Annotated in this window: 56 protein-coding genes, 2 tRNA genes and 1 pseudogene (1 of these 59 running past the window's edge); 37 read left to right on the plus strand and 22 right to left on the minus strand. The window is 58.7% G+C overall.

From position 1 onward, the window contains the following. From SBC1_RS06795 to SBC1_RS06820, 6 genes are all read left to right on the plus strand, one after another. Positions 1 to 692 carry the 3' portion of an aspartate/glutamate racemase family protein gene (locus SBC1_RS06795; RefSeq protein WP_165089228.1) on the plus strand. Its footprint begins 49 nt before the window's first position, so 692 of the gene's 741 nt are visible here — the last part of the coding sequence; its start codon lies off the left edge, out of view; its stop codon occupies positions 690 to 692. A 147-nt stretch (positions 693 to 839) separates the two neighbouring features. After that, positions 840 to 1790: an allantoinase PuuE gene (gene puuE, locus SBC1_RS06800; protein WP_165089247.1), complete on the plus strand. Its 951-nt coding sequence runs from the start codon at positions 840 to 842 to the stop codon at positions 1788 to 1790. Then, positions 1787 to 2308 (plus strand): 2-oxo-4-hydroxy-4-carboxy-5-ureidoimidazoline decarboxylase, encoded by a 522-nt coding sequence (gene uraD, locus SBC1_RS06805; RefSeq protein ID WP_165089251.1) that lies wholly within the window; start codon positions 1787 to 1789, stop codon positions 2306 to 2308. The genes puuE and uraD overlap by 4 nt, the downstream gene beginning before the upstream one ends. A 47-nt stretch (positions 2309 to 2355) precedes the next feature. Next, positions 2356 to 3366 (plus strand): allantoicase, encoded by a 1011-nt coding sequence (alc, locus tag SBC1_RS06810; protein ID WP_165089255.1) that lies wholly within the window; start codon positions 2356 to 2358, stop codon positions 3364 to 3366. A 28-nt stretch (positions 3367 to 3394) separates the two neighbouring features. Further along, a complete protein-coding gene (locus tag SBC1_RS06815) occupies positions 3395 to 3883 on the plus strand; it encodes an ureidoglycolate lyase (protein WP_165089261.1) in 489 nt (162 codons plus the stop codon). Between the two features lie 1184 nt (positions 3884 to 5067). Beyond that, complete coding sequence (locus SBC1_RS06820) at positions 5068 to 5703, plus strand: hypothetical protein (protein WP_165089264.1); 636 nt, start codon at positions 5068 to 5070, stop codon at positions 5701 to 5703. A gap of 323 nt (positions 5704 to 6026) precedes the next feature. On the opposite strand, the gene SBC1_RS06825 is transcribed toward SBC1_RS06820, so the two are convergent. Further along, positions 6027 to 7220 (minus strand): urate hydroxylase PuuD, encoded by a 1194-nt coding sequence (locus tag SBC1_RS06825; protein WP_165089267.1) that lies wholly within the window; start codon positions 7218 to 7220, stop codon positions 6027 to 6029. Between the two features lie 91 nt (positions 7221 to 7311). After that, complete coding sequence (uraH, locus tag SBC1_RS06830; protein WP_165089271.1) at positions 7312 to 7665, minus strand: hydroxyisourate hydrolase; 354 nt, start codon at positions 7663 to 7665, stop codon at positions 7312 to 7314. A gap of 519 nt (positions 7666 to 8184) precedes the next feature. Here uraH and SBC1_RS06835 point away from each other — a divergent pair. Further along, positions 8185 to 9555, plus strand: a complete 1371-nt coding sequence (locus SBC1_RS06835; RefSeq protein WP_165089274.1) for an 8-oxoguanine deaminase — start codon at positions 8185 to 8187, stop codon at positions 9553 to 9555. 14 nt (positions 9556 to 9569) lie between these two features. On the opposite strand, the gene SBC1_RS06840 is transcribed toward SBC1_RS06835, so the two are convergent. Continuing rightward, entirely contained in the window at positions 9570 to 10502 is a 933-nt protein-coding gene (locus tag SBC1_RS06840) for a LysR substrate-binding domain-containing protein (protein ID WP_165089277.1), read from the minus strand. A gap of 269 nt (positions 10503 to 10771) precedes the next feature. On the opposite strand from SBC1_RS06840, the gene SBC1_RS06845 reads away from it, so the two are divergent. From SBC1_RS06845 to SBC1_RS06860, 4 genes are all read left to right on the plus strand, one after another. Then, a complete protein-coding gene (locus tag SBC1_RS06845; protein ID WP_165089280.1) occupies positions 10772 to 12361 on the plus strand; it encodes an ABC transporter ATP-binding protein in 1590 nt (529 codons plus the stop codon). Continuing rightward, the gene (locus SBC1_RS06850; RefSeq protein ID WP_165089284.1) at positions 12361 to 13467 is read left to right on the plus strand and encodes an ABC transporter permease; all 1107 of its coding nucleotides are present in this window, start codon (positions 12361 to 12363) and stop codon (positions 13465 to 13467) included. The genes SBC1_RS06845 and SBC1_RS06850 overlap by 1 nt, the downstream gene beginning before the upstream one ends. A 9-nt stretch (positions 13468 to 13476) precedes the next feature. Next, positions 13477 to 14406 carry an ABC transporter permease gene (locus SBC1_RS06855; protein ID WP_165089289.1) on the plus strand — a complete coding sequence of 310 codons (930 nt, stop codon included), beginning with the start codon at positions 13477 to 13479 and terminating at the stop codon, positions 14404 to 14406. A gap of 262 nt (positions 14407 to 14668) precedes the next feature. Then, positions 14669 to 15772, plus strand: coding sequence for a BMP family ABC transporter substrate-binding protein (locus SBC1_RS06860; protein ID WP_165089294.1), 1104 nt, complete (start codon positions 14669 to 14671; stop codon positions 15770 to 15772). Positions 15773 to 15913: 141 nt separating this feature from the next. Here SBC1_RS06860 and SBC1_RS06865 read toward each other — a convergent pair whose 3' ends face one another. The 5 genes from SBC1_RS06865 to SBC1_RS06885 form a co-directional block, all read right to left on the minus strand. Then, positions 15914 to 16123, minus strand: coding sequence for a dodecin (locus SBC1_RS06865; RefSeq protein WP_097262386.1), 210 nt, complete (start codon positions 16121 to 16123; stop codon positions 15914 to 15916). Between the two features lie 1144 nt (positions 16124 to 17267). Next, complete coding sequence (locus SBC1_RS06870) at positions 17268 to 17759, minus strand: hypothetical protein (protein WP_165089298.1); 492 nt, start codon at positions 17757 to 17759, stop codon at positions 17268 to 17270. 357 nt (positions 17760 to 18116) lie between these two features. Further along, positions 18117 to 18563, minus strand: a complete 447-nt coding sequence (gene mscL, locus SBC1_RS06875; RefSeq protein ID WP_165089302.1) for a large conductance mechanosensitive channel protein MscL — start codon at positions 18561 to 18563, stop codon at positions 18117 to 18119. Further along, the gene (locus SBC1_RS06880; protein WP_165089305.1) at positions 18560 to 18811 is read right to left on the minus strand and encodes a hypothetical protein; all 252 of its coding nucleotides are present in this window, start codon (positions 18809 to 18811) and stop codon (positions 18560 to 18562) included. The genes mscL and SBC1_RS06880 overlap by 4 nt, the downstream gene beginning before the upstream one ends. Before the next feature lie 9 nt (positions 18812 to 18820). After that, positions 18821 to 20236, minus strand: a complete 1416-nt coding sequence (locus SBC1_RS06885; RefSeq protein ID WP_241202041.1) for a DUF2252 domain-containing protein — start codon at positions 20234 to 20236, stop codon at positions 18821 to 18823. Between the two features lie 456 nt (positions 20237 to 20692). Here SBC1_RS06885 and glgX point away from each other — a divergent pair, with 456 nt between their 5' ends. Beyond that, positions 20693 to 22891, plus strand: coding sequence for a glycogen debranching protein GlgX (glgX, locus tag SBC1_RS06890; RefSeq protein WP_165089309.1), 2199 nt, complete (start codon positions 20693 to 20695; stop codon positions 22889 to 22891). A 377-nt stretch (positions 22892 to 23268) separates the two neighbouring features. Here glgX and SBC1_RS06895 read toward each other — a convergent pair whose 3' ends face one another. Then, complete coding sequence (locus SBC1_RS06895) at positions 23269 to 24459, minus strand: tetratricopeptide repeat protein (protein WP_165089313.1); 1191 nt, start codon at positions 24457 to 24459, stop codon at positions 23269 to 23271. Between the two features lie 271 nt (positions 24460 to 24730). Further along, positions 24731 to 25411, minus strand: a complete 681-nt coding sequence (locus SBC1_RS06900) for a PspA/IM30 family protein (RefSeq protein WP_165089318.1) — start codon at positions 25409 to 25411, stop codon at positions 24731 to 24733. Between the two features lie 386 nt (positions 25412 to 25797). Here SBC1_RS06900 and SBC1_RS06905 point away from each other — a divergent pair, with 386 nt between their 5' ends. Next, positions 25798 to 26211 carry a DUF2177 family protein gene (locus tag SBC1_RS06905; protein WP_206366026.1) on the plus strand — a complete coding sequence of 138 codons (414 nt, stop codon included), beginning with the start codon at positions 25798 to 25800 and terminating at the stop codon, positions 26209 to 26211. A gap of 198 nt (positions 26212 to 26409) precedes the next feature. On the opposite strand, the pseudogene SBC1_RS06910 reads toward SBC1_RS06905, so the two are convergent. Next, positions 26410 to 26674: pseudogene (locus SBC1_RS06910) on the minus strand (hypothetical protein); the annotation flags it as partial. Between the two features lie 648 nt (positions 26675 to 27322). Between SBC1_RS06910 and SBC1_RS06915 the strand changes: the two are divergent. After that, on the plus strand, positions 27323 to 29812 hold the full coding sequence (locus SBC1_RS06915; RefSeq protein ID WP_165089324.1) for a penicillin-binding protein 1A: 2490 nt from the start codon (positions 27323 to 27325) through the stop codon (positions 29810 to 29812). 122 nt (positions 29813 to 29934) lie between these two features. Next, positions 29935 to 31062 carry a molecular chaperone DnaJ gene (locus tag SBC1_RS06920; protein WP_165089329.1) on the plus strand — a complete coding sequence of 376 codons (1128 nt, stop codon included), beginning with the start codon at positions 29935 to 29937 and terminating at the stop codon, positions 31060 to 31062. Positions 31063 to 31196: 134 nt separating this feature from the next. On the opposite strand, the gene SBC1_RS06925 is transcribed toward SBC1_RS06920, so the two are convergent. From SBC1_RS06925 to SBC1_RS06945, 5 genes are all read right to left on the minus strand, one after another. Continuing rightward, on the minus strand, positions 31197 to 31643 hold the full coding sequence (locus SBC1_RS06925) for a copper chaperone PCu(A)C (protein ID WP_165089333.1): 447 nt from the start codon (positions 31641 to 31643) through the stop codon (positions 31197 to 31199). A 7-nt stretch (positions 31644 to 31650) separates the two neighbouring features. Then, entirely contained in the window at positions 31651 to 32022 is a 372-nt protein-coding gene (copC, locus tag SBC1_RS06930) for a copper homeostasis periplasmic binding protein CopC (protein ID WP_165089351.1), read from the minus strand. Positions 32023 to 32105: 83 nt separating this feature from the next. Further along, positions 32106 to 32645 carry a DUF2946 domain-containing protein gene (locus SBC1_RS06935; RefSeq protein WP_165089356.1) on the minus strand — a complete coding sequence of 180 codons (540 nt, stop codon included), beginning with the start codon at positions 32643 to 32645 and terminating at the stop codon, positions 32106 to 32108. 53 nt (positions 32646 to 32698) lie between these two features. Next, positions 32699 to 32775: transfer RNA gene (locus SBC1_RS06940), tRNA-Met, on the minus strand. A gap of 295 nt (positions 32776 to 33070) precedes the next feature. Continuing rightward, a complete protein-coding gene (locus tag SBC1_RS06945) occupies positions 33071 to 36466 on the minus strand; it encodes an ESPR-type extended signal peptide-containing protein (RefSeq protein WP_165089361.1) in 3396 nt (1131 codons plus the stop codon). 448 nt (positions 36467 to 36914) lie between these two features. Between SBC1_RS06945 and SBC1_RS06950 the strand changes: the two genes are divergently transcribed. Next, entirely contained in the window at positions 36915 to 37418 is a 504-nt protein-coding gene (locus SBC1_RS06950) for a heme-degrading domain-containing protein (protein WP_165089365.1), read from the plus strand. A gap of 3 nt (positions 37419 to 37421) precedes the next feature. After that, positions 37422 to 37760 carry an SMR family transporter gene (locus SBC1_RS06955; RefSeq protein ID WP_165089369.1) on the plus strand — a complete coding sequence of 113 codons (339 nt, stop codon included), beginning with the start codon at positions 37422 to 37424 and terminating at the stop codon, positions 37758 to 37760. Between the two features lie 24 nt (positions 37761 to 37784). Here SBC1_RS06955 and SBC1_RS06960 read toward each other — a convergent pair whose 3' ends face one another. Beyond that, positions 37785 to 38102 carry a hypothetical protein gene (locus SBC1_RS06960; RefSeq protein WP_241202085.1) on the minus strand — a complete coding sequence of 106 codons (318 nt, stop codon included), beginning with the start codon at positions 38100 to 38102 and terminating at the stop codon, positions 37785 to 37787. 461 nt (positions 38103 to 38563) lie between these two features. Between SBC1_RS06960 and SBC1_RS06965 the strand changes: the two genes are divergently transcribed. From SBC1_RS06965 to SBC1_RS06985, 5 genes are all read left to right on the plus strand, one after another. Beyond that, complete coding sequence (locus SBC1_RS06965) at positions 38564 to 38836, plus strand: hypothetical protein (RefSeq protein ID WP_165089376.1); 273 nt, start codon at positions 38564 to 38566, stop codon at positions 38834 to 38836. Then, on the plus strand, positions 38836 to 39207 hold the full coding sequence (locus SBC1_RS06970; protein WP_241202042.1) for a hypothetical protein: 372 nt from the start codon (positions 38836 to 38838) through the stop codon (positions 39205 to 39207). Before SBC1_RS06965 ends, SBC1_RS06970 begins: the two co-directional genes overlap by 1 nt. A gap of 77 nt (positions 39208 to 39284) precedes the next feature. Then, positions 39285 to 39566 (plus strand): DUF1488 domain-containing protein, encoded by a 282-nt coding sequence (locus tag SBC1_RS06975; protein ID WP_165089384.1) that lies wholly within the window; start codon positions 39285 to 39287, stop codon positions 39564 to 39566. A gap of 84 nt (positions 39567 to 39650) precedes the next feature. Then, on the plus strand, positions 39651 to 40268 hold the full coding sequence (locus SBC1_RS06980; RefSeq protein WP_165089387.1) for a TetR/AcrR family transcriptional regulator: 618 nt from the start codon (positions 39651 to 39653) through the stop codon (positions 40266 to 40268). Positions 40269 to 40343: 75 nt separating this feature from the next. Then, entirely contained in the window at positions 40344 to 41450 is a 1107-nt protein-coding gene (locus tag SBC1_RS06985; protein ID WP_165089391.1) for an enoyl-CoA hydratase/isomerase family protein, read from the plus strand. Here SBC1_RS06985 and SBC1_RS06990 read toward each other — a convergent pair. The 4 genes from SBC1_RS06990 to dusA all read right to left on the minus strand — a co-directional run bounded on the left by SBC1_RS06990 (position 41447) and on the right by dusA (position 44036). Then, a complete protein-coding gene (locus SBC1_RS06990) occupies positions 41447 to 41878 on the minus strand; it encodes a hypothetical protein (protein WP_165089396.1) in 432 nt (143 codons plus the stop codon). The two genes, SBC1_RS06985 and SBC1_RS06990, sit on opposite strands and share 4 nt — an antisense overlap. Positions 41879 to 42274: 396 nt before the next feature. Then, entirely contained in the window at positions 42275 to 42556 is a 282-nt protein-coding gene (locus tag SBC1_RS06995) for a hypothetical protein (protein ID WP_165089400.1), read from the minus strand. 279 nt (positions 42557 to 42835) lie between these two features. Continuing rightward, positions 42836 to 42911, minus strand: a tRNA-His gene (locus tag SBC1_RS07000). A 99-nt stretch (positions 42912 to 43010) separates the two neighbouring features. Next, a complete protein-coding gene (gene dusA / locus SBC1_RS07005; protein ID WP_165089404.1) occupies positions 43011 to 44036 on the minus strand; it encodes a tRNA dihydrouridine(20/20a) synthase DusA in 1026 nt (341 codons plus the stop codon). Between the two features lie 105 nt (positions 44037 to 44141). On the opposite strand from dusA, the gene SBC1_RS07010 reads away from it, so the two are divergent. Beyond that, positions 44142 to 45230 (plus strand): site-specific integrase, encoded by a 1089-nt coding sequence (locus SBC1_RS07010; RefSeq protein ID WP_165089408.1) that lies wholly within the window; start codon positions 44142 to 44144, stop codon positions 45228 to 45230. Between the two features lie 61 nt (positions 45231 to 45291). Continuing rightward, positions 45292 to 46158, plus strand: a complete 867-nt coding sequence (locus SBC1_RS07015) for a hypothetical protein (protein WP_165089413.1) — start codon at positions 45292 to 45294, stop codon at positions 46156 to 46158. On the opposite strand, the gene SBC1_RS40500 is transcribed toward SBC1_RS07015, so the two are convergent. Continuing rightward, complete coding sequence (locus SBC1_RS40500; RefSeq protein ID WP_370469589.1) at positions 46130 to 46684, minus strand: pyocin activator PrtN family protein; 555 nt, start codon at positions 46682 to 46684, stop codon at positions 46130 to 46132. The genes SBC1_RS07015 and SBC1_RS40500 overlap by 29 nt on opposite strands. Positions 46685 to 47241: 557 nt before the next feature. Between SBC1_RS40500 and SBC1_RS07025 the strand changes: the two genes are divergently transcribed. From SBC1_RS07025 to SBC1_RS07085, 13 genes are all read left to right on the plus strand, one after another. Continuing rightward, on the plus strand, positions 47242 to 47547 hold the full coding sequence (locus SBC1_RS07025; RefSeq protein ID WP_165089418.1) for a hypothetical protein: 306 nt from the start codon (positions 47242 to 47244) through the stop codon (positions 47545 to 47547). After that, positions 47548 to 48573, plus strand: a complete 1026-nt coding sequence (locus SBC1_RS39610; protein WP_206366029.1) for a hypothetical protein — start codon at positions 47548 to 47550, stop codon at positions 48571 to 48573. 3 nt (positions 48574 to 48576) lie between these two features. Next, complete coding sequence (locus tag SBC1_RS07035) at positions 48577 to 49446, plus strand: hypothetical protein (RefSeq protein ID WP_165089421.1); 870 nt, start codon at positions 48577 to 48579, stop codon at positions 49444 to 49446. Between the two features lie 319 nt (positions 49447 to 49765). After that, a complete protein-coding gene (locus SBC1_RS07040; RefSeq protein WP_165089432.1) occupies positions 49766 to 50140 on the plus strand; it encodes a hypothetical protein in 375 nt (124 codons plus the stop codon). After that, a complete protein-coding gene (locus SBC1_RS07045; RefSeq protein ID WP_165089437.1) occupies positions 50140 to 50430 on the plus strand; it encodes a hypothetical protein in 291 nt (96 codons plus the stop codon). Before SBC1_RS07040 ends, SBC1_RS07045 begins: the two co-directional genes overlap by 1 nt. Positions 50431 to 50495: 65 nt before the next feature. Then, positions 50496 to 51602 carry a hypothetical protein gene (locus SBC1_RS07050; protein WP_165089444.1) on the plus strand — a complete coding sequence of 369 codons (1107 nt, stop codon included), beginning with the start codon at positions 50496 to 50498 and terminating at the stop codon, positions 51600 to 51602. A gap of 564 nt (positions 51603 to 52166) precedes the next feature. Next, positions 52167 to 52571: a hypothetical protein gene (locus tag SBC1_RS07055; RefSeq protein WP_165089448.1), complete on the plus strand. Its 405-nt coding sequence runs from the start codon at positions 52167 to 52169 to the stop codon at positions 52569 to 52571. A 213-nt stretch (positions 52572 to 52784) separates the two neighbouring features. Further along, positions 52785 to 53054, plus strand: coding sequence for a hypothetical protein (locus SBC1_RS07060; RefSeq protein ID WP_165986817.1), 270 nt, complete (start codon positions 52785 to 52787; stop codon positions 53052 to 53054). A gap of 106 nt (positions 53055 to 53160) precedes the next feature. Further along, positions 53161 to 53508: a hypothetical protein gene (locus SBC1_RS07065; protein WP_207958428.1), complete on the plus strand. Its 348-nt coding sequence runs from the start codon at positions 53161 to 53163 to the stop codon at positions 53506 to 53508. A gap of 14 nt (positions 53509 to 53522) precedes the next feature. Continuing rightward, positions 53523 to 53711 carry a hypothetical protein gene (locus SBC1_RS07070; RefSeq protein ID WP_165089452.1) on the plus strand — a complete coding sequence of 63 codons (189 nt, stop codon included), beginning with the start codon at positions 53523 to 53525 and terminating at the stop codon, positions 53709 to 53711. A gap of 306 nt (positions 53712 to 54017) precedes the next feature. Beyond that, positions 54018 to 54788, plus strand: coding sequence for a glyoxalase superfamily protein (locus SBC1_RS07075; RefSeq protein WP_165089457.1), 771 nt, complete (start codon positions 54018 to 54020; stop codon positions 54786 to 54788). Between the two features lie 406 nt (positions 54789 to 55194). Beyond that, positions 55195 to 55998, plus strand: a complete 804-nt coding sequence (locus SBC1_RS07080) for a helix-turn-helix domain-containing protein (protein WP_165089461.1) — start codon at positions 55195 to 55197, stop codon at positions 55996 to 55998. Next, positions 55988 to 56242: a hypothetical protein gene (locus SBC1_RS07085; protein WP_165089465.1), complete on the plus strand. Its 255-nt coding sequence runs from the start codon at positions 55988 to 55990 to the stop codon at positions 56240 to 56242. The genes SBC1_RS07080 and SBC1_RS07085 overlap by 11 nt, the downstream gene beginning before the upstream one ends. Positions 56243 to 56293: the final 51 nt, after the last annotated feature.

Genomic DNA, 56293 nt, shown 5'->3' on the forward strand with positions numbered 1-56293 from the left:
CGATGGATCGTTGTGCGCGGGAAGTAGCGTCAAAAGGAACAGAGATAATCTCCGTAAGCGCTTCGATGGGACCGCCTTCCATTGAGGGTTATTACGACGAAGCGCTCGCGTCGCTTGCCTTATTGCAGGAGATTGAAAAGGGCGAGAAAGAGGGGATGGACGGTTATGTCATAGCCTGCTTCGGCGACCCCGCGTTATATGCAGCCAGAGAATTGTCCAGAGGCCCGGTCATCGGCATAGCGGAGGCGGCGATGCATGCAGCAAGCGTTATAGCGCCGAGTTTCAGCGTAGTGACAACCTTGAAGCGCACCTGCACGATGTCCTGGCACCTTGCAGAGCGCTACGGCATGAAGCGTTTTTGCAAGAACGTCCGTGCAACCGACGTAGCGGTACTGGACCTGGATATTCCCGGGTCCAGAGCGCGCTCGATCATCATAGAAGAGTGCCGAAAAGCCTTGGTGGAAGACGGCGCGGAGGCGATCGTCCTGGGCTGCGCGGGCATGGCCGAGTTTTGCCACGAGATTGAAGATGCAATTGGCGCTCCGGTCATAGAGGGCGTGACGACCGCGTTGAAGTGGGCGGAAGCGTTGATCGCGCTAAAGCTGCGAACGTCGAAACGCGGCGACTATGCACGTCCGCTAGCGAAGCAATATGACGGCGCGCTAGCGCCTTATAGCCCAGGCAAACCCTAATAAAACGCCTGGACCATACCTCTCGCCTGACCTGCAATATCTGCGTATGAATATGGGCGCGACGATGTGTTTTCGCTAAACTGATCCATCGTCGCGCCGGTCTCCATCGGTGTGCGGCTCCACCGACTTCCACGCACTCATCCAGCCATGTCGAATGAATCGAAGTACCCACGCGACCTGATCGGCTACGGCCGGTACCCCGTGCAGCCGAATTGGCCCGGAGACGCACGCATTGCCGTGCAATTCGTGCTGAATTACGAGGAAGGCGGAGAAAACTGCGTACTTCATGGCGACTCTGCGTCGGAACAGTTCTTGTCGGAGATCGTGGGCGCGGCGGCGTATCCATCTCGCCACATGAGCATGGAATCCATCTACGAATACGGCTCGCGCGCCGGCGTCTGGCGCGTCCTTCGCGAGTTCGAAAAAAGGGATTTGCCGCTCACCGTGTTCGGCGTGGGCATGGCGATCGAGCGTCATCCGGATCTCGGTCGCGCGTTCGTCGAATTGGGGCACGAGATTGCGTGTCATGGTTATCGATGGATCCACTATCAGGACATGTCGCCGGAGAAGGAAGCAGAGCATATGCGGCTCGGCATGGAGGCCGTTGAGCGCGTGACGGGTGTGCGTCCGCTTGGCTGGTACACAGGGCGCGACAGTCCCAACACGCACCGGCTGGTAGCGGAGCATGGCGGTTTTCTGTACGACTCGGATTATTACGGCGACGACCTGCCATTCTGGATGGACGTGGAGGTCAGTGGTGGCGCCAAGGTGCCGCAACTGATAGTGCCCTATACGCTGGACACTAACGACATGCGGTTTGCCACGCCGCAAGGTTTCAACACGGCGGAGCAGTTTTTCACGTATTTGCGCGACGCGTTCGATGTGCTCTACGAAGAGGGCAGCGAAGCGCCGAAAATGCTGTCCATTGGGATGCATTGCCGGTTGCTGGGCCGACCGGGGCGCTTCCGTGCGCTGCAGCGTTTTCTGGATCACATCGAGCAATATGATCGTGTGTGGGTGACGCGGCGGGTCGATATTGCGCGGCATTGGCGCGAACATCATCCGTATGAAGGCACGGCGGGAGTGACGAAGCCATGAGTATCGTAAGGATCACTTTGGACCAACTCAATGCGCTGCCTGCCGGCGCGTTTGTCAGCGCGCTTTCCGGTATTTTCGAACACTCTCCGTGGGTGCCGGAAGCGGCACTGGCGAAGCGGCCGTTCACTAGTATCGACCAGCTTCACGACGTCATGACGACGATTGTCGACCAGGCGGGCAACATACGGCAACTGGCTTTGATCAACGCCCACCCGGAGCTTGCCGGCAAGGCTGCGGTGCGTGGCGAACTCACGGATGAATCCACGCGAGAGCAAAGCGGCGCGGGTCTTAATCTCTGCACGCAGGAAGAGTTCGACAGATTGCAGGCGCTTAACGCTGCATACCGCGAGAAGTTTGGATTTCCCTTTATTTTGGCTGTGCGCGGGTTTGATCGTCACGGCATTATCGCGAATTTCGAGGCGCGCCTGCATCACGGCCGCGACATCGAGTTACGCGAAAGTCTCCAGCAAATTTACCGGATAGCGCGTTTCAGGCTCGACGATTTGCTTGGCGTCTGAACCCTTGAACGCAGCGCGTCACCTTCAAAACCTTTCAAGGAAACATCATGGCTGCACCCATACTCGATGCCAACGCGCCCGAATTCACGCGCCGTTATGTGAACCTCGCGGACCCGCGGTTGGGCGCTCAGGCGCTTGCAGCCAGCGATGAATTTTTTGCACCGAAAGAGCGGATGCTCAATCCGGAGCCGGCCGTGTTTATCGTGGGTAAATACGACGATAACGGTAAGTGGATGGACGGCTGGGAAACGCGTCGCAAGCGGGTGAGCGGATACGACTGGTGCGTGGTGAAGCTGGCGCGTCCGGGTGTGATCAAGGGTATTGATATTGATACGAGCCACTTCACGGGCAACTTTCCGCCAGCCGCATCTATAGAAGGCGCGCACGTGGTTGACGGCACGCCAACGCAGGCGACGCAATGGACGGAAGTGGTGCCGTCCATGACATTGCAAGGGAACACGCATCATTACGTGGAGATTGCCAGCGAGCTGCCTTTCACGCATCTGCGCGTGAACATTTACCCGGATGGCGGGATTGCCCGGTTGCGTGTGTATGGGCAGCCGCAGCTTGACTGGAGCAACGCTAGCCGCACCGAGCTATTCGATCTCGCCGCAATGGAAAACGGCGCGTACGTTGTTGGTGCGAACAACCAGCATTTCGGGCCGGCTTCGACCTTGCTGATGCCGGGACGCGGCGCAAATATGGGCGATGGCTGGGAGACGCGTCGTCGTCGTGAGCCGGGCAACGACTGGTGCATCGTGGCGCTTGCTCAGCCGGGCGTGATCAAGAAGATCGAAGTGGATACGGCGCATTTCAAGGGTAACTATCCTGACCGGTGTTCGCTGCAGGCGGCTTATGTGAAGGGTGGAACGGACAGTTCGCTTGTCACGCAGGCGATGTTCTGGCCGGTGCTACTTGGCGAGCAGAAGTTGCAGATGGACAAGCAGCATGTGTTCGAGTCGGAGTTGGCTGCGCTGGGCCCGGTTACGCATGTGCGGTTCAATATTTATCCGGACGGCGGAGTATCGCGGTTGCGGTTGTTCAGCACGCTTGTTTGATGCGAGCTTGCATGGGGTGTGTTTTGCAATGAAAAAACTGGTGATTGAACCGTTGACCCGGGCGGCGTTTGAGCCGTTCGGCGATGTCATTGAGCTTGAGGGTGCGAAGCAGATCCCGATTAATCTAGGGACGACGATTCGTTTCCATGATCTTGCGCGGATTGATGTGGAAGACGAGGACGGGCGGCCGCTTGTGAATCTGTTTCGCGGGCAGCCGCGGGTATTGCCGTTTGAGGTTTCGATGCTCGAGCGGCATCCGCTGGGGAGTCAGGCGTTTTTGCCGCTTAACGATCGGGCGTATCTTGTTGTTGTCGCACCGGCGGGGGAGCTTGATGAAGCGGCTATTCGTGGGTTCGTTACTCGCGGATGGCAAGGGGTGAATTATGCCAAGGGCGTCTGGCATCATCCGTTGATTGCCCTTGGCGAAGTGAGCGATTTTATTGTTGTGGATCGCGGGGGGGAGGGGAATAACCTCAACGAGATTCAGCTTGATGAGTCGGTTTGGTTAATGGACTGATACTTCGTACGCACTTGATCCGGGAGTACAAGAATTTGGGCGGCGGAAGGTTGAGGTCGCGGTGGTTCGAGATGCTGTTCTAGGAGCCCTTGCGCGTATGCACTTTGCTTGTTTTTGAACGTAATTTGGTGGATTGCTTCGCGTTTTTACCTAACGTCAGTCTCCAGATAGCCTTTAACGTTTCGGTGAGCCCGTCACGGGCCTTGTCGTAAGCCGATGGTTTCAGTAGGTCCTCTCATCGAAACTGCGTGGATCGTTCGAATCTCGGCGTGCCCTCTCGAGCGATATCGGACAGAGTTCAGTCTAGATGTATGAATGGCGCTATGCCAGCGATGAAGCTGGACACTGCCGAGGCGCCGGCCCGACCTGCCCATCGGAAATGCCCCTCTCCGGCAGTCGATAGTTTTAATAGGTCGTCCGACCACATTAATCCCTCGTCCGCAGTTTTGATCCGACGGCCGATCTTTTTCCGCCGCGCGCTATATCCCAACGTATTGAGGTGCATGTCCACCACGGCTGCGGTCAAGCCGATTGCGAACGCGATGCTGGGAAAAGTGCCAATCCGAGCCCATCTACTACTCGCGTACAGCGTAGCTGAACCCGCCAGCCCGGCCGCATTGACGAACGCTAAGTGCTTCACTGTCTCAATGGACCAAAGGCTCTAAGCGGCTTGCGTTTCCTTGTACCACTCGACGATCATGCCCCGCGAGTCTCGACGATGGTCTTTCGTTGGATCGGTCATTAGTTTGCTTGATAGGAACAATTCGTTCTTTTACGTATACCCGATATCGCACAAATGAAGATGCCCAATGAGCTCGAACGAGGCGGCCATAATTTCGTTCATGGCGCCTGCGTCGGTGTTAAGACCCGTGTGGAGTGTTTCAGCGCCTCGCGGAAATAGGTGAGATCGCACCACCGATCGAGCCTTGGGCTGGCAATCGAAGATCAATAAAAACCGATCCGCAACGTGAGTAGGACTCAGCCAGGGGGCCTAAGTACGCAACTAGTCGATTAGAAGCGCGGCTGGTCGGTGCGGTGGATTGCACTAATGTCGATTGGCACGCGGAAATTCGGTCGCTAAGGGTCGCCATGAAAGGCTTATAGGCTTAAATGAGGCTCGCGACGTTGGGCTCTTTCTGAGATGAACCAGGTGCTAGAATTTCGCATACATATTAAGGAATACGATGAAAAAATATGTCCGGGAATTTGGCCTGATATTGGGTTTGACTTTTACCGTGCTTTTATACGGTTTTTTTGTCTATTCGTTTGATCGTATGCTTGGTACGAAAAAGGACTTCTGGGATATTTTGGGGCCTGTCGCGACGTGCACCGCCACTTTAGTTGCCCTGTTCTTTGGGGTCGGACAAGAACACCTGCGCTGGTCCGCCGTATGTGCAACGGCACGAATAGGCGCCGCGAAATTAGTTCCTCAATTGGGCGCGGTTCTTGATGCCATTGAAAAAATCGCACCGCAGCTTGAGAGCTTTGACAATGACTGGATGGAACTTCTAAACCCTGAGCAGCAATTCGCGGAGATCAAATCTACCGCCAATCTGGCGGCGCTTGATGTTCCTATGAGCGAGCTTGCTTCGCTTTCGTCCCTAAACGACGACTGCGCGGTGCGACTGGCTCGTGCCATAGCGCTACTGGAGTTAATGAATAAAAGTATTGCCGATTGGGAGCTTTCTCTTTGGTCTGCGGGTGCGACCGACGACGATCGTCGACAGCGGGTGCGAAAGTGGTCGTTATGGGTTCGCGAGGCCCGAACGCTCATTGCTTCGGCGCTTCGTACTTGCAAAAAAGTGTCCGCGGACTTGTAACTGGATTGGCGGCCACAGAGCTTAACGACTAAGCGCGGCATTGCCTGTCTCCCTTTTAGACATCACGCTGGTGGTAGTCACATCGGTAGCGTCATGGGCTGATGAGACATCTGCCCTTTGTGGGAAGTTCGAGCTTTGGTGGCACGCGGATTCAATTTCTGCATACGCAGGCTCGGCGGCTGTCACGAAATGGGCAACCACCACCCTTGCGACTGAATTGCTAGAACATAACGCGTGAAACTTAGGCGATAGCAATGCCTCCAAGCGCCGACTTCCATCGCCCAAGTTCCGCGCCCAAACCAATACTAAGTAAAGCAGAAACCTTACTTCAAAGCACCACCCTGGAACCACGCGGCAAGTTTCTGCCGCTCGCCGTCGGTCATCTGGGTGACATTGCCTAGCGGCATCGCCTTCAACACCACAGCCTGCTGATAAAGCCGTTGCGCATTCAACGAAATCGACTCGGGCGTATCCAGCAAAACTCCCGCAGGAGCAGCCCCCATCATCGTCGGATGAGCTGCATGACACGTCGCGCACCGCTGCTGCAGGATCGGCTCGATATCGGACACACGAATCGCCGGCGCACCGGCCACCGGCGCAACGGTCGGCACCCCTTTCGGCATGGTCCAGGCAAACGCGCCAAACATCAGCACTACGCCGATCACCGGCAAATACCACAACACCTGCCCGCGATGCCGCATCACAAAGAACTGTCGAATCAGCGCGCCCGCCAACATGATGATCAGCAACACAGCCCAGTTATAAGGATGCGTATAAGTCATCGCGTAGTGATTCGACAACATCACGAACACCACCGGCAAGGTGAAGTACGTGTTGTGCACTGAACGCTGCTTGCCACGCTTGCCATAAATGGCATTGGGCACTTCGCCCTTGAGCATGGCTTCGACCATTTTGCGCTGACCGGGAATGATCACGAAAAACACGTTCGCTGACATGATCGTGGCCAACGTCGCGCCCGTAATCAAATACGCAGCACGCCCCGCGAACACATGGCAAGCAAGCCACGCCGCGATGACCACATAAGCGCCCACGCAAATACCGAGCAGGCCATCGCGATTACCCAGCAACCGGCACAGGGAGTCATACACGATCCAGCCCGCCAGCAAGAATCCCAGCGCTGACGAAACCGCCACCACGGGTCCCATATCAAGCACGTTTTTATCGATGAGATAAGTGCTCGGCGAGAACAGATACAACACCATGAACAGGCCAAAACCCGACATCCACGTGGTGTACGAGGGCCACTTCGACCAGTGCAGGTCGTCGGGCATGTTCGGCGGCGCAACCGTGTACTTCTGCATGTTGTAAAAACCACCGCCATGCACGTGCCACAACTCGCCAAACACGCCGCGCTTGGTCGCCGCAGGATCTTTCGGCGGCTTCAAACTGTTGTCGAGCGCCACGAAATAAAACGACTCGCCAATCCACGCAATCGCCACCACCACATGCAGCCAGCGCAAAGCAAGATTCAGCCAGTCAACAATAAAGCCTTGCATGAAACGTCTCCACTACGAATTTTTTGTCGATTGCATCAGACCGACGCGGACAAAAGAGCGTCAGCCACACACTGAGGGTTAAACGAAAACCTCAGCTTCCGCGATACGTGCTGTACGCCCAAGGCGAGACCAGTAGCGGCACGTGATAGTGCGACGTGGCATCGGCAATACCAAAACGCAGCACCACCCGGTCCACAAAACGCGGCGCCGGGAGATCAACGCCGCTAGCCGCGAAATAGTCCCCGGCGTGAAACACGAGCTCGTATTCGCCGGTGACAAAGGCGTCGTCCTGTAGCAACGGGGCGTCGCAACGGCCATCGGAGTTGGTGTGCGTGGTGAGGAGCGCGCGCCGGGCATCGCCGGTCAGCACGAAAAGTTCGACTTTGATGCCGGCGCCGGGGCGGCCGTGCGCGGTATCGAGTACGTGGGTTGTTAGCTTGCCCATTCGCGTTGTCCTTGTAGTGTGCGAGGAGCGGCTGCGCATCGAACCGTCTGAGTTCTCGTCTGTGTTCTGACAGTCAGCGGCGGATCGAGGCTCCACAAGCGTGGCTACATACCCGTCGGCGTGAGAGGATGCGCGCCGTGTACAGCATTGTAAAAAGTTGCGGTGATCATAACGCCCGCGATAGGCAAGATAATCGCCAGCACATAACGGCTGCCTGCTTATTGCGGTTTCGTAAAGAAAACGTCAGCGTTTCAGCCCTTTTTACCGCTTTCAGGCGATGCTACGCGAGCCAAAATTCACGATCATATCGAGTCCGTGAAGACAACTATGGCAGTGTTCGCATTGTCAGGGGCTTTTTGGCTACGGACAGTAGCGTCTTGCACAGCGCCTTACACAGAGGTTTGCTGGGCATCCCGAAGACGGCGATCGACGCTGGGTAACCGGGTAACAGGCGCGGATTCAAGTGGTGCTTTTGTGCTTTTGCGCCCTCGGTAAAACAGTGAAATAGCGGAGATCGGCATGCAACAGAAACCCCGGACATTGCTGGTGAAGAACGCGCGCGTGCTCGTGACCATGGACGAGACACGACGCGAGATCGCCAACGGCGGTTTATTCATCGAAGGTAACCGGATCACGCAGGTCGGCTCGACGAGCGACTTGCCGCAACAAGCGGACGAGGTGCTGGACCTGTCAGGCCATCTGGTGATTCCCGGCCTGGTCAACACGCATCACCACATGTACCAGAGCCTCACGCGGGCCGTGCCGGCCGCGCAGAACGCGGAGTTGTTCGGCTGGCTGACCAGCCTGTACAAGATCTGGGCGAACCTGACGCCCGAGATGATTGAAGTATCGACGCTGACAGCCATGGCCGAACTGTTGCTCTCAGGCTGCACGACGTCGAGCGACCATCTCTACATTTATCCGAACGGTTCGCGCCTGGACGACAGCATCGTGTCGGCGCAACAGATCGGCATGCGTTTTCACGCGGCGCGCGGCAGCATGAGTGTCGGGCAGAAGGACGGCGGCTTGCCACCCGATTCAGTGGTCGAGAAAGAAGATGCGATCCTGAAGGACACGCAGCGCCTGATCGAAACGTATAACGATGAAGGCCGTTACGCGATGCTGCGCGTGGTCGTGGCTCCCTGCTCGCCGTTCTCGGTCAGCCGTGAGCTGATGCGCGATTCGGCGTTGCTCGCGCGGGAATACGGGGTGTCGATGCATACGCATCTGGCCGAGAACGTGAACGATGTCACGTACAGCCGCGAGAAGTTCGGCATGTCGCCGGCTGAGTATGCGGAGGATTTAGGCTGGGTCGGACCGGATGTGTGGCACGCGCATTGTGTGCAGTTGGACCGTGCGGGTATCGAGTTGTTTGGGCGCACGGGCACGGGTGTCGCGCATTGTCCGTGTTCGAACATGCGGCTGGCGTCGGGCATTGCACCCATCCGGGCGATGCGAGACGCGGGCGTGACAGTCGGAATAGGCGTGGACGGATCGGCATCGAACGACGGCGCGCAGATGGTCGGGGAAGTGCGGCAAGCATTGTTATTGCAGCGCGTGGGTTTCGGTCCGGATGCCATGAGCGCACGCGAAGCGCTCGAAATTGCGACGCTGGGCGGCGCGAAGGTGCTGGGTCGGGATGATATCGGCGCGCTCGCCCCCGGCATGGCGGCCGACTTCGTTTCCTTCGATTTAAGTCAGCATGGCTTTGCCGGCGCGTTGCACGATCCCGTCGCGGCGCTCGTGTTCTGCGCGCCGTCGCAGGTATCGACGAGTGTTATCGACGGGAAGGTGGTGGTGCGCCACGGCCAGTTGACGACGGTCGATCTTGGACCGATCGTCGAGCGTCACAACCGGCTGGCTGGCCAGTTGATCGCCATGGCCAACTAAGAGGCTAACTAAGCTTAAGGCGCTTCAATCAGCGAGCGCGTGGCATCGGCGACGAGGTGGCGCAGCCACCTCACTTCGTCGGAGTAATGGCAGCGCTCGTGCCACAGTTGGTAATACTGCATCGGCGGGAAATCGAGCGGTGCCGGCACCACGGTCAGAGGCAAGAACTTGGCGTAGTGATCGGCGAACAGACGCGTGGTGGTGAACACAAGATCCGACTTGATCAGCACGTACGGCGCGAGATTGAAGTAGGGCAGCGTGACGACCACATGGCGCTTGAGACGCTCGCGTGCCAGATGAACATCAATCGCGCCGCGCTGGCCAACGGAATAGGGCGTAGGCGCGAGGTGCGGTGCGTTGAGATATTGATCGAGCGTGAGCGCGCCCCGGCGGGCAAACGGATGATTGGAACTGACGAGACAAACGATCTTGTCGACGAAAAGATTCGAGAGATGCAGTTGTTCAGGCGGCTCGGGCCAGTTGCCCACGACGATATCGAGCTTGCCGTCCTCCAGCGCAAGTTCGTAGTCGAAGGCGGGGCCAAGCGAATGGAATTCGAGCGTGGCATTGGGCGCGGCTACACGAAAGCGCTCCACCACGGTCGGCACGAACAGCACGTTCAGATAATCTGGACAGCCAATGCGATAACACCGCACTGAAGTCGACGGTTCGAAGTTGTGCTGCTGCACCTTGATGCGTTCGATTTCGCGCAGCGCGTTTTGCGTGGGTTCGAGCAGGCGCAGGCCGTACTCGGTCGGCACCATGCCCGCTTTGCCGCGCACGAGCAGCGGATCGCCGGTGATGTCGCGCAGACGCCTGAGCGCCGCGCTGATCGCAGGTTGTGACTGATTGAGCTTGACGGCGGCGCGCGTGACGCTGCGCTCCATCAAGAGGGTGTGAAGGACGCGTAACAGGTAAGTGTCGATCGCTTCGCGTTGCTGACTCATCTTCTCTCCAATATACGGTCAGGCTGATCGACCAGGGTGCAGAACATATCGTTTTTAATATGACACATTGTTTCCGTCAAGCTGGGCATACCCGCAAGCACATTCGTTGCGAACTGTGCAACACCGTGCTGTTGCTAATTGCGCGCACTATTTTGAGTAATCGACGGCCCGCACCGTTTTGGGTATCTTTTACTCGCAGACTGCACGTTTCCGTTGCTGACATACCGGTCACCCCGGTTTTGCGCAATTTCCGCACTTTCTGAGTCCATATGGGCGACGCCATTTCCTCATCCATTCAGCCGGCCGGTGCGCTTACATCGCGCCTCGCGCTTTACGGCATCAGCAAGCAATATCCCGCCGTCAAGGCCAACGACGACGTGACGCTCATCGTCGAACCGGGTGAAATCCACGCGGTGCTCGGCGAGAACGGCGCGGGCAAGTCCACGCTGATGAAGATCATCTACGGCGCGGTGCGTCCAGACGAAGGCGAGATTCGCTGGGAGGGCGAACCGGTCGAGATCGGCAGTCCGGCGGCTGCGAGAAAGCTTGGCATCGGCATGGTGTTCCAGCATTTTTCGCTGTTTGAGACGCTGACGGTGGGCGAGAACATCGCGCTCGCCCTCGACGATAAATTCGATCTGAAGACGCTCAGTAAGCGGATTCGCGAGGTATCGGCGGAATATGGGCTCGATGTCGATCCGCAACGCCACGTACATAGTCTCGCGGTGGGCGAACGCCAGCGCGTGGAGATCGTGCGTTGCCTGCTGCAGAACCCGCGCCTGCTGATCATGGACGAGCCTACGTCCGTACTAACGCCGCAAGCGGTCAAGAAGCTCTTTACGGTGCTGAGAAGGCTGGCATCGGAGGGATGCAGCATTCTCTACATCAGCCACAAGCTCGACGAAATCCAGGCGCTGTGCCAGACCGCGACCGTCATGCGCGGCGGCCGCGTGACCGGGCGCGTCGATCCTCGCCAGGAAACCCATGCATCGCTAGCGCAATTGATGGTCGGTCATTCTCTACCCGACTACACACGCCGCGAACATACGCCGGGCGAGGTGAGGCTCGCGGTGAAGAACTTGTCGGTGGCGAGCGCCGATCCGTTCGGTACGTCGTTGCAGGACGTCTCGTTCGCGGTGCACGCGGGGGAAATTTTCGGCATTGCGGGGGTATCGGGGAACGGCCAGGCCGAGTTGCTGGCTGCGCTTTCAGGCGAGATCCGCGATAAACACGTGGCCCCCGATGCCATCAGCATTGTCGGTAAGCCCGCCGCGCGCTACAGCGCCGGTGGACGGCGCGTGCTCGGCTTCGCCTTCGTGCCCGAGGAACGCCTCGGGCGCGGCGCGGTGCCGGCCATGTCGCTGGCGGAAAACGCGTTGCTCACTGGATATCGCGAACACATGGTGCACGGCGGCTGGATCAACGCGAAGGCCATGCGCGCGTTTGCCGATCGCTGCATCAGCGCGTTCGATGTCCGCTGCGGCGGCAACGGTGCGCTCGCGCAAAGCTTGTCGGGCGGCAACTTGCAGAAGTTCATCGTGGGGCGCGAGATCTTGCAGGAGCCGAAGGTACTCGTAGTCGCGCAACCGACCTGGGGCGTCGATGTCGGCGCGGCAGGTTTTATCCGGCAACAGCTACTGGATCTGGCCGCACGCGGCGTGGCAATCCTCGTGATCTCGGAAGAGCTGGAAGAACTCTTCGATATCTGCGACCGCCTCGCCGTTCTCGCTCGGGGCAAGCTTTCCCCGGTGCGCGAAACCGGCCTGACTAATGCAGAAGAAATCGGCCTCTTCATGGCCGGTCTCTTCGATGGCAATCGTGCCGACCCCGTCGCCCTCGACACCACGGCCCCGACATAATGAATTTTCCTTATCGACTCGAAGCGCGGCCGACGCCGTCCCGTGCCATGCAGCTTGCCGTGCCGCTGATCGCCGCAGTGCTGACGCTGATTATCGGCTTCCTCATTTTTACGCTCGTGGGCCAGGACCCGGTGCGTGCGATGCACGGCTTTTTCATCGAACCGTTGTCAAACGTGAACGGCTGGTCTGAACTCGTGCTGAAAGCGTCGCCGCTGTGCCTGATCGCGCTGGGGCTGGCGGTGGGGTATCGGGCGAACGTGTGGAACATTGGCGCTGAAGGACAGATGCTGCTGGGCGGGATCGTGGCGGGCGGCATTGCGATTCATGTTGGCGACGCCACCGGCTGGTGGATTTTGCCGCTGATGATGATTGGCGGCGTGATAGGCGGCATGGCGTGGGCCGCGATTCCCGCGTTGCTCAAGAGCCGTTTCAACACCAACGAAATCCTGACGAGCCTGATGCTCACCTACGTCGCGACGCAGTTGCTGATTTATCTGGTGAGCGGTCCGTGGCGCGATCCGGAAGGCATGAACTTCCCGATCTCGGCGATGTTCGGCGATTCGGCGCAATACCCTCGCCTTTACGCCGATTGGGGCTGGGCATGGTTGAAGGGAACGCGGATCAACGCATCCGTATTTATGACGATGATCGCCATTCCGCTGGTGTGGCTGTTCATGCGCAAGAGCTTCGCGGGGTATCGGATGAACGTGGGTGGCCTGGCGCCGTTGGCAGCCCGCTACGCCGGCTTCTCCGATAAAAAGGCCATCTGGACCTCGTTGCTCCTGAGCGGCGGTCTGGCCGGGTTAGCCGGCATGGGTGAAGTGGCGGGACCGATTGGGCAATTGCAGGCGAGCTGGTCACCGGGATACGGCTTCACGGCGATCATCGTGGTGTTCGTCGGGCGCTTGCATCCGGTTGGCATCGTGCTCGCGAGTCTCCTGATGGCGTTGCTGTATCTCGGTGGTGAAGCAGTGCAGACGTCGCTGCAATTGCCGCAGGCGCTCGCCGGAGTCTTCCAGGGATTGCTGCTGTTCTGCTTGCTGGGCGCGGACCTGTTCGTCAACTATCGCGTACGGCGCCGGGTCGCGGCGCACGCACATTCATAGATAAAAACAATGGACATCAATCAGGCCAGTTCGCTTTCTTCAAGCGCGGTTGTAGCCGCCATTCCGCTGATGTTCGCCGGTGCAGGCGAGCTCGTCGCTGAGAAGTCGGGGGTGTTGAACCTTGGCGTGGAAGGCATGATGCTGATGGGCGCCGTCACCGGTTATGCAGTGACGGCGATCACCGGTAATCCATGGCTCGGCATTCTGGGCGCGATTGTCGCGGGCGTGCTGATGTCGCTCGTGTTCGCGTTCCTCACCATCACCATGCTCGCGAACCAGGTTGCCACGGGTTTATCGCTGACTATCTTTGGCATTGGGTTCTCGGCGTATATCGGCAAGCCTTATACGTCGGCGGCGGTGCGCGCGACTATCGACGTGCTGCCCATTCCTGGGCTTACGTCCATTCCTGTCATCGGACCGGCGTTTTTCACGCTGACACCGCTCGGTTATCTCGCGTTCATCATGTTTGGGGTGATCAGCTGGTTTTTGTATCGAACCCGCGCCGGGCTGATATTGCGCTCGGTGGGCGAGTCGCCTTCAGTTGCGCATTCCGTGGGTTTTCCGGTCGTTGGCGTGCGGTACGGCGCGACGCTTTTCGGTGGCGGCATGGCGGGTATTGCGGGCGGTTATTACTCGATCGTCTATCTGCATTTGTGGCAGGAACAGCTTACGTCGGGGCGCGGCTGGATCGCTTTGGCGCTGGTGGTGTTCGCGACGTGGCGCCCGGGGAGGTTGTTGATCGGCGCGTTGTTGTTCGGCGCGGTGATGGCGCTGCAGTTCTACGCGCAGGCCATTGGCGTACCCATCCCGACGCAGTTTCTCGCCATGCTGCCGTACATTGCGACGATCGTCGTGCTGGTACTTATTTCGCGCAATCCGAACACGATCAAGCTGAATGCACCGGCATCGCTCGGTAAGCCGTTTTTTGCAGCTAGCTGAAGGTTGGGGCGGCGTGCTTGATGTGTGGCCTCATAGCGCGCACTCGACCGCAAGACCATGCACAGGCCGTCAGGCGTTGATGCGTAGTTCGCACGGGCAAACACGGGCGCAGCCAGCACCGTTATCGATAGGGCGCGCATTCGTTGTACATGCTGACGCGCTTGAAAGGTGGACTGACATTGCGAACCACGGCCCGATTTTGGCCAACGACGTTGCATTACGTTTTTACAAACTAGGTCGAACCATCGACAGGAGAAATACGATGAAGAAAAGCTGGCTGAACACCTTGGGCGCAGCCGGAGCCGTGGGCACGATGCTCGCGCTATCCGCCACGATGGTCGCCGGTCCCGCGCGGGCAGCTGACGCGCCGGGCGTCGCGTTCGTCTACCTCGGGAACCCCGGCGATGCCGGCTGGACCTTTGCCCACGATGCCGGCACGAAAGAAGTGGAGGCCAAGTACGGTAACAAGATCAAGATCACGCGGGTGGAAGACGTGCCGGAATCGGCGGATTCGGAGCGCGTGTTCCGCGACCTGGCCGCGAAAGGTAATAAGGTTATCGTGGGGACCAGCTTTGGTTACCAGGATTTTGAATTGAAGGTGGCGCGTGATTACCCGGACATTACGTTCCTGACCGCGACGGGCTACAAGAAGGCCAAGAACTTCGGCGTCTACGATAACCGCATGTACCAGGGTGCGTATCTCGCGGGCGTTGCCGCGGGTTATGTGACCAAGACAAATACGTTAGGGTTTGTTGCATCGGTGCCCATTCCTGAGGTGATTCGCAACATCAACGCGTATACGTTGGGCGCGCGGTCGGTCAATCCGAAGATCCATACAAAGGTAATCTGGATCAATAGCTGGTTTGATCCGGGCAAGGAAAAGCAGGCGGCGGAAACGCTGATCGGGCAGGGCGCTGACGTGTTGTTGCAGAACACGGATTCGAACGCGACGCTGGCGACGGCGGCTGAGAAGAAGGTGTACGCATTCGGTTGGGATTCGAACATGCAGAAATTTGGTCCGAGCGCGCATCTGGGCTCGGTGGTGTCGCATTGGGGTGTGTATTACAACACGATGGTGCAGCAGCTTCTGGACGGCAAGGTCAAGACTGATCCGGTTTGGCTGGGGATGCCGCAAAAGGCGGTGGATCTTGAGGACATGAATACGGCGGTGGTGCCGGCCAAGGCGATGCAGGCTGTGGAGGCCAAGCGTGAACAGCTGCAGAGCGGCAAGTGGGATGTCTTCACGGGGCCGATCAAGGATCAGTCGGGTGCGGTCAAGATTGCTGCAGGGCAGAATCTGACCGATCCGGAATTGCAACGTATCAACTGGTACGTTGAAGGTGTTGACGGGTCGTTGCCGAAGTAATTCGGGCGGGGTAGTTTGCGGAGTTGCTCGGAGGAGCATGTGACTTCGCAAAACTTACCGGGGGTTTGTCATCGTTTCCGTCATAAGAAAAGGCCGCGCTTGCATGAAGTGCGGCCTTTGTTGTCTGCGTCGCGATTAATCTTAATCGTCGATTCGCAGTCCAACTTTAAGCGTGACCTGCCAGTGTGCGACCTTGCCGTCCTCGACTTGCCCGCGGGTGCCGATGACTTCGAACCAGTGCAGGTTGCGGAGGGTTTTTGAGGCTTTTTCGAGCGCCACGCGAATTGCGTCGTCGCTTGATTGGGTCGACGACCCGGTGAGTTCGATTTGCTTGTAGACGTGATTGGTCATTGTTTGCTCCTTGGGTGTCGGGCTGACGGCATTGCACGTTGATTTGCCTTCGTAGGACTGAGCAAATCATGCGCCAAGGGAGGGCCGTTCGCACTCGGTTTTTTTACGGGTATCGGGCGGGTGTTGGGTTTAGGGGTTAGCGGTTGGGGTTAATGCAGGGGTTGCTAGAGTCCAGGGTTAGCGGTCGGAGTCAGTGCCGGGTTGCTGCTTTCCGCCTTGGCGGTCTGCATGAGTTGGCTAATTTCTTTATCACTATTAGCCACTGCGCGTTTCGGCGCGTCATTTCTTTGTCCAAAGCGACAAAGAAACGAAGCAAAGAAAGCGCTTTCAAAACGCGCTACCCTAAGTGTCCACAGCGTGCAGTTTCTATTCATAGGTGCCCCAAAAGCACGGTGCTCGCCAGAGCCGCGGATGTGTGAACCCCTCCTTCTCGCGAATCCTGACACGAACACGCTTCGCCCCCAACGCTCTCGGGCAAGCACCAGTTGCCGAGGAACCGGTTCGGCCTTACGCGTATCTGGTGCTATGGCTCTTCGTGGGTTAGCTGCTTGGTCAGCACGGTTGTTTTTGTGCGGAAGACCCCACGTATCTTCGCGACTTCGTTTCTAGTCGGGTTGGTGACGAGGTTCGTTGTGCGTACCTATTTGGAGGGTCGTTTACGCGGATAGCGCGGGGTGATCCTTGGGCAGGTTCAGTCACTGGTGGCGAAGCGTGTGGGTATCTGTGTTCGGAGAAAGAGGGTTTCACACATCCGTGGCTCTGGCGAGCACCGTGCTTTTGGGGCACCTATGAATAGAAACTGCACGCTGTGGACACTTAGGGTAGCGTGGTTTGAAAGCGCTTTCTTTGCTTCGTTTCTTTGTCGCTTTGGACAAAGAAATGACGTGCCGCCACGCACAGTGGCTAATAGTGATAAAGAGAATATCCGACTCAGGCAGACCGCTAGGGCCGAAAGCAGCAACCCGGCAATGAATCCGACCACTAACCCTGGAACCTGGCAACCCGGCATTGACCCCGACCGCTAACCCTAGAATCTGACACCTCCCGGCATTAACCCCGACCGCTAACCCCAAACCCTAATACTCCAGCACCGCTCCCAAACCCCGTCCACCGGTGCGAACAACGAACAACGAACAACGAGCAACTACCGTAAGGGCCTCGACGCTGCATCCCCCGCATCCTGCCGCCGCGCGCCGCGCCTCGTCCTCGCACTCGCCGATGCGCCGAATTCGCTCAAAATCTGCGTCCGTGCCCTGCTGGCAAACACGAGAAACCCAAACCCGTTAGCCTCGTACCAATAGCCACCATTTTCGAGCCCGTCGAGCGGCTGCTCCAGCGCGTTCGTAATACATTCAATGCACCGGCGATGCAACTCATCCACGGCCGGATACGGCGGTTGCGCGCCACGAACGCTGCAAAGAAGCACATCAAGACCCGGCAGCACGTGCGCATACAAAACCGGTTCATCCTGTGCGCGGGCGCGTGCAATCTTGGTGTCGAGCTGGCCGAACGGCTTGAAATGCCTAAGCACGGCGAGGAAAGACTCGTCGCCGTCGACCTTTGCGCGTCTACGCTTTTTCGGGAAGGACATAAAAATTCGCCTGAAAAAGAATTGCAAAAAACGCAGCGTCCTCATGCGGCCACTCCCGTCTGGCGGGCCGCTCGTTTGTCTGGACACGTCGATCTTTTATAGCACATCGATGTGGTGGATTCACGGCGATTCAGTTTAGGACACCGCACACCGGTCATGCTCGACCGGCCTTGGCGGTGGCGCACGAATCATGCCGATTACCCTGCTGCGGCTCGCATGTTTCTGTCTCAATAATAGACCTACGAAACCCCGCTGCGATGAAAATTCACCAGGAAAATTCAAACGCGTGTCATGAAGGCCACCAACTCCCGGATTGCGTCTAAAAACGAAAAAGCCCGCGACGGCCGTCGCGGGCTTTTCTGGATCGACGCTTTCTTACGTCTCACATCTCACATACTCAGGTCAGACGCGCGGAGCAGTCTTCAGCGAATCGCGGATTTCGCGCAGCAACAACACGTCTTCCGGCGTTGCAACGGGCGCCGGTGCCGGATCCTCGGTCCTGCGCAGCTTGTTGATGAACTTGACCATCAGGAAAATGATGAACGCCAGGATGATGAAGTTGATCAGCACCGTAATGAACGAGCCATAACCGATCACGGCGACACCCGCCGTCTGCAAGTCTTTGTACGAGTCGGGATTGCCCTTGAAAGTCGGCGGGATGTTGCCGAGCTTGATGAACATGTTGGAAAAATCAAGTCCGCCCGTGACTAGCCCCACGACCGGCATGATCAGATCCTTGACGATCGAATTGACGATGGTCGAAAACGCGCCGCCGATAATCACACCGACCGCCAGATCCATCACGTTGCCCTTGAGGGCGAAGCTCTTGAACTCCTGAATCATGCTCATGCGATGCTTCCTCCAGTAAAGATCATAAGAATCAGCAGCAAGGGATATGCCATTCGACGACGGCTGTATTTCCAGCCGCCGTCCTTTGCTTTTCTGTTCAGGCTCTCACCGTTTTTAAACGGATAACGACAATGATAGCTAATCGGTAGCATTGGCGTCCCGGGTTTTTGACGCCATCGGCTGAACGGACAAGGTGGTTTTGCGATGGATTCTGCTTGTTCGGCCTCTACGTTCGCCTTTTCGTTCACCCTGCACTGCTACGCTTTCTCGGGTGGTGCAGCAACTACCCGGCCCTGAGCGATCGCCGCGACGAACGCAGCATGGTCGGCGACGGTCTGCGCGCCGTAGCTTTCGGCCCACCGGGCATAGGCTGCATCCAGGCGGTCCGAGTTGCCGCAATAACCGGCGATCAGCGCGGCATCACCGGTGCGCGCATGAGCGCGTGCGAGCAGCAAGCCCAGGCACCAGGCGTAGAAATCGAAGGTCGCGCCGTGCAGCCAGTCGACCGGAATCGAGCCGCGGATGTTCTTCATTTGCCGCACATAGAAGTCGCGGCCCGAAATGGTCGTCCAGCCGAGCAAGGGGTCGGAGGAGCTTTGCAGCAGGCGCTGGCCGTGCACCACGCGGCGCCCCTGGTGGCCGAACGGTTCAGCGAGCGGCGGCACGAACGGCGCGGCGGCCGGCACAATGCCTTCCTTAACCTGCATGAACAGCGGATCGGCATGAGCCCGTCCGAGCAGCAATAACAAATACGCACGCGTCCCGACACTGCCCACGCCCACTACGCGATGCGCGACATCGACCACGTCGTAGCGTTCAAGCATCGTCCGCCATTCACCCGCGATGGTCTGCAGATATCCGCGGAGCCCCTCTGTGACGTGATTCTTCTGCCCTGCGTCAAGATGCGTGAGAATCGGCGGCTCGTCGCGGAAACGCCAGCTTTTGCCGATCGGCTCGGCGACACGGGCCAGCATCGTCACGTGACTGCGTTTGGTCGCGCGCTCGACCGCCTTCGTAATGGTCGCCTGCTCGTCTGTATCGAGTGTGACCGGCGCTTCGATGTTCAACACGCTCGCGTACGAACGCATCTGCCACAGCTCGTAGGCGGGGACCTGCGCCAGCGTCGACATCGTGCTCCGATAAGCGGCGCAAGCGGAGCGCACGGCGCGCTCGCGGCCAGCGGCGTCGACGCCGTTTTCGAGCGCCGCCACATTGATGCTGGCAGTGAGCCGCTTCAGATCCCATTCCCACGGGGCGACCAGCGTTTCATCGAAGTCGTTGAGATCGAAGACCACGTCCTGCCGTGGCGTGCGGAACAGGCCGAAATTGTTCAGGTGCGCATCGCCATCGATCATCACGTGATGACCGATAGACGGAGTGTGCGCAAGATCCCAGGCCATTACGCTCGCCGCACCGCGCAGGAACGCGAACGGGGACGCAGCCATGCGCGACATGCGCAGCGGGATCAACCCCTCTTGCCGGCCGGCGTTGTTGGCGAGCACCCGCGCCACGGCCTCCGGGCGGTCGTTTTCCGGCTGCCAGGCTGCGTGCGCGTCGAAGGGGACCGAGTCTCGCAGTGAGCGGCCAAGAACGCGGCTTTCCTCAGCGCTGCCGATGGAGGTGCCGGCCAGGCTGGTTGGCAAACTCGCGGGTGCAGCGGGCTGAGTGGGCAAGACGGTTTTCCTATGGTTGATTGATAGGGTAAAGCGGGAGCGATTTCACGAACGCTCGGGGCCAGATGGGTAAGGCGCGTGGTGAGATGCGGTGAGATGTACTGACCCGCAGGAGCACGATGCACGCCAGCAGCGATTTCGTACAGTCTCTAAGTTCCGCCAGCACGGGCAGGCAGTTCTTCACCGGCAGGAAGAGCGAAGCCGCCGCATCAGGCCAATAACGCACCCATAGCAGCATTCCGAACCCGTCCGAAAAGGAAGCTCCGCGATGGGCACGAAACCTGCTGTTTCTTCTGCCCGTGGGTTGCGGATGACGTTGCACGTGCCAAGAATCGGCCGTCCATCCCGCTCAACGACTTACTACTATTGACCCACCAATCCGCTAGCGGCTCGACTGATTGAAGCATCATCACATACTGATTGATTGAAGCATCCAACACCTGGACACACGCATACATGGCACACGATATCCGCATTGCCGAAGGCTCGCCGTTTCCTCTGGGCGCGACCTGGGATGGCGAGGGCGTCAATTTCGCCTTGTTCACCGCGCACGCCACGAAAGTCGAACTATGCCTCTTCGATGACACCGGCAAGAACGAACTCGAACGCATCGAATTGCCTGAATACACCGATGAAGTTTTCCACGTCTATCTATTCGGTCTGAAGCCGGGTGTGGTCTACGGGTACCGCGTGCATGGTCCGTATGAGCCGGAGAACGGGCATCGCTTCAATCCGAACAAGCTGTTGCTCGACCCTTACGCGAAGGCGCACGTGGGCGAGCTGACGTGGGACCCAGCGGTGTTCGGTTACACGCTGGATGCGGATGGCGACGACCTCACGTTCGACGAGCGCGACAGCGCGCCGTTCGTGCAAAAGTGCCAGGTGGTCGACCAGAGCTTTTCGTGGGTCCACCCAACGCGCGTTCGCGTGCCTTGGGAACAGACCATCTTCTACGAAACCCACGTGCGTGGTTATACGAAACGTCACCCGGCCGTACCTGAACATGCGCGTGGCACGTTCGAGGGATTGGGCACGAAGGAAGTGATTGAGCACATCAAGAGTTTGGGGGTGACATCGGTTGAATTGCTGCCTATTCAAGCGTTCGTGGACGACAGTCACCTCACCGAAAAAGGTCTCACCAACTACTGGGGCTACAACACAATCGGCTTCTTCGCCGCCGATCCGCGTTTCTTTGCGCAAGGCCCGGGGGCGGTCGCGGAACTCAAGCAAATGATTGACCGCTTCCACGAAGCCGGCCTCGAGGTCATTCTCGATGTGGTCTACAACCACACCGCCGAAGGCAACGAGCGAGGGCCGACGTTGTCGTTCAAGGGTATCGACAACGCTTCGTATTATCGGCTGCCCGAAGACAAGCGTTATTACATCAACGATACCGGCACGGGCAACACGCTCAACCTGTCGCATCCGCGCGTGCTGCAGATGGTCACCGACAGCCTGCGCTACTGGGTCACCGAGATGAACGTGGACGGTTTCCGTTTCGATCTGGCGACTATCCTCGGCCGCGAGACCTACGGTTTCGACGAAGGCGGCGGGTTCCTCGACAGTTGCCGCCAGGACCCGATTCTCTCCAGCGTGAAGCTGATCGCCGAGCCTTGGGATTGCGGCCCCGGCGGATATCAGGTCGGTGGTTTTCCGCCGGGCTGGGCGGAATGGAACGACAAATATCGCGATACCGTGCGCGAGTTCTGGAAGGGCGAAGAGGGCGTGGCGGCAGAGTTGGCCACGCGTATTACCGGTTCCGGCGATAAATTCAACCATCGCGGCCGGCGTCCCTGGGCGAGCGTGAATTTCATCACCGCGCACGATGGTTTCACGCTGAACGACCTCGTCTCATACAACGAGAAGCACAATGAGGCGAACGGCGAGGACAACAACGACGGCAGCTCGGACAACCGCTCGTGGAATTGCGGCGCGGAAGGCCCGACCGACGACCCTGAAATCCGTGCCCTGCGTGAGCGCCAGAAACGCAACATGCTGGCCACGCTGCTGTTCTCTCAAGGCACGCCAATGATCTTGGCCGGCGACGAATTCGGCCGCACCCAACAAGGCAACAACAACGCGTATTGCCAGGACGACGACATCAGTTGGGTCAACTGGGATATCGACGACGACGGCCGCGCGCTGAACGACTTCGTGCGCAAGCTCACGACCTTGCGGCACACGTTGCCGGTATTGCGTCGCGGACGTTTCCTGACGGGTGAGTATCATGAAGACCTGCAACTCTCCGACGTGAAATGGCTGAGCCCCTCAGGCGAGGAGCTGACGCCGGAACAATGGGACGACCCGTCGATGCGCTGCTTCGGCCTCGTGATCGACGGCCGCGCTCAAGCAACGGGCATTCGCCGCCCGGCGTCCGATGCCACGCTGCTGCTCGTGATCAACGCGCATCACGATGTGGTCGACCTGACGTTGCCCGAGATTCCCGGAAGCGACCAGTGGAGTTGCCTGATCGACACCAATGCGCCAATTCGCGAAGAGCTGGAGGACTTCGATTCGGGCGCGATCTATCAGGTAACCGGGCGATCGCTATTGCTGTTCGCGCTTCATGCGCGCGGCGCGACCAAGCGGATTTTCAAGCGCCTGGAAGAAGCACTCACCGATGAGGTGGAGCCGGAGGGTGGTAACGCGGAGTAAGGGAGCGTTATCTACGGCATTGGTTTGTAACGGCTATCATGCGGGTCATGAACCTTGACCCGCTGTTTTGCTTACATTGCCGCCCACCGTTTTTATTCGCGTCGCTGCGTATCGTGCACTGCACCCAGTCGACATGATCTTCGAGGCACTCCTGCGTGTCGCGAACTGGGATCAACTCGAGCGAATTTGGGAATTTGTAGTGGGATTCTTCAAATTCCTGTGGGCGTTGCTGCGCTTTCTCGGTGGCGGATAAAGGCCCGCTTTGCGATGCCGCTTTACGACGACGCTTTGCGATAAATTCGCTGCGCAAACAAAGAAGCTCTGGACGAATCAATCAGATTCGTCCAGAGCTTTTTGACATTCAGCCTGACATCAGTTCAGGAGTTGTCCCAGTTGCCGGAATCGTTGCTGCCCAGGTCGACGCCGCCGCCGTTATCGCTCCAGTCGTTCGAGCCATTGCCGAAGTCGAGTCCGCCACCGTTGTTGTCGTCGTTACCGCGACGGCGGCGCAATTCGTCGTCATCGACCGGCACTTCGCGCTCGATCACGCGCTCGCGGTTGCCACCGGACATTGCCTCACCCAGCAACACGCCCGTTAGCAATCCGCCCATGCCGCCACCAAAACCACCGCCTTGCTGCACGATGACCGGCGGCTGCTGTTGCGGATAAGGCGAATAGGGCGGCTGGCCTTGCGGATTGCGCCCAAAGCGCTCGGCTTCCTGCGCATAGACCGACTGGCCGTCAGCGCTTGCCGGTGCTGCTGTGGCGCGCGGATCGGGCCGGCCTTCCGACCGTGCCCGCACGCTGTCGATCTGATTCGCCAGATCCTCGATCGCGTAGGGCGGGACGGGATTTTTCGAGTTGGACAGCGCTTCGACCATCTGCCGCAGTTGCGTTTCTATGCCTTCGACTTCCTGAAGCATCGCTTCATGACCCGGCTGCGTCGACAAGCGCACGTCGAGCTTCAGCGACCGGACGTCGTTGAGCAACTCGGTGGCGCGCTTGAGCTGCGTGCGGCGATCGGCGTCGGCCTGGCCGTCGTCGTTCGACCGCGCGCGTTTCAGACCCCAGCGCAGCACGAGCGCAATCCCGGCGAACAGGACCGCGAGCAACACCCACATGCCCATTGAAGGCCCATGTCTTTCAGGAGCCGCCATGGCACCTTGATTAAACGGATTGCGCGTGACCGAGGTGGAAGTCGAGTTAGACAAATTAGACGTATTACTCGACGAATTCACCCGGTTCGCGTCCGAGCGGATACGCGCTTCCATGGCGTTGAAGCGCGACGGATCGGTGAATTTAACCGCGGGGTCGAGTGTGCGCGCCTGTTGAATCTGAGCGAGCGCGTCAGCGGGACGACCTTCGCGGTCGAGCACTTGCGCGTACAAATAGTGCGCCTTGGCGTTGTTCGGATGTGCCTGCAGCACTTCGTTCAGTTGGGTGTCAGCCTGACTCCAGTTGCCTTGCGTCATTGACTGCTCGATCTGGCCGGCGCTCGGCACGGCGGCAAAGGCCGCTGCCGAAACCAGCATCAGCGATGCAGCTAAAGCCATCACATATTTTTTCATCAGCGGACCGGGGCGTTCGCGCCCGTCTCCATTCCATGCGACATTTCGATGCAATACCCCAATGCTGCTCGCAGCGAACCGCGCTATTGCGCCGCTCGCTGCGCCTTTATCTTTTACCGCGTCTGACCGCCCGCGCCGACTTGAGGTTGCCCCATTGCCGGTTCGCGCCGTCAGGCGTTCGCCCCGAAGGGCGCAAGCCTTGGTCCCGCTCTTGTTTTGCTTTATACCCAGGCCGGCACGAAACCTTCGCGCTGGCCTGGGAACCAGCACTTTACTGGGCCGGCGTGTTCATCTGCTTCTTGAGCGCTTCCAGGCGGTCTTCGACAGACGGGCCACGCGTGAGCGCCGCGAGTTTGTCTTCGAGTGCCTTGCCGCTCTTCTGATCAGCCGAGTTCAGCCGGGCGTCCGAGCGCGCATTCGACAGCTGGACCTTGTCTTCCAGCTTCTGAAAGTCTTCCGACAGGTTCTTGCCGCCAATACCGCCCAACGCCGTTGCCGCGACATCTTTCGCCGTTGCAATCTGCTGCTTGGCTTGCAGAATGTTCGAACGCGAGTTGAGCTCGTTGCGCCGCTGGCGCATATCGGCGATCTGCTGTTTCAGGTGATCCACCGACGGCACCAGGGTCACCAGTTCGGCGGCCAGCGCATCGCGTTCTGTCTCGGCGTTTGCCTGCGCACCCAGCGCTTCACGCGCAAGTGCTTCGTCGCCACTTTGCAGCGCGCGCTTGGCGCCATCTTCATACTTCTTCGCTTTCTCGGCGGCAACATCGCGCTTGCTTTGCTGCGTGGCGACCTGCGCCTCGATTTCGATCAGCGAGTTCTCGGCCTTTGCAATGCTGTCGTCGAGTTCGCGCACAATCTGCCGCGCGTCTCGCGACGGGTCCTGCACGGTGTCGGCGGCGTCGTTCAGCAGGCCCTTGACGGTGCGGGAGATGGAATCCAAAAGCGACATGAGTTTCCTCCTGGAAATGAAGTCGGCTGCCATGCAGCAACGTTCGATGAACATTTTATGAATGTTCACTAACGTTTGATTAAGCGCGGCGCCCACGGCGTCACGCGTCGGATAAATCGGGCCGGGCGCACGGATTGCAAGCTCGCCGATACATTTTGTTGCGATGGGCGAATCCGCACATTGAGGACGGGTTTGGCCGGCAGTGCATGAGCCGGGTTTTCTCATGCTTTCGTGCGCGCAGCGTCCAGATTTTGCCCGGGGTATTAAACCATGCAACGGCTTAAACCGGGCTTAACCGCTTTATCTTAACGGTACACCACGCGGTTGATTTCGCGAGTATCGCCGCGGAAATTCAACTTCTAGAACGAAATAAGAACGGATTGACCATGTCGAAGATGCTTGTTGTCGCATTTGCCGTTACAGCTGTCGCTTTCCTGATTCTGGATGCGATCTGGCTTGGCGTGATTTCACGGAATGTGTATCAGCGGGAGATCGGCGAATTGTTATTGCCCAAACCCAATTTTGGCGCGGCGGCGGCTTTCTACGTGATTTACATCGCGGGGCTGGTGTATTTCTGCGTCGTGCCGGGCGTCGCGGGGCAGAGTGCCATGCGCGGACTGATAAATGGAGCGGTGTTCGGGATCGTCGCGTATGCCACGTATGACCTCACCAACCTGGCTACGCTCAAGGGCTGGAGCACGACCCTCGTCTTCATAGACGTGGCGTGGGGCGCAGCGGCAAGCGCGGTCGCGTCGGCCGTTGCGGTCGCCATTACCACGCGTGTGGTCCCGCTTGACTGAGCCGGGCTGGTTTTTGCCGGACGATCTTTCAGGAGCGCCCGGAAAACGATGCATCTTCGTCCGATTCATCCGGCGTACCGAAGTCTTCCCCGGAATCGCAGGTTTGCGGCAGGACGTCGTCCGTGTCGGATCCAAGCGCGGTCAATGGCTTCGGCCCTTCGGCGGCCAATGTGCGTTTGCTGGCCACCCTGGCGACCTGTGCCGCGTCCCGCGCTTCGCGCGCGGCTGCCCGTTCGGCCACTTGTCGCAGCGCGACATTCAGCGGGTCAGGTGTTTTCGGCGCACGCAACCGGTCTACAAGACTTGCTGCCTTCACCTGTTCGCTGGTCGCGTTGAAGCTCAATACGGCGCGCCGCATGAGTTCGCTGACGCTGACGCCAAGGCCTTCGGCCGTGCTGGTGATCGCAAGTTTCTGCGCGGGAGTGACAAAAACAACGATGCGTTCGCTGGGTTTGGTAGTCATGAGCGCCTCGCTAAGCAGGGCTGGGCAAGTCCGAAAGGCCGATATCCGACACGGGAAAGGCCATTTGATGTGCTTTCGCCGTGCGCGGCGGTACGGCAAACCACGCAACCAACGCTTCCATCATATCGGTTTGCCAACTTTTCGTGCACAAGGACACATTCCCCGAGCCCGCTTCGGACGCTGCCCGCATCAACCGCTTGCAATATTGAGATGGCGGTGCTAATGCCGTCTCCGCGATAGCGTCGGGAGGGCCAGCCTTGACGGACAAACCTGCCGCGGCGGCCCATTACACGGGATTTACTTACAAAAAAATCGTGTCGCGACCGGTGCTCGGCGCTCGAATTCTTTAAAATGCGCTGTTATTCTGCGCGGGGCCGCCAGTGTTGCAGTTTTTCTTACAATGCGATAACGGCCCATTCGCAGGAACGCGCAGCCAGTCCGGGGGCAACGGCACGCGACGCGGCAGTCCAGGTCCATTCCATGCAAGCGCTTGTTTGAGCGCTTCCATGAATCGATCAGGCCGCAGCGCTACACATCGGCTACACGGCGAAGCTGGCCACGGCTTTCGCTCACCCCAACATTTATCGTTACGCGGTTTCATGGCGTTGCGCACCGGGCGCCTTAGGGGCGCGCCGTTCAATCCAAGTCATGCCAATCATCAAACGACCGAATTCCTCGAACGCTCCACGCGATGACCGGGATCAAGATGGTCCTAATCGTTACCGTCAACCCACCGCCAAGTCGCAAGCCGGACCCTCGATCGCGCTGCGCATCCTGTTGTGGTTCGTCGGGCTCTTCGCCGTCGCGGCAATAGTCGGCGCGCTGATCATTGGTTATGCGCTGGTCGTGATGGGGCCGAACCTGCCGTCGCTCGACGCGCTGACCGACTATCGTCCGAAAGTGCCGTTGCGGATCTACACCGCGGATCACGTGCTGATCGGCGAATTCGGTGAGGAGCGCCGGCGGATCGCGCGCTTCGATGAAATTCCGGACCAGATGAAGAAGGCCGTCCTCGCGATCGAGGACTACCGCTTCTACGAGCACGGCGGCGTTGATTTCATCGGCATCGCGCGGGCGGGGTTGAGCGACATCATGCACGGCGGGGCGTCGCAAGGCGCGAGCACGATCACCATGCAGGTCGCACGCAACTTCTTCCTCTCGAGTGAGAAGACCTACACGCGCAAGATCTATGAAATGCTGCTCGCCTACAAGATCGAGCGCGCGCTGACCAAGGACCAGATTCTTGAGCTGTACATGAACCAGATTTATCTGGGCGAGCGGGCGTATGGGTTTGCATCGGCGGCGCGGGTGTATTTCGGCAAGGACCTCAAGGACCTGACGCTCGCCGAATGCGCGATGCTTGCGGGCTTGCCCAAAGCACCGTCAGCGTATAACCCGGTCGTCAATCCGAAGCGTGCGAAGGTTCGTCAGCAATACATCCTGAAGCGCATGCTTGACCTGAAGTTCATCACGCAGGCGCAGTTCGACCAGGCCAGCGCCGAAGAAATACACGCACGCGTGTCCGGCACGGAATACAGCGTGCACGCCGAGTATGTGGCGGAAATGGTGCGGCAGATGATGTACGCGCAATACCGCGACGACACGTACACGCGTGGCTTTTCGGTGACCACGACCATCGATTCCGCCGATCAGGAAGCGGCGTATGACGCCGTGCGCAAGGGCGTGATGGATTACGAGCGGCGCCATGGGTATCGCGGGCCGGAAGGCTTCGTCAATCTGCCGACGACGGGCCAGGATGACCGCGATGAAGCGATCGACGACGCGCTCGCCGATCATCCCGATAACGGCGATCTGATCGCGGGCGTGGTGACGTCGGTGAATGCGAAGCAGGTGGTCGTGACGTTCGTCAACGCTGACCCGGCGACCATCACCGGCGACGGCTTGCGTTTTGCGGCCGCCGGCTTGCGCAGCAATGCATCGGCAGCGGTGCGGATCAAGCCGGGTTCTATCGTGCGCGTGGTGCAGGACGCGAAGGGCAACTGGAGCATCACGCAGTTGCCGCAGGTGGAAGGCGCGCTGGTCTCGCTCGTGCCGCAGGACGGGGCGATCCGCGCGCTGGTCGGTGGCTTCGATTACAACAAGAACAAGTTCAATCACGTCACGCAGGCGTGGCGCCAGCCGGGGTCGAGCTTCAAGCCGTTCATCTATTCGGCGTCGCTGGAAAAGGGACTTGGACCGGCGACCATCATCAACGACGCGCCGCTGTATTTCCCGCCGACTACGCCGGGTGGCGATGCATGGGAGCCGAAGGACGACGACCAGCCCGATGGCCCGATGTCCATGCGCACTGCCTTGCAGAAGTCGAAGAACCTCGTGTCGATCCGTATCCTTTCGTACATCGGCACGAAGTACGCGCAGGATTACGTCACGCAGAAGTTTGGTTTCGATGTCGACAAGACGCCGCCGTACCTGCCGCTCGCGCTGGGCGCCGGTCTTGTCACGCCGCTGCAACTGGCCGGCGGATATTCGGTGTTCGCCAACGGCGGTTCGCGGATCAATCCGTACCTGATTGGTGAAGTGGCCGATGCACACGGCACGGTGATCTCGCGCGCCAATCCGCTGATTGCCGGCAGCAACGCGCCGCAAACGCTTGAACCGCGCAACGCGTACGTCATGAACAGCTTGCTGCATTCGGTCGCGACCGGTGGCACGGGTTCCGGCACCAACGTGCTCAAGCGTAACGACTTGCAGGGCAAGACCGGTACGACCAACGACGCGAAGGACGGCTGGTTCGCGGGTTATCAGCATCAACTCGTGGCAATCGCGTGGATGGGCTACGACCAGCCGAAGTCGCTCGGCGGCCGTGAATTCGGCGCACAACTTGCGTTGCCGATCTGGGTGCAGTACATGCAACGGGCGCTTGCCAATGTCCCGCAACAGCAAATGGCGATGCCTGACGGTTTGACGACCATCGACGGTGAGTTGTTCTACGCCGATAAAACCCCGGGCACTGGTTTTGTCGCGAGCATCGGTGTGGATTCAGCGAATCCGATCGAAGGTGCAGCCGACGCGGTGGGCGGTGTCGGTCCTAGCGGCTTGACGCCGCCGAGCGTGCCGCCACCCAGTGTGAACCCGGCCGAGCGCCAGGAGATCATGGACCTATTCAAGGGGCATTGATCGGGTTTGGGATGTTCGATGCATTTAGCCGCGCAGCTCGACAGCAACGGGCGCGCGGTGCGCGTGCGTTCGCGACAAGACAGCCGGATGCTCTCGTTTATCAATCGGAGGAGAAGCACGCCATGACGAAGACAAGCGTCAAGTCCCTCGGCATCGCTGTGGATCATGACAAGCCCAACTTGTCCAAAGGGCAAAAAGCGTTCAACGCGCTGATCAAGCAGATTGAAAAACGGCGCGCACGGCTAAGTGCCTGGGAAGCTGTCATTCCGCCTTTCCACCAAAAATTTACCGGTGAATATGCTTTACTCGAGCGGACCTTGACGGATTTGCAGATCCGGTTAGCGCATCGTCTCGATCAGGCATGCGACCAGAAGGGCCTGACCAAAGCAGAACGCCGCACGGCTTCAGGCCTGGTTGCCGAGATGGCCAGCGACCTTTTTGCACAACGTGACGATCCAGAACTGAAGGCGCTGTACAACAAGCACAGCGGATCCGATTACGACCGTGAGACGGCCTCCGAACTGGAGGAAATGAAATGGGCGTTGGAAGACATGCTTGGTGTAGAGCTGGGCGACGATCTTGATATGAGCTCGCCCGAAGCTGTGTATGAGCGCGTGCAGGCGGAGATGGAGCAGCGTCAGGCCCAGGATTTCGCCGAAAGCCAAGCGAGGGAAGAACAGCGCGCCAAGCGCAAAAAGACGCCTAAGCAAATCGCAGCGGAGGCGCGAGTGGAAGCCGAGCAGGCGCAGCTCAGTTTGTCTATTCGCGAGGTGTACCGCAAACTGGCAAGCGCCCTGCATCCCGATCGGGAGGCCGATCCGCTGGAGCGCGACCGGAAAACCTCGCTGATGCAGCGCGTGAACCAGGCGTATGGAAACAACAACTTGCTGCAGTTGCTGGAGTTGCAGCTGGAACTGGAACACATCGATCAGCACGCGATCAATAACATTAGTGAAGACAGGCTAAAGCACTACAACACCATCTTGAAGGAACAAATCGGCGAGCTGGATCAGGAGATCATGCACGTCGAAGCCGAGTTCAAGCATCGCTATGGAATTGCGCCGTTTGCTATCGTGTCTCCAGGTAGTATCGAGCGCAATCTGATCAGCGATATTGCATCGGTTCGCAAGAGCATACGGGCACTGGAGAGGGACCTGCTTGCATTTGAGGACATCAAACAACTCAAGCTTTGGCTAAGGCGCCTGGAGCGTGAAGCGGCAATGAATCCTTTCGACGATATGTCTTTCTGACCATTAACGGCATTGGCTCGCGCGCTTACGCCCAGGCGCGACGAGTGGCACCAGCTGCCTCGCTTGCGCGAATTGCTTTCAGCGCACATAAAAAAGGCGTCCCATTGCGGGACGCCTTTTTTACTGCAGCGAGATTATTTGCCGAGCGTAGACGGCGGCTTCACCGCACATGTCGTCTCGATGCTCGACTGATCCGCGAACGTCAGCTTCAACGGGATCGTTGATCCGACCTTCAACGGCTTGGGCGCGTCCTCGAGCATCAGGTGATACCCACTGGGTGCGAACGCGAGCGTGCCGTGCGCGGGCACTTCGGCAGATTCGACCATCGACATGGTTGATGTGCTGCCGTTACTCGTCGACTTATGCAGCATCGCCATGCCGAACGCGGGCGTTTCCGCGCCGGTAAGCGTGGCGGGTTTATCGCCGCTATTCGATACCACGAAGTATCCCGACGACGGCAGGTTTGCCGGCATGGAGCGGATCCAGCAATCGTGCGCTTCGAGCGTTGCGGCTTGCACGCCAGACGCCGCGAGGGCGCATAAGGACAGCAAACCGGCGTGAATCAGTGTATTGGTTTTCATGGTCAGCTCACTTTACATTGAAGAGGTAATGCCCTTGCGTACGATGGCCGTCGTCGGCCACGGCCGTCCATTCCACTTGATAGGCGCCTGTCTTGAGCGCGCCGAGAGCGACGCTCATATGTTTCTTGTTGCTCGCATTCACAGAGGATTTTGCGCTGTTGACCGGCTTGCCCGCTGCATCGATCACGGTCAGCGTGCTGAATGCCGGTTCGAGGCCTTCCGTGAAATCGATGGCCACCTCATGCGGCGCTTCGACGGTTGCATCGGGCGCAGGCGTTTGCTGCGTGGGGTGCGCATGCGCAAAAGCGAGTTGTGCGGTGGCAAGAAGCAGGGCGGTAAGGCCGCCATGCTTCACCATGTGTGCAAGGGACGTGTTCATGCTGATCCTGTTTGATCGTGTTTGATCCGGGTGACGCGAATCATCAGTCCCGGCTATGCAGCCGGCGACAGTGCGCAGAAGAATCAGGCGACGACTGGCGGTGCACGAGGCTGTGCAGCGAAGACCGGCGCATAGGGCGGGAAGGGCTGGTCAGGGGCGTTATCGGATAAAGACTCCGATATAGCGTGTGCTTGATATGCCCTTGCATAAGGTGGCGCCGCGGGTGAATGCGCCGCTAGATTGCAGTAACCGCATGCGTTCCAGTGACCCACGGCGGAGTGCTGCGAAGGGATGGGTTTGTCAGTGCGGGTCTGAGCGTTCCGTGATCCCGCCGCCGAGCACAACGCACTCAGGATTGTCTCGGGCTGCGCGCCGGAGGCCAGCGCTTGCGACACCGCCGGCGCGAGCGCGATCATCAGGATCGCAAGCAATCCGATGAGGCTGCCGAACTTGCGGACGAGGCGACGGCGCATGAGGCTGACGTTGACTTCCAGAGCGGTTGAGCCGTCGATTATGCCATGCGTGAAAGAGGGAATTTGTACGCTTGCGTTGCAACTGCCGCGACCGATTGCGGCACCGGACACAACGTCATAGTCGCCGGAAAGGCACGCTGAACACGACATACGCGCCTCAAATGAAAAAAGCCCGGAGAACCGGGCTTTTGACTTTTAATCCTTGGTTGCGGGGGTAGGATTTGAACCTACGACCTTCGGGTTATGAGCCCGACGAGCTGCCAGACTGCTCCACCCCGCGAAAAAGATTATAAGACAACGGTGATTGCAGTGCAACATGTTTGTCATGTTTCTCTGCTGCGATGGCTTGGTCGAACGCAGCATTGGCTGATACGAACGTCGACGCGCTGTTCGTGCTCAAGTGCTTTGGGACGCTGTGGGTAGGTGTATGACATAAGCGCACGACATAAGCGCACGACAATGCGTCACACACTGAGAGCGCATATGAAAACTCGGCCGCAGATCTCAATAGAGAGACTTGCGGCCGAGTGTTTTAACTACGCTCCAAGCCAGGTTTCAAGCTGATGAAACGTCGCTTAGAACCCAAACGCGAAACCTGCACCGCCCGTCGTTTCTTCACCAGTGGTCGAACCACCGATCGTGATGACCATGTTGGTTCCAAAGCGCTTCTGGAAGCCGACCGCGATTGCTGCCTTGTCACGATACACACCCGTGCCGGCCGCGAAGCGGTTGTCCTTGTCGGCGACGGCTGCCGCGCTGCCTGCCATCATTGCCATCGCGCTGCTCATCGCACCGACGCTGTTGATGTGGTTGTTCGCAATCGAGAGGCCGCTGTTCATGTCGGAGCGAAGCGCGTCCGTATAACCCTTCGCCGACTTCACGCCCGTGTTCACTGACTGTTGCATCTGGTTCACGTTGACCGCATCCGTACCTTCCGTGCCTGCCGCAACGTTCGTGATCTGACGTTGACCGCCGGCCGATGTCGTACCCACCGATACCGTGTTGGCACGATCCGCGACCGAGCCTGCGCCCAACGCAACCGCGTTGCTCGCCGTAGCCGATGCATTCGCACCCACGGCAACCGCATTCTTCGCCGTAGCCGCTGTGTTCGCACCCAACGCAACCGCATTGGCGCCGCTGGCGACTGACGTCGCGCCGGACGCTACTGCGTTGACGCCTGATGCCATGGCGTTTGCACCCGATGCGACGGAATGTGTACCGCTTGATGTGGCGACTTCCGAGTTGCGATCGCCATCTGCTGTGAAGAGCGGGTTGTACGCGCCGTTCGCGAGGTTAGTGACCTGACCCATCATGTCGCTCAACTGGCCCAAGTTGACCGCATCCATTGAGCTCGTGCCCGCGGCAACGTTGTGCAGCGCAGTTCCGGTCGCATTGCCATTGCCGAGCGTTGCATTGGCATAGTCCGGCGTGCCGTCGGCGTTGGTGTCGTACTTGATGGCGGCGGCGCTAAGCGACGTTACGCTGCTCGATACGGCATTCAGCTGTCCAACGTTAGCTGCATCGGTCGCTGCCGTGCCCGCTGCCACGTTAGTCACCTGACGCTCGCTGCCCACTCCACCAACCGATACCGAGTTGTCACGATCCGCCACCGAGTTCGAACCGAGTGCTACTGAGTTCTTACCCGACGACAGCGCCGCACCACCGATAGCCACCGAATCCGTGCCCGTTGCTGACGAATCCGCAAGCGTTGAATTGGTGTGGAAATACTTGATGCCACCGCCGTTGTTGACGTTGTTCGTGAAGTCCTGCAACGCAGCGACGTTCTTGTTTGTTGCGTACAACTGCGAACCGTTCACGGCGTCCGTGCTGTCGTCCGACAGCTTGCCGTTGGCGAGATTCGTCAGCAACGTAGGTTTCGTTGCCGCTGCACCGCCGAGTGTGATCTGCTGATAGTTCGGGTTGCCGTTCTCATCCGTGTCGTACTTGACTGCGAAGCTGTCGAGCGTGCCGAGGTTATTCGATACCGTTGTCAGTTGGCCGACATTAACTGCATCGGTCGATGCTGTACCCGCTGCAACATTGGTCACCTGACGTTCTTTGCCGGCTGCGCCAACTGAAATCGAGTTGTCACGATCTGCCACCGAGTTCGAACCGAGCGCTACTGCGTTCTTAGCCGATGCTACCGCTGCGCCACCGACTGCCACTGAATCTGCGCCCGTCGCTGATGAATCGGCAAGCGTCGAGTTCGTGTGGAAGTACTTGATACCGCCGCCATTGTTGATATTGCCTTCAAACGTTTCGAGCGAGCCGACGCGCTGGTTGGTCGAATACAACTGCGAACCGTTGATAGCGTCCGTGCTGGTCGAGTTCAGGTCACCAATTTTCAGGTTCGTGAGTTTCGTGGGCGTCTTGGCGCCTGCACCGCCGAGCGTGACTTGCGACTTGTCGGTCGTGTCGTACTTGACTGCGAAGCTGTCGAGTTTGCTCACGTCCTGCGATACGGCTGTAAGTTGCGCCAAATTGACGGCGTCGGTTGACTGCGTACCTGCTGCTACGTTGGTGATCTGCCGTTCCTTACCGGTCGCGCCGACCGAGACGGTGTTCGCGCGGGTTGCGGCCGAGTTAGCGCCGATCGCGACCGAATTGTCCGCCGAAGCAACCGCTGCGCCACCGATAGCAACCGCATCTGCTCCCGTAGCCGACGAATCAGCAAGCGTCGAGTTGGAATGGAAATACTTGATGCCGCTGCCGTTGTTGATATTGGTGGCGAACGTTTGCAGAGCCGAGACGTTTTGGTTTGTCGAATTCAGTTGTGAACCGTTGACAGCGTCAGTGCTGGTCGAAGTGAGTGCACCTGCGGCGACATTCGAAATCGTGACCGGTTTGGTCGTGCCGACACCACCAAGCGTGACGTGCAACTTGTCAGTTGTGTCGTAGGCCACCTTGTTGGTGAGCTCGGAATCGATCTTGGAAATTGCGTCGCCTACGGTGCTCGACTGTGTTGCGGCCACGGTGTATGCAGGTGCCTGAACCGTGCCGTCAGCATTGATCTTCGCGCCGCCGCCAAGCAGGGTAGTTACGTTTTGGAGCTGCGTTACGTTGACCGCGTCGTAGGCTTGCGTGCCTGCTGCGACGTTGACAATTTGGCGTTTGGTCGTTGCATTGCCGACTGACACGGTGCTGGCGCGATCGGCAACTGAAAGCGTACCAAGTGAAACGGAATCCAGAGCGGACGCGGTTGCACCCGGCCCGAGAGCGGTAGCTTTGGTCGCGGCGCGCGAGTCAGAGCCGATGGCTAGTGCTGCATTCAAGCCACCCGTGGAATCAGCGACTGCGTTGCCTCCAACGGCTATGCTTCCTACCCCAATCGCTGTTGCGCCGCTCGTGCTATCTGAAGCATCGTTGGCAGAGAGGTATTTGTTTTTAACCCCCGCCAGTCCAGCTGTGAGCTGGCTCACATTGACGGCGTCGTTGGCGTCCGTACCTGCTGCTACGCCTATCAGCTTGTTCGCCGTTCCAGAGGTCGTGCCGTTGCTGAACAGGCTGAGGCCACCGTGAACGTAGGCAACAGGCGAACCCGAAGACACGCCTGAACCGAAGACTTCTAGTCCCCCATTAATGAACGCGCCGCTCTGGTTGGAAATAAGGTTCGTTCCATTAGTACCCCCTCCACCGCCGTTCAGGCCGATGGACGTGGCGGATCCCGCATTTCCCAAGCTCGGATTGCAGCCGGCCCCGGTGTAAATGCTTGTGCCGTGCTGGGTGTCGCCATCGTAGATCGCCGTGCAAGTGCCGTCGGTGAAGTCATTGAAAAGGGCGGCTCGGTTCTCGGCTGCCAGAGTAACCGCGGACGGCAATCCGAGGCTGGCGCCCGCTAAAGCGATGGCGGAGAGGCCCAAGGGCGTGCGAGCCCTTTCTGATGACTTTTTACCGCGGGATGCAGCGGTTTCCGAGACCGCGACCCAAGCGCCGATTGATTCATTCCAGACGGACTTATAAACCTTGTTCATTTTGCATTCCTGCGTAGAGTTGACTCGGATCCAATACGCAAACACACGGTGGATTTGGATCAATCTGCATGTTGTGTCAGCGCCGGTGTCAAATCCGAATGGACCCGCCGATGGCTGCGTGGATAAGGTTCGAACTCTACTTAGCGAGATGAAATGCCCTAATGAGAAAGCTCCTAATTCATTCGGTAGTGCAATATAAACAACATAATAGCGACCCAGATAATTTGAACTTTCGGGTGATTTAAGACCAATTGAGAGTTGCCGGGGTAACGGCTTATCCGCAGATTAATCGATGTGCAAAAAACCCGGGTCGTCGCCGAGCAATTGAATGACGTAGGCGCGCAAACCCAGCGTCGCCAGTCATGTCACAATTTGCCCATTCGCGTCGTGCATCGGATGTTTCAAGATCGCGTCGCTCGCCTTAACACTCGTCAGGAAACCATTGCTTATGAACATCGCCCAAGACCTTCAGACCATCGCGCATCAGGAACAAACGCTTGTCTTCCCGCACTTCGATTCAGACCGTGCGTGGCAGATCGGTTCGCAACTGCGCGAAATGGCGGTGGCGCGTGGCGCAGTCGTAGCCATAGAAGTTCGTACCTTCGGGCAGCCGTTGTTTTTTGCCGCGCTCGAAGGCACCACGCCCGACAACGTGCGTTGGGTGCAACGCAAGGCGCGTACGGTTGAGCACTTTCGCCGCAGTTCGTATGCGATCGGCCTGAGCTTGCAGCAAGCAGGCGCAACCCTCGCCGATAAATACAGTCTCCCCGCCGCCGAGTTCGCCTCGCACGGCGGCGCGTTTCCATTGGCGGTGAAGGGCGCCGGCGTGATCGGTGTAGTGACGGTGTCGGGTTTGCCGCAACGCCAGGATCATGGGTTCGTGGTGGAGGGCTTGTGCGCGATTCTTGGGCTTGACGCAAGCGCGTTCGCGTTTGCATCGGACAAGGCTTGATCCATGCGCTCATCCGCTTATATGCTGCTCGCGGTCGCCATTGTTGCCGAGGTCGTGGCGACATCGGCATTGCGGGCATCGGAGGGATTTTCGCGCCTGGTGCCGTCCGTGATCGTGGTGATCGGCTACGGCATCTCGTTCTATCTGCTCTCGCTCACGCTGAAGTCGATTCCAGTCGGCATTGTGTACGCCGTGTGGTCGGGTGCGGGCATTGTCCTGATCACGCTTGTGGCCGCGCTGTTATTCAAGCAGATCCCCGATCTGCCCGCCGTCCTCGGCATGGGCCTGATCGTGGCGGGCGTGGTCGTGCTGAACGTGTTTTCGAAGGTCAGCCCGCACTAATTTTTGCAGTTGGGCTGGCGGGCGTCAGTTACAACGGATGACCATCGAGCGGTTCTTGACATTCGCCGACACCACGTTGGTGATGCTGCCGCCCGACGGTCCGCCTTCCTCGTTATCCTTCGAGACGATGGTGTAGCCGGTCGCGCCGCATTTATCGCCAGCGAGGACGTAGCAGCTCGCCCATGTCGTGCTCGCATCCGCGCCGCTGCAGTTGATGGCGTAGCCGCTCTGGCCGTCGGGTAGATGGATCAGCGATGCGTCGGTCGACGATGCGCATCCGCCGAGGCTTAAAACACCCGCGGCTGCCATGATGAGACCGGTGACCTGTAAAACCCGCGTCATGCGAAATGAGGAGAGGGAGGGGGGCGGCAAGCGCCGTGCAAATTGCTTCATCGTGTTCCTTTGGTGGCAAATGCCGGATAACGTCGTCGTTGTGGAAGATCAGGGGAAACTGATTGGGCGAAATCCATGGACCCCGCCCCTGAACCCGCTTCTCCAAACTTACGTCTCCAGCGTGTTTCCCAAACATGTTTCGTGCCCGTATTTTCCCACACGCCGGGGAGCGCAGGAAAAAGCCGGCTTTTTGACGTAGATCAACTCACCTCGATAAATGCTCCGCCGGCCATACCCTGGCGCGCGGCTTGCAATACATTTCAAACGAACTGCCATCGGACTCGCTGAGCCGCCTCGAAGCCCGGTGGAAATGAAACAGGTTGCAACCGCTGAGAACTAATTGCCAGCGTTCAAACCTTACAGAAGCGTGGGCATCACACGAACACCTATAAAACATCGAGAGGAAAACCATGGCTGAACGCGTTAGCGGCCCGTATCGCGGCTATTACATCAGCGCGGCGGCGCGCCTGACCCAGACTCCCGTTCAGGCCGACGGAGCGCCGGGCGCGCCCATCTACGTGGGCACGGTCAGCCTTGCTGAGGGCGGCCCGGACAATGTGCATCGCTTCGAAGCGATGGTCGATGTTGGCACACAGCAGCGCTTCGCGACCGAGGACGAAGCGCTCGTCCAAGTGGAGCAGGCGGCGCGCGCTTATATCGACAGATTGCTGCAAAATAAGTGATGCGCACGCTCAACATCCGTCACCCGGCGATGCGATGCGTTGCCGAGGCGCTGCTCGATTTGTTCCCGAGCGGCGCGGATATCAGCGAGATCGGCACGGATCAGAAACCGTGCCTGTTTGTAAGCTGGCGCACGAGTGGCGTGGCCGGTCATCCGGGCAATATTGCGTGGGGCGTGCACTACCGGTTCGAGACGGAGGCATTGAGTCTTTTCGATCTCGCCACCGAGCCGGCGCAGCAGCAGTTTTGCGAGCGGGTCAGGGACATGAGCCGGCATCTGAAGTTCAATTACGCCGATCCGGACGCGGTGTCGCTGCTGATTGTCGACGTGCCCGCCGAGCTGGTCCGGTTCAGCATGGAAGAAGCCAACTAGACCGGATAGAGGTGCCGCGAGTAGGATCGTGCGTTACCGTCATTTCATTGCTTATTTTCCCGCTCTCCGAGGCCGCCATGAACATCCTTTTTCCAGCCGACGCGCCCGCGTATCGCGATACGAATCTCACGGTGGTATTTGCTGCGCTGGTCAATGGCGAGCGCGTTCCGTGCGCGATCTCGGTCGAGGCGCTGGAGGATCATTTTGGCGTGGAAAGCTGCGATGGCACCGGCTGGATACGCGCATTCGATGCTGCACGCCCGAGGATTGAAGCAGTTGCAAGGGAGCATCTGCACATCAATAACGGCGCGCCCGTACTATTGAAGAGTGGCCATTTTCCCCCGGGAACCGCGAACTGATAGCAGGCATTTAACGCGGCGGCCACACTCAACGCTGTTCAGTTTTGCATTGACTTGTCCAGTGTCATCCGGAAAATGCCCGGGATGGCCGGCTCAAAACAACATCTTTCAAATCAGCCCTTATTGCGCGTCCAGATCCTGGATGCGGCGCGCGCGATCGTCGTGCGCGAAGGTTTTGACGCAGTGTCGATGCGCAAGATCGCCGGAGTCGTCGGTTATTCTCCCGCGTCGCTTTATCTGCACTTTGCCAGCCGCGATGCCATCGCCTGTGCGCTTTGCGTCGAGGGCCACGCGCAACTGCTCGAGTCGCTGCGCGCACATGATGGCGTGCTGGAACCCGTCGAGCGCCTGAAGGCCATGGCGCATACCTATGTCTCGTTTGGGCGGACACATGCGCAGGTGTATCGGCTGATTTTTATGCAGAATCCCGCTTATACCGATGCCGCTGCTAAAGACGCTGCATTGACCGGCGAGACCGTACTTTCCATGTTGACTCAGACGCTGGCGCTCATCCATAGTCCACCGATCCGGGCCGAGACGTTGTGGGCGGCGTTGCACGGTATCGTGTCCTTAAGCCTGATGGCCCAGACGGTTTTTACCGTGCCGACGGATACGCTTGTCGATGAAACGGTGGATCTGTTTTTGCCCCGCGTCATCAAGAGGAAACCTGCTCGTCGACAGTCATCCGCAAGCGCCGGCTGACGGGCTTTCCTGCTCCATTTCCAGCTCCATTTTTAGCTCCATTTCCACTCACACGAATAGAAACCTGCATTGCATATGACTGATTCCATCGATGAAATCCGTATCGAACGCGCGCAGGGTATCGGCTTTATCGCGCTGAACCGTCCGAAGGCGTTGAACGCACTGTCCACGCCCATGCTGCACGCCATTCATAGCGCGCTGAAAGCCTGGCGCGACGACCCTCTGGTGCACGCCGTGATTATCTACAGCCCGCATCCGCGCGCGTTCTGCGCGGGCGGCGATATCCGGTTTTTATATCAATCGGCGAAGGCGGGCGAGAATGCGGTTATCGAAGAATTTTTCACCGATGAATACCGCCTGAATCATGCGATTTTCACGTATCCGAAGCCGTATATTGCGTTGATGAACGGCGTGGTCATGGGCGGCGGAATGGGTATTTCGCAAGGCGCGCGGCATACGGGCGGCGTGCGCGTGGTCACCGGCTCAACGAAGATGGCGATGCCCGAGACGCGCATCGGCTTGTTTCCGGATGTGGGCGTGAGCTGGTTCCTCGCGCGCACGCCGGGTGCTATCGGGCGTTATCTGGCGGCGACGGGTGCGACAATCGATGCCGCCGATGCGCTCTACGCCGGCCTCGCCGACGCTTATATGGACGACGACGCGCTGCCCGCGCTTATCGATACGCTGAAGGAAAAATCGTTCGCTACCGGCGCGGAGGTGGTGCGGTTTATCGAAACGCAGTCGCACTCGAATGGGGGGAAGGCGAGCGAACTCGAGCGGGAGCGCGGGTTTATCGACAAGCATTTTGCGTTGGGCAACGGCGCGGCTTGTCTGAAGTCGCTGGAAAGCGTGACGGGCGGTGAGGAGGGCGATTGGGCTGCCCGCACGGCCGCTGAGTTGCGCGAGCGTTCGCCGTTATCTGTCGATGTATCGCTGGAATTGATCGACCGGGCCAAAACGTCGAGCATGGCTGAGACGTTGCGGCGCGACCTCGGGCTCACACGCACGACGTTCGATCATGGCGATGTGATGGAAGGCATCCGGGCGCGCATTGTCGACAAGGACAATCAGCCGGTGTGGAAAGTGACGCGTATGGAAGACGTGACGCGCGAAGCGGTCGTGCGGATGTACGACAGCCCGTGGACTGAGCGCGACCATCCGCTGGCCGCGCTGGCGGATTAGTCCGCGTCGCTGTCGGCCATGAAGGCGCGCATGAAGACGAGCGCGCCCCAGCCCCACATGGCATTCGATGCAAAACCGAGTGCCAGCCGGGGCAACATGTTGCCGCTCGGCCAGATGCCGCGCAGCGGATCGACCAGGAACACGCTCACGGCCGTCAGCACGACGCCGCCGAACACCAGTGCGCCGATCCACGGCGCCGTGCGGTCGGGTGCGACGCGTAGCAGCCACGCCATCAAGATGCCGAAGAATGCGCTCCATAGCGCATTGACGATGAACTCGGGGATTCCCAGCACCAGTGGCAGGAATGGGGCGGTGGAATAACCGCTCGGATCGACGACACCGGCCGCGTGCAGCAGCGCAATTGTCGACTCCCGGAAAAACAAAGCGGCGAGAAAGCCCGCGACGAACGGCAGAATGACTTTTTGCATTGAAAACCACCGCTTGGGACGCGAGCCGCGGCTGCGTCGATATTTTAAGGTGGCGTCATTATAGGGTCGGGCATGTCGCATTATGGTGCAACCGGGCGAGGCTTTGCGGTCGATGCAACGGGGTACTGGGTAATGCGCTAATCGGGTTGCAGTTTCGCGGCGATGTGGAGTTTAGATCGGCTCTGCTGGAGTTGTTGAGTAGCGTGCGTGGAGTGGCATTGCGCTTGGTGTATGGGTGCGGAAGCTTTTCTCTTTACGCTGGATCGGGTTCGGTGTGTTGCTCGATGAGTTCGAAAGGCACAGGCGGATATTGCGCACGATGCCTCTCAACGCCGCGTGATTTGTCGTTGTCGTCGTCGCCGTGCCATCGCTGCGAACGCACGATGCCCCCGAGTGCTACTTCGCGATCGCGTCGCTGGCCGGATTGTTGCGCAGCATGCGGCTGCTGTTGGGCGGCAGGGCGGGGCGCTTCGTCGGCATGTTGTCCGGGTTGTACGCACGCCCGCCGTTTGCGTTCGCGGCGCCGGGCGTAATCGGCGGTTTAGCCATCGACGCAGAATCGGATGGCTCCGCACTCTGGGCCTGCGCGCTTGTTTCCAATCCGATGCTTGGCACGGCCGTTAAGAAGGCAAACGCGACGACGGTGCCGGGGAGCGTTTTAATCGCACGGGATTTCATGGGTTTCTCCGGATCGACGGCGCATGTCGATTAAATCCGGCAAAGCGCGGCCGTGTTGGTTTGTGACACCGGAGCGCGCGGAAGATTCGTTTTTTTGCGGATACTTCGTAAAAGAAGCTTTGGTCCTACGCTCAGAAGTCCAATGGCTCGGGTGAGTCCGGGCGCGTATGCAATTCTTCCTCGGTGAATTGACGCAAGCGCGATAGAGCGGGGCTAGAAAAGACAAAAGCCGTTCCGATTTATATTCGGAACGGCTTCGCCTTGAAAGCTTGAATCTTTTGGGGTGGCTGATGGGGCTCGAACCCACGACAACAGGAATCACAATCCTGGACTCTACCAACTGAGCTACAGCCACCACTGTCCTACTTCTTACTGCCTCTCTAGCTCACCAGGAACCGGCTTGCTGAATCGAGAAACGAGATTATACGAACAAAGATTCCCTTTGCCTAGCCCCTTATTCGATGAATTCAACAGCTTCGCGCAGATGAGTGCGTGCTTCATCGAAAATGGCCATATCGCCGGTGGCGAGGCGGCGGCTGTCCGAGAGTACGCGACGCCAGCCACGTGCACCCGCCTCGCCTCGATACAAGCCCAGCGCATGTCGCGTAATGCCGCCAAGGAACGCCCCGCGCGCCACTTCCTGACGCGCGTAGTCGATCAAGCGGGCCTCAGCCTCCTCGCGCGACAACACCGGCGTGTCCGCGCCGTAAAACCGGGAATCAACGCCCGCGAGCACGTACGGGTTGTGATAGGCCTCGCGACCGAGCATCACACCATCGACATGTTTCAAATGCTCTTCCACTTCGTCGAGCGTCTTGATGCCACCGTTGATCGATATCTCCAGATGCGGAAAATCGCGCTTCAACTGATACGCATATTCATACTTGAGCGGCGGAATCTCGCGATTCTCCTTCGGGCTCAAGCCCTTCAGGATCGCATTGCGCGCGTGGACAATAAACACTTCACAGCCGGCATCGGCGACCGTGCCGACAAAGTCGCGCACGTACGCGTAATCCTCAACCGCGTCCACGCCAATCCGATGTTTGACCGTGACCGGAATGGATACCTCATCGCGCATGGCTTTCACGCAATCCGCGACCAGCTGCGGTTCGTTCATCAGGCACGCGCCAAAAGCGCCGCGTTGCACGCGCTCGGACGGGCAGCCGCAATTCAGGTTGATTTCGTCATAACCCCATTGCTCGCCGAGCTTCGCACTGCGAGCCAGATCGGCCGGTTCGCTGCCGCCCAACTGCAACGCAACGGGCGCTTCGGCCGGCGTGAACGCGAGATGCCGCGCGACGTCGCCGTGCAGCAGCGCGCCGGTCGTGACCATCTCGGTATAGAGCCACGTATGCTGCGTCAGGATCCGATGAAACGACCGACAATGCCTGTCAGTCCAGTCCATCATCGGGGCCACCGATACTCGTCGGGACTGTGCTGATCGGGCTTTGGCCTTATTCGGCGGGGGTTTTAGGTTCATGCTGGCTTGCTGGTCAGTGCTGGTAAATGGTGCTAAATGTTGCTGAATTCCAGCCCGGTGCTACGATGTAGCCCTGAGTTTCCACAATGTAGCACCGGGGAAAACATGGGAACAGTAACAGCACGAAAACGTAAGGATGGAAGTGTAGCCCACACCGCTCAGATTCGCCTGAAGAAGGCCGGTGTCGTTGTCTACACCGAGGCGAAGACGTTCGATCGGGCGGCGGCGGCCAGCGCGTGGCTGAAGAAGCGCGAGAAAGAACTTGCTGAGCCCGGGACGCTCGAAAGCGCCATGAAAGAAGATCCGACGCTCAAGTACGCAATCGACCGCTACAAGCGCGAGTCGAAGCGTGACATCGGTCGGACGAAAAAGCAGGTGCTACGCGCAATTGAGGATTCGCCTCTTGGGCTGCTGAAATGCAGTGAGGTGACCAGTCAGGCGATTGTTCGCTTTGCTCAGGGACTCGACGTGCAGCCGCAGACAGTTGGTAACTATATGTCGCACCTCGCGGCCGTCTTTACCGTCGCGAAACCCGCTTGGGGCTACCCGTTAGACGAAAGGCAAATTGACGACGCCCGGGTGGTTCTGAAAAAATTAGGGCAGAGTGGTAAATCTAACAAGCGCGACCGACGTCCGACCATTGAGGAGTTAAACCGGATTCTCGACTATTACACGGACATGGAAGCGCGAGAGCGCGCGGAGATACCGATGCGCGAGATTATCATGTTCGCGTTGTTCTCGACGCGCCGTCAGGAGGAGATCACTCGGATTACGTGGGAGGACTATCAGGGTGACCGAGTGATGGTGCGGGACATGAAGCACCCGGGGCAGAAGATCGGGAACGATACGTGGTGCGACCTGCCGGCAGAAGCGCGCCGCGTGGTGGATGCGCTAAAGCGCGGGAAGGGGGAGATCTTCCCGTATAACCATCGTTCTATTAGCGCGAGCTTCACCAGGGCGTGCTCGTTCCTTGCGATTCCGGACCTGCACTTTCATGACCTTAGACATGAGGGAGCTAGCCGACTTTTCGAACTCGGCCTCAACATTCCCCACGTCGCTGCAGTGACCGGGCATAGAGCGTGGGCGTCCCTGCAGCGCTACACCCACGTGCGCCAAACTGGCGACAAGTGGGAAGGCTGGAAATGGCTGGACGTCGTCGCGCCGCGTGCGGTTGAATCCGATGCCAGTGGCTGACCATTGACGATGAGTCTCGCCGCGTAATCACAAATATTCGAATACTTGATTGGGATCAGCCATGCAACGGATATCCAAAATCGGCACCTTGGTCTCATGGGCAATCGATAGGCTTGGCCTTCCCATCCTGCTCGTTATCCTCATCGGGGCGTCTTATTGGCTGAGTACCAACAGCAACTCTTCGCTAAAGGATCTCGGCCTGAATCTCATGGCTGGTTTTGTAGGCTCGGCAGTGACTATCTACGCCGTCGATTTTCTGCAAAAGCGCCGCGAGCGGAGGCGCCTCCTGCCGGTAATGGCATCCGTTTTCGAGGACATTCGTCTTATGACGGACCGAACGCTCCTCTTCTGGAAAAATGCCTATCAGACTTCTGTAGGCGACGGAGTCCCGTCAAGTTGGGCTGATTTGATCTCTTCGGCGAATATCCAAAAGGTATTTGATTCTCTCGACATCGGCCGGTCCCCAGGCATTTTCGCGGACGTGCTATGGAGAAACTATTTTTGCGATCAAAGCAACGAACTGCACCACGCTGCCGAACAGGTGCTCATTCGTCATGGGATGCTTTTAGATCCCGGTATTCACAACGCAGTACATAGGCTCGTCTACTACAATTACGGTACGCTGATTCCTTCGGTAGAGGAGGCAGATCGCAGATGGGGCGTACTTGATAGACCGCCGGTTTTGGGGATGTATGTACCCAACTATTCTGAATACTTCGATGCCCTCTTGAAGTTGCATCAATGGACGACATCGACATATCGAGCGCTACTGCGCGGGGGCGTAGCGGCGACAGTGCACGAGCCGTATACCTACAAGTTCACGTCGCTTCCGGTCGTTCACCACCCGGAAGCGCGATATCAGTGGGAGGAGGGCGCGACCGCCGATAGCAACGTATCGGTTATCCGCAAAGCTGATCACGCTCCTTGACGGCGGCCGCGCGCCGGACGTCAATGTAGTTCGCCAAGTCCTGAAGGTGGATGCCCTGAGCAGCCTTTTTCGACTCGGCTTCCATGCGAACGAGGGGCAACGAAATGTCGCCCGCGGCGATCTTGCGGCGCAGGTTCGGGAGCGTGAGCGGCGCGAAGTAGTCCGCGCATACTGCCTCAATTGGCACGATGGCCTTGCCCCCGTACTGGGCCATGAGCATGAATGCCGTACACATGCCGGCCGCCCCGATGACCATTCCGTCGGCCGGCGACGTGCTGATCGTGAACCGACGCGCGGGCTCTGAATCACCGTCATCATCTCCTGAGTTAGCCGGTTTGCGTGCCGACGTGCGGCGCTGCGCCCGCGGCGTGCGGGCGGGTGCCGGCGCGCTGCCGCCGCCGATGGCCTGTTCAACGATCGCGTTACGCGCTTCTAGCGCGCGATAGATGGTAAGGGCCGCGCGTTCGCGCTGACGCACCGGCTTAAATCCCTGAAAGAATCCGGCGAAAATTGAGTTCTCGTTCATTGTCCTGTTCGTCCTGGTCAAAAAAAGTTGCCCGCTTTTCGCGGGGTTTGGGCGGACTTTAGACGAGATCTGGATCCCGGAAAATACCCAGGTGAACGAATTGCAACGCCTCGAAAATAGTTGAACACGCCTCTTTGGGCGCTTCGAAAGGGGAGTGAAATTGTGTTTGGAAAACAGAGTGCCGCCTGACAAGGGAAACGACCACACTGGTCTTAAAGTGGTGCTATCGAAGCGTTCATCGATTCTGCCCGGCGAGCAGGATAAGCTGTTGATTCTATTGATAAAAATTACTTGTCGGTATTGCTGCTTGTTGGAAGTTCTCGGATAATGGCGGGGACGGTGCGCGGCGACGTGTTCGCTTCGGGCAAAGAAAAGGCCCGAACTCTTGCAGGAGCGCGGGCCTATGACCACTCGATAGGGCCGAGTGGGATGAAACGAAATCAGACTGAGGAGTCTGAGTGGGATTGTAGTTTAGGACTGCTTGCTTATCAAGCAGAAACTTCTAACTTCCCTCGCCATCCCGTATCGGCCTTCCAATTTTCCAAAAGGAAGGCATCGTGACTGACACGAACCTCGCAGTAACTCTGAACAAGGGCCACGGCGCCCGTCCGTCTACCAGCGGTTTCGTGGGCGTTAGTTTCGACAAACGCACCGGCCGCTGGCAGGCCAGCGTCACGCTCACCGACCGCTCGCGCAAGTTCGTTGGCCGCGCCCGCACACCCGCTGAAGCTGCTGCCTTGCGTGACGCATTCGTTGCCGAGCATCGCGTCGTCGATCCGCGGACCGTGGCCGCACACATAGCCATTGCCGCCTTCGATGCCGTCCGTGCGACGAGCCCGCTGTTTGCAGGCGAGGGCGCGTAAATGGCCCGCGCTCGCAACATCAAGCCGGGCGTCATGGAGAACGAAGAGCTTGCCGAACTGGACCCCATCGCGCGCCTGCTGTTCATTTACCTGTGGATGCTGGCAGACCGCGAAGGGCGTCTTGAGGACCGTCCGAAGAAGATCAAGGCCAAGGCGCTCCCGTATGACAACGCCGACGCCGACGAGATTCTTTGCGCTCTCCATGAGAACGGCTTCATTGTTCGCTACGAATTAGCCGGTACGAAGTACATCCAAATCGCCAACTTCTCGAAACATCAAAAGCCGCACTCGAACGAAACTGCGAGTGAGATTCCGGCTTGGTCAAAAGAACTTTCTACCAAGGTGCAAAGTTCTTCCGATCATGGTGACGATGACGGCGAATCTACATCGGAATCACTTGGTCCTTGTATCTCTGATTCTCTGATTGCTGGATTGTCTGATTGCTCTCTCTCTTTGGGCGCGCAGCAGTCGGGCGAAGCTTTACCCGTGGATGACTCGGCTGCGCTGCAAGCAGCGGAGAGTGAGAGTTCGAAAGGCGCTCAGGCCAGTCTTCTCCCTGAAGACCAAGCCGCCCCGACGGTGACGACAAAGGCCAAGCCGTCTGCGGGCGAAGAAGAGTTCGAGTTCGCGTGGTCGATCTACCCGAAGAAGCCGGGGATGCACAGCAAGCAGGACGCCCTGAAGCAGTGGAGGGCGCGTTTGAATCAAGGCAAGCAGGCCAGTGAAATGATTGCCGGGGTGAAGCGCTATGCGGCGCACTGCGAGGCCAAGGGGAACACTGGCGGCGAGTTTGTCATGCACGCCTCAAGGTTCTTTGGTGCATCGCTGCAGTTCGAAATGTCGTGGGATATCCCGACCGCAACGGCGCGTCCGCAAGGTGGCGGCTTCACGACTACGCAAGAGCGCAACCGCGCTATCAGCGAGGCGAACATGCGCGCGTTTCTCGAAGACGATGACGTGACGCCGTTCGGTGCATTTGATGCGCTCCCGACGCCGAATGATCCGATGACGATTGACATGGAGTAAGCAATGCAGACCGAAGACAAAGACGAATTTATCAAGGCGCTTGACCTGTGCTGTTCGACTCTGAGCAAGCCGCTCCCGGACCCGGCCTCACTGAAATTTTTCTTCAAGTTGCTCGCACCGTATTCCCTGGCGGACGTGAGGGCCGCGCTTATCCACCACATGCAGACGTGCAAGTACGCGCCTGCGCCTGTTGACGTGATCGCTTACGTCGATAAGAGCATTGATTGCTGGGTGTCTCCTGACGAGGCGTTTGCAATCGCGAAGCTGGCATATGCGAAGCCTTGCGAGGAGCAGCAGAACACGGTCATTATCTGCAACGAGATTGAGCAGGCGCTTGATCATGTTCGCCATCTTCTGGATGAAGGCAGCAACTACGACGCCTCACGTGCGTTCAAGGATGTCTATGCGCGCATCGCGGATATCGCTCGCCAAAAGCGCGCTAAACCCCACTGGCGCATCTCGCTCGGCGCGGACAAGTCGCAGCGTGAAGTGGTGATCAGGAAGGCCGTCAATGAGGGGCGTATTGCCCTGGCGGATGGCCGTGCGGCGTGTCCGTTGCTCGCCGGGCCAGGTGACGATGATCCGATTGACCCGAAGACCGCAGCAGAGGGCCACTCGAAGATCGCCGACATCCTGGCGATGCTGACGAAGCCGCGCGAACATAAGGTCGTTGCAGACATGGCTGGCGATATCGCTGCGACGCGTGAAGCGGCTTCTGAGCAGGCTCGTAAGGCGGCAGAGTACGTGCAGGCGCAACAGCGTTCGAAAGACGAGGCCGAGGCATACCGCATGATTGCGTCGCTGGTTCACCTTCCGGACGGCGAGCTTGCCGCAGTGGTGCGCCTGATGGCCGGGCACGTGGTGGTGGAATGAGCGGGCGTACAGGGCTGTATTTTGCTTGGCGCATGCTTGACCGCTACCGGAACCGCGAGGCTATCAATGAGCACCAAATTGAGTTTGCGCTCGCCGCAATCGCCAACGCTACCGGGCGCGCACCGATTCATGGTTCGCCGACTTACGAGTTCGAGAGCGAAGCTGCATTGCGCGGCAGGCACGCGCCGAAGTAACCAATGCACGCATAGCGGCCCCACCAAGCTTCTCCCGGTCCATCGCCTGTGCGCAGGCAGACGAGACGTCGCGAGAATGCCGGATAGAGCTTCATATTAGTTACGTTTTCTAAAAGGAATTGACCATGAACCAACCATCGAACGAACCGACAATCAGCCTCACTGACGCGCTGGGCCTGCACGGCATTGGCCTTTCTGCTGCGAACGCAAATAAAGTCCTTCAGGGTGCAGGTATGACCGAGACCCGCTGGCGCAATTCGTCCGTTGCCGACCGTCCGCAGAAGTCATTCCGCGCCGCGACTCCGCTCGGCGAGAGCATGGGAATCATCAATGAAGCCGCCACGCTCCCCACTGGCGATCCGGTGATCATCAGATATGCGCCGAGCAAGTTCGCCGAGTTATGGGCCCATCCCGAAGTTCAGGCGACGCTCAACGTGCTGCTTTCCGAGGGCGTGATCGCGATGAAGTCGGCGGGCGCGAGGGGCCGCGAAGCTTTCTGATGATCGACAAGTATCACCTGCTCGGACGATTTTACGGCGCAACGCCAATGTGCATAAGGCTCGTCGTCTTTTTGGATGTCGCGGTAGTGCGGCGGTGGTGTCGTCCGAGTGATAAATTTCAATCACTCAACGAAGAGGGAGCAACCGAAATGCAGCAAGAACGTTTGAATCTGTACCTGCCGAAGCAAGTCTCCGACTCGCTGAAGGCGTTGAGCCAAAAGGATGGCCGCACTGTGCCTGAGTTGGCGCGAGCCGCGATCATCGAGTTTGTGGCAAAGCACAAGCAGTAAAGCAGGGCCATCCCCGCGCAAGTGGCAACCAATAATTAATTCAGTATAACTTACGGACGATCATCATGATTCAACTCACCTCGTACGAGCAGCGCCCCCCGGTTCGCGAATCACGTTTCGCCAAATTCCGCGACAAGCTTATCCGCCTCGTCAATGTGGAAGGCAAGACATGGGTTTGTGAGTACGATGTCGCAGAGGCTATCGGCGTGAAATTCGACGTAGAAAAACACGACTGGTCGCACGGCGATATCCACACGGCGAACATTTATGGCGGATTCATTGCGGACCCGGAAGTCGGCATTACGTCCATGCAGGTAATTACGCTCGACCTTGCCAAGTCGTTTGCCGCTCGTTCCCAAGCCGACAATGAGGACGTGCTCGCGTTGTGGGATTGGCTGGATGCGCAGGGCCATATGTGGAAGATCGGGTCCGGTGAGGCCGCCAAGCGCGAGGTGCAGCGCCGCAAAATGTCTCTCTTCAACCAGTTCCATCGCGTGCGCCGCTTCGCGAATAGCATCGACCTTTCCGAGGCGCGCACGTATGCGCTCGCATGGATTGGCCTTCTCGGTGAGATTGATCGCGTGACGAGCCTCGAAGAACGCTTTGAACTCTGCGGCACGAACGTATCAGATCGCCAGTGGATGATTGACATGTTCGCCGAGCGCAACGGGCATCTTGGCATGCTCGGCATTCTTTCGACGTGCAAGGGCGGCCACTCGGCAACGTATCGCGAGCGCGACGGACACGGCTACGGCGAGCAGTTCGGGACGTGGTTGTCGTTCTGCCTTACTCTCGACCACAAGGCTCTGGACCCGATCAATTTGCTCGTTGAGCCGGGCAAGAAGGCGATGCGCGCGCCGGACGAAGTGCTCGATCAACTCGCTGACCTTATTGAGAAGCGCCAGAATCTTGTTGCTCTTAGCAAGAAGAATCAGCGCGACGCCATTGAGGTCGGCTTGCCTAACGTTGGTGATATGTACGGCATCGTTTCGATGCTGCACGAAGGCGTTCTTCGCATTCTGCGCGAAGCTACTGCCGACGGTAGCTCATACGCCATTGAGGCGGCCTTGGACAAGTCTGTCGATTACAACAAGGAATCGAACGAGATTGAGCGCCAGATCGTCCGCATCCTGAAGTTGGACGGCGACGCTCCCGCGATCAGTCTGCACTAACGAAGACGCCCCGGCTCGGCGTTCGGCCGGGGCATTGGAAACCTGAATATAGGGGGGTAGCTCGATGATGATCGACCATCCGGCGCGATGATTGCGTAGACGCGGGAGAAGTCGAGCGCCGATGCTGCTGTCATGAGATGCCCGTAGAGAAATGGTTATCTCCTGGTGGTGGGTGGGGCGGCGCATTGCGCCGCGTGTGGGTTACTCGTCTAGTGGCGGTAGGCGCTTGATGCGACGAGGCTTGCGCTCTGGTGCCGGGTCGGGTGCCTCGTTGATGCGGTCGCGAATCCATTGCGCTGCGGTCTGATCGTTCTCGCGTGCCAAGTCCTGACACTTCTGCCATTCGGCGTCACTCGCTCGGAACTTGCGTATCTGCATGACCTCGCCATCGGGAGAGGTTGGTCTGCGCCCCTGTCCGCGGCGAGCGCCGCCGTGAGAGTTTTTCGTTTCCATGTCGAGAATTATATATCTTGTTTGGCGGGCCACAAAAAACACTTGATTTTGTGGCCCGGTATATCTACGATCCATTCCGTCGCAGCCCAAACACGAAACCCGGAGCAAAAGATGCATGCAGCCCAATCACTCAACCAAAATTCAATCGTCACGCGCATCCTGCTCGGGACCGACAGTTCGTTGCAGACTGCCATGGTCAGTGCAGACCTGCTATCGATTCATTTCTCCCGGATTGAAGCCCTTGTGGTTGCGGCCGGTGACGTGGCGCACCTCGCACGATTGGGGTGCCGAACACTATGTGACGCGCTTGTCGAGTGCCACGAGCACGCGAACTCCGGCGACGTGATCGGCGTCGTTGATTGCCTCTCGCGCGCGATTTCCGTCCACCGCATCGCGAAAAGCCTGCTTCTTGGGATCGTGGAGCTTGGCGATTCCGCAGTCGCTGAATTGGCTAGGCTCGGAGTCACGCTCGCTTCGTCAGTGCTAGACGATCTCGGGTGCGAGGAGGCGTACTGAGCGCGGTAGCGATTATGCCTAGCCGAAGCGCGATATAAGCCGTTCGTCGCAAGGATTCATTCACACTTAAATTTTAGCAGTCCAAAAGAATGGGAGTTTCCTATGTTCTCGAAAAACGTGATTATCGAATCGCTTGGCGCGATCGCGCGCGCCCAACTAATGCTGGCTCTCGCCGCGCATTAATCGGCATCGAACTCAAGGAAGGACCGAATCGTGAATGACGACAAACTTCGCTGCGCCAAGTGCGGCTCTGCGCACATTCATTCCGGAATGCGTGGATGGAGTTGGCTCACCGGCATCTTTGGAAGCGGCAGCGTCCTTATTACGTGCTTAGCGTGCGGCCATCGCATGAAGCCGGGGCAGGCTATCTTGAACGGCGCTCAGACGAAGTCCGAGGACGGAATGGGCATCCTCTTCGGGGTGCTCGGGTGGATGTCAGCGATTGTTGTGGTGCTTATCATCGTGGCAGTGCTTCATCGCTAAACAAACTTCGTTCAAACCATCAACACAACGCCCTGAGGTAGAGCTTCAATGTCTCGCCGACCGGGAAAACACACGCTCAAAAAAAGGCTTCGCCATGTGGATAGCAATGAATGACTCGTTCCTTTCGATAGTTGATGCCGCCCAATCGGAAAACTGTCTTCTAGTGAGGGCGCGTCGAGAAGGGGATATCGAAGCCGTGTTCCCGGCCGCCAAGGTGGTGATTATCATCGGCCGAGACTATCGTTTCCGCGCCGAAATCGACCGGCAAGAAGTTGGCGCTGTTGTTGCCGCCCGGCTCATCAGTGTCTCGTATCCAAATTTCAAATCGTCAGTCAAGGACCGAAATCTCGTCCATGCTTACCATGAGGTTTGGCGTTGCATGGAAGCACTCCAGCCGGTGCCCGCCTATGGCACGAAGCCGCGCCCGGGCTTCCGCGCGCAACCGAAGCGCTAGTCATGCCCCGCCGCATGAAGCAATCAGTCCAGGCTATTGAGATTGCGAAAGTACCGACGGCTGCACTCCTTCAAGCGCTTGCTAACGAGGTCGCGCAATACCTGGCGAACGCAACTGGAGGCCGGGTAGACATCGCGATGCACGGCCTGATCGTCATTTCGAGGATGCCGGCCGGCGCTCCGCCACAACGAAAGAAGGGATAACCCGTCTTGCACAGCAAGTACGAGACGGAGCCGCGCCCGGGATTCCGCGCGCATCCGTAGCGCGTCAAGCGATGAGCGACTCATTCGGTTAATGCCGAAGTCGGCGGACTTGCTATCTCGCCGCCGAACGACCATGCCGCTATAATCGATTTGCGCCGCTCCAGCGCGCCGTCCTCACCCGTTACTGGGTATGGTGAATCGGAGCTAGCCTAAGGTCCTCTTCAATCGCATCTGAATGAGCGCGGGGCAGGGCGTGCAACGAGGACAGCATCGCCCAAAACCTTGCGCCACCACAAGGAGCGAGTTTTGGACATCTTCGAACCAACACCCAGTCAGGCTGCATTTATCCTTCGCCGCTATCTGAAGTCTGTCGGCGTCGACGTATCACTTGCAGTCGCCCAGGAATGCGTTGCGCGTGTTCGAGGGTATGCGGACTGGAATGTTCTAGCCGCGCGCATTAATCCACGCGCGGACAGTTCGGCTTCGAGCGCGAGCAGCGCACATAAACCCGGTAAGGATCGACAGCACGAATACCCTCTTGAGCTGGCACGATTGCCCGCGTCCACGTGGGGGGAGGTGTTTGAATCCTGCTGGCCAGAGCAAATTTACCGAGCCGAAACAAAAGCGGACTTCGCGCGCCTGCAACCGATGTGGCGGTCGCTAGACATTAGACAGAATTCTGAGCGAGAGCAGCTTCTGCGCGCAGACTTGTTCTTGGCACTTAAATCTACTGAATTAATGGACCACTATCGGTATGTCGCAGGCGAACCTGGACTGGGCAAGGCTGAGCGCGGGCATTGGGTTCAACTCGTGTTCGAGCGACGCATCGAAAACCGCTTCAATCTCAAGCTTTGTCCGACATTGAACTGGGACGGGTTGGAAGTCCTTTTCCTGACATATGAATTTCATCATGTGACAGGGGATACTTACCTAGGCGAGGTTTGGCACGAACCTGTTGTCGCCGAGCCGAGTGAGAGTTTGGCGGAAGTGATCGCGCGAGCACTCGTGGTCGCAGATCGGCTCTGCGAAAGCTTCACGGGATGGCTGAACACAAACAGCTTCATGCGAACCGCCTAGGGGCGAAGGAGTGGTTAATGCGGAGCTGATCCGAGCGCATCTACTACTCTGGTCGCAAGATTGCCGCGCGTCGGTATCCTTCGGGAAACCGGCATCGCGGTCTCGAACGCCGTCCCGGACGCCGACCATCCCCCGAGGATTTCGCCATAGAGCGCCAGCCGCTCACACGCTATTCTCGCAAGCCCCATCCGATGTATCCGCGTAAGCCGGTCGCGCCCGCCAAGTTTTGCCACATTCTGGACGTTCATACCCGTTCATACCGGGACCATGCCCGACCATACCCCATACCCCGGTCGTGAAGCTCCAATGGCATTAACGGGCGCGCATGCTGCTGCCGACTGGTAGCGCTGCGAGACTTTTAAAGAATTTTCTTTAAAACCCCGCAAACCTTACGTAAGCATTTGATATGGCTAAGAAAATCCTGTCTCCGGATGAAATGAATGAAGCCCGTCGCCTCTATGAGCGGGATGGATGGGGTTATGGCCGCATCGCCACGAAGTTTTCGGTCTCGAAGCCCACGGTGCAAGGCTGGGCGAAGAACTGGCAACGCGATTATGGCGTCGCGCCTCTGCCTGCGGGGAAGAAAGCGGAGGAGGGGAAAGATGCTGACGTTGGGAATCCTAAAGTTACAGGAAACACCGTACCGGGCGAGACCCAAGTGGGGTATTCATACCCGGCCGACGCCGCCGCTTCGCCCGCTCGCGTGGTATCTGACGTCTTCGTGCCGCCGACCGGATCGCAGGGGGTAGGGACGGAATCAACCCCCCTTCAGCCTACCGCCTACACCGACGATCCGACCATCCCCGACGGGCTTGATGCTGACGAGCGCGAGGCGTTCATTAAGGCCGCCATCCTCGCTCGCCAGCGGTCCATCAATGCTCGCCACCTGACTGAGACCAAGGCCGTGCGTGCGCAGGTCTACGCTGCCATCAAAAAGGTGGACAAGGAGGGCGGTGCTGGTGCTGCGCTGGCCGCCGTGCGCATCGTGCAAGCGCTGCGGCAAATGCAGGACTCCGAGCTTGAGACCGAGCTCGAACGGGTCCGCCTGGCGCTGGGTGAGTTCGCCGGGAAGCCGAAGGGACCAACGCCCGCGCGAATCACGGTGGTGCTGGAGAAGGCTGGTGCGCGTCAAGTGGTTGAGGTAGCGGACGCCGTAGAGGGTATGAGGCTCGGAAACGACTGGGAAACGGAGATTATCAATGTTGAATAAAGTGCGTGGCGCGGCCCTGACTGCCCGGCTGAATGCGCTGCTGGTCGAGCGCGGAATCCAACTGCCTGAATATCCCGGGGTTAAGCCGTTGCCGACGGTGACCGTCTATCCCTCGATGGCTGTCGTCACGCGCCTCGCGCACGCCGCAGCGGATGCAAAGATCGCTATCGATCCGGTTTATGCCGCCATGTGCGAGCGCCTCGACCGTGAGCTTGCCGAGATTCTCGAAGGGGTCAGGAAATAGCTGACCCCTCTGCGTCGCAGGAAGTCGACGCGCGCCCCACGCGCGCGCCTG

This window comes from Caballeronia sp. SBC1, from assembly GCF_011493005.1.
Lineage (GTDB): Bacteria > Pseudomonadota > Gammaproteobacteria > Burkholderiales > Burkholderiaceae > Caballeronia.

Bases quoted from the DNA above. Each gene is read 5' to 3' on its own strand.
- SBC1_RS06920 (WP_165089329.1), top strand. From the start codon at position 29,935: ATGACGAAGACAAGCGTCAAGTCCCTCGGCATCGCTGTGGATCATGAC.
- SBC1_RS07050 (WP_165089444.1), top strand. From the start codon at position 50,496: ATGATTCAACTCACCTCGTACGAGCAGCGCCCCCCGGTTCGCGAATCA.
- SBC1_RS06990 (WP_165089396.1), bottom strand. From the start codon at position 41,878: ATGCAAAAAGTCATTCTGCCGTTCGTCGCGGGCTTTCTCGCCGCTTTG.
- SBC1_RS07035 (WP_165089421.1), top strand. From the start codon at position 48,577: ATGCAGACCGAAGACAAAGACGAATTTATCAAGGCGCTTGACCTGTGC.
- SBC1_RS07070 (WP_165089452.1), top strand. From the start codon at position 53,523: ATGAAGCAATCAGTCCAGGCTATTGAGATTGCGAAAGTACCGACGGCT.
- SBC1_RS06915 (WP_165089324.1), top strand. From the start codon at position 27,323: ATGCCAATCATCAAACGACCGAATTCCTCGAACGCTCCACGCGATGAC.
- SBC1_RS06975 (WP_165089384.1), top strand. From the start codon at position 39,285: ATGAACATCCTTTTTCCAGCCGACGCGCCCGCGTATCGCGATACGAAT.
- SBC1_RS07085 (WP_165089465.1), top strand. From the start codon at position 55,988: ATGTTGAATAAAGTGCGTGGCGCGGCCCTGACTGCCCGGCTGAATGCG.
- glgX (WP_165089309.1), top strand. From the start codon at position 20,693: ATGGCACACGATATCCGCATTGCCGAAGGCTCGCCGTTTCCTCTGGGC.
- puuE (WP_165089247.1), top strand. From the start codon at position 840: ATGTCGAATGAATCGAAGTACCCACGCGACCTGATCGGCTACGGCCGG.
- uraH (WP_165089271.1), bottom strand. From the start codon at position 7,665: ATGGGCAAGCTAACAACCCACGTACTCGATACCGCGCACGGCCGCCCC.
- SBC1_RS07055 (WP_165089448.1), top strand. From the start codon at position 52,167: ATGCATGCAGCCCAATCACTCAACCAAAATTCAATCGTCACGCGCATC.
- alc (WP_165089255.1), top strand. From the start codon at position 2,356: ATGGCTGCACCCATACTCGATGCCAACGCGCCCGAATTCACGCGCCGT.
- SBC1_RS06905 (WP_206366026.1), top strand. From the start codon at position 25,798: ATGTCGAAGATGCTTGTTGTCGCATTTGCCGTTACAGCTGTCGCTTTC.
- SBC1_RS07080 (WP_165089461.1), top strand. From the start codon at position 55,195: ATGGCTAAGAAAATCCTGTCTCCGGATGAAATGAATGAAGCCCGTCGC.
- uraD (WP_165089251.1), top strand. From the start codon at position 1,787: ATGAGTATCGTAAGGATCACTTTGGACCAACTCAATGCGCTGCCTGCC.
- SBC1_RS06870 (WP_165089298.1), bottom strand. From the start codon at position 17,759: ATGAGGACGCTGCGTTTTTTGCAATTCTTTTTCAGGCGAATTTTTATG.
- SBC1_RS06860 (WP_165089294.1), top strand. From the start codon at position 14,669: ATGAAGAAAAGCTGGCTGAACACCTTGGGCGCAGCCGGAGCCGTGGGC.
- SBC1_RS06960 (WP_241202085.1), bottom strand. From the start codon at position 38,102: ATGACGCGGGTTTTACAGGTCACCGGTCTCATCATGGCAGCCGCGGGT.
- SBC1_RS06945 (WP_165089361.1), bottom strand. From the start codon at position 36,466: ATGAACAAGGTTTATAAGTCCGTCTGGAATGAATCAATCGGCGCTTGG.
- SBC1_RS06820 (WP_165089264.1), top strand. From the start codon at position 5,068: ATGAAAAAATATGTCCGGGAATTTGGCCTGATATTGGGTTTGACTTTT.
- SBC1_RS06995 (WP_165089400.1), bottom strand. From the start codon at position 42,556: ATGAAATCCCGTGCGATTAAAACGCTCCCCGGCACCGTCGTCGCGTTT.
- SBC1_RS06965 (WP_165089376.1), top strand. From the start codon at position 38,564: ATGGCTGAACGCGTTAGCGGCCCGTATCGCGGCTATTACATCAGCGCG.
- SBC1_RS07010 (WP_165089408.1), top strand. From the start codon at position 44,142: ATGGGAACAGTAACAGCACGAAAACGTAAGGATGGAAGTGTAGCCCAC.
- SBC1_RS39610 (WP_206366029.1), top strand. From the start codon at position 47,548: ATGGCCCGCGCTCGCAACATCAAGCCGGGCGTCATGGAGAACGAAGAG.
- SBC1_RS07015 (WP_165089413.1), top strand. From the start codon at position 45,292: ATGCAACGGATATCCAAAATCGGCACCTTGGTCTCATGGGCAATCGAT.
- SBC1_RS06895 (WP_165089313.1), bottom strand. From the start codon at position 24,459: ATGAAAAAATATGTGATGGCTTTAGCTGCATCGCTGATGCTGGTTTCG.
- SBC1_RS06900 (WP_165089318.1), bottom strand. From the start codon at position 25,411: ATGTCGCTTTTGGATTCCATCTCCCGCACCGTCAAGGGCCTGCTGAAC.
- SBC1_RS06970 (WP_241202042.1), top strand. From the start codon at position 38,836: ATGCGCACGCTCAACATCCGTCACCCGGCGATGCGATGCGTTGCCGAG.
- SBC1_RS07065 (WP_207958428.1), top strand. From the start codon at position 53,161: ATGAATGACTCGTTCCTTTCGATAGTTGATGCCGCCCAATCGGAAAAC.
- mscL (WP_165089302.1), bottom strand. From the start codon at position 18,563: ATGAGCATGATTCAGGAGTTCAAGAGCTTCGCCCTCAAGGGCAACGTG.
- SBC1_RS06835 (WP_165089274.1), top strand. From the start codon at position 8,185: ATGCAACAGAAACCCCGGACATTGCTGGTGAAGAACGCGCGCGTGCTC.
- SBC1_RS06815 (WP_165089261.1), top strand. From the start codon at position 3,395: ATGAAAAAACTGGTGATTGAACCGTTGACCCGGGCGGCGTTTGAGCCG.
- SBC1_RS07045 (WP_165089437.1), top strand. From the start codon at position 50,140: ATGATCGACAAGTATCACCTGCTCGGACGATTTTACGGCGCAACGCCA.
- SBC1_RS06980 (WP_165089387.1), top strand. From the start codon at position 39,651: ATGGCCGGCTCAAAACAACATCTTTCAAATCAGCCCTTATTGCGCGTC.
- SBC1_RS06950 (WP_165089365.1), top strand. From the start codon at position 36,915: ATGAACATCGCCCAAGACCTTCAGACCATCGCGCATCAGGAACAAACG.
- SBC1_RS06840 (WP_165089277.1), bottom strand. From the start codon at position 10,502: ATGAGTCAGCAACGCGAAGCGATCGACACTTACCTGTTACGCGTCCTT.
- SBC1_RS06955 (WP_165089369.1), top strand. From the start codon at position 37,422: ATGCGCTCATCCGCTTATATGCTGCTCGCGGTCGCCATTGTTGCCGAG.
- SBC1_RS06925 (WP_165089333.1), bottom strand. From the start codon at position 31,643: ATGAAAACCAATACACTGATTCACGCCGGTTTGCTGTCCTTATGCGCC.
- SBC1_RS06855 (WP_165089289.1), top strand. From the start codon at position 13,477: ATGGACATCAATCAGGCCAGTTCGCTTTCTTCAAGCGCGGTTGTAGCC.
- SBC1_RS06935 (WP_165089356.1), bottom strand. From the start codon at position 32,645: ATGTCGTGTTCAGCGTGCCTTTCCGGCGACTATGACGTTGTGTCCGGT.
- SBC1_RS40500 (WP_370469589.1), bottom strand. From the start codon at position 46,684: ATGAACGAGAACTCAATTTTCGCCGGATTCTTTCAGGGATTTAAGCCG.
- SBC1_RS06825 (WP_165089267.1), bottom strand. From the start codon at position 7,220: ATGCAAGGCTTTATTGTTGACTGGCTGAATCTTGCTTTGCGCTGGCTG.
- SBC1_RS06865 (WP_097262386.1), bottom strand. From the start codon at position 16,123: ATGACCAATCACGTCTACAAGCAAATCGAACTCACCGGGTCGTCGACC.
- copC (WP_165089351.1), bottom strand. From the start codon at position 32,022: ATGAACACGTCCCTTGCACACATGGTGAAGCATGGCGGCCTTACCGCC.
- SBC1_RS06845 (WP_165089280.1), top strand. From the start codon at position 10,772: ATGGGCGACGCCATTTCCTCATCCATTCAGCCGGCCGGTGCGCTTACA.
- SBC1_RS06850 (WP_165089284.1), top strand. From the start codon at position 12,361: ATGAATTTTCCTTATCGACTCGAAGCGCGGCCGACGCCGTCCCGTGCC.
- dusA (WP_165089404.1), bottom strand. From the start codon at position 44,036: ATGAACCTAAAACCCCCGCCGAATAAGGCCAAAGCCCGATCAGCACAG.
- SBC1_RS07040 (WP_165089432.1), top strand. From the start codon at position 49,766: ATGAACCAACCATCGAACGAACCGACAATCAGCCTCACTGACGCGCTG.
- SBC1_RS06985 (WP_165089391.1), top strand. From the start codon at position 40,344: ATGACTGATTCCATCGATGAAATCCGTATCGAACGCGCGCAGGGTATC.